Origin of the sequence: Pseudobutyrivibrio sp. AR14 (assembly GCF_900101325.1) — a bacterium.
Lineage (GTDB): Bacteria > Bacillota > Clostridia > Lachnospirales > Lachnospiraceae > Pseudobutyrivibrio.
Window position 1 is genome coordinate 57672 of record NZ_FMUY01000006.1, and the last position, 57671, is coordinate 115342.

The 57671-nt window shown below is 36.7% G+C and carries 59 protein-coding genes (1 of these 59 only partly in view); 9 read left to right on the forward strand and 50 right to left on the reverse strand.

The features are described 5' to 3' along the window. Positions 1-19: 19 nt before the first annotated feature. From BLP50_RS06865 to BLP50_RS07010, 31 genes are all read right to left on the reverse strand, one after another. Positions 20-1456, reverse strand: coding sequence for an aminoacyl-histidine dipeptidase (locus tag BLP50_RS06865; protein WP_090152988.1), 1437 nt, complete (start codon positions 1454-1456; stop codon positions 20-22). Positions 1457-1588: 132 nt separating this feature from the next. Next, the gene (locus BLP50_RS06870) at positions 1589-2092 is read right to left on the reverse strand and encodes a GreA/GreB family elongation factor (protein WP_090152991.1); all 504 of its coding nucleotides are present in this window, start codon (positions 2090-2092) and stop codon (positions 1589-1591) included. 99 nt (positions 2093-2191) lie between these two features. Continuing rightward, a complete protein-coding gene (locus tag BLP50_RS06875; RefSeq protein WP_090152994.1) occupies positions 2192-3985 on the reverse strand; it encodes an ABC transporter permease in 1794 nt (597 codons plus the stop codon). 3 nt (positions 3986-3988) lie between these two features. Beyond that, positions 3989-4663, reverse strand: a complete 675-nt coding sequence (locus tag BLP50_RS06880; protein WP_090152997.1) for an ABC transporter ATP-binding protein — start codon at positions 4661-4663, stop codon at positions 3989-3991. A 149-nt stretch (positions 4664-4812) separates the two neighbouring features. Continuing rightward, positions 4813-6450 (reverse strand): S8 family serine peptidase, encoded by a 1638-nt coding sequence (locus BLP50_RS06885; RefSeq protein WP_090153000.1) that lies wholly within the window; start codon positions 6448-6450, stop codon positions 4813-4815. Between the two features lie 14 nt (positions 6451-6464). Next, on the reverse strand, positions 6465-7790 hold the full coding sequence (locus tag BLP50_RS06890; protein ID WP_090153002.1) for a lachnocin radical SAM maturase: 1326 nt from the start codon (positions 7788-7790) through the stop codon (positions 6465-6467). Between the two features lie 97 nt (positions 7791-7887). Beyond that, positions 7888-8022, reverse strand: coding sequence for a lachnocin family radical SAM-modified peptide (locus tag BLP50_RS14450; RefSeq protein ID WP_207645738.1), 135 nt, complete (start codon positions 8020-8022; stop codon positions 7888-7890). Positions 8023-8106: 84 nt separating this feature from the next. After that, positions 8107-9909 carry an ABC transporter ATP-binding protein gene (locus BLP50_RS06895; protein WP_090153004.1) on the reverse strand — a complete coding sequence of 601 codons (1803 nt, stop codon included), beginning with the start codon at positions 9907-9909 and terminating at the stop codon, positions 8107-8109. 160 nt (positions 9910-10069) lie between these two features. Continuing rightward, positions 10070-10789 carry a LytR/AlgR family response regulator transcription factor gene (locus BLP50_RS06900; RefSeq protein WP_090153007.1) on the reverse strand — a complete coding sequence of 240 codons (720 nt, stop codon included), beginning with the start codon at positions 10787-10789 and terminating at the stop codon, positions 10070-10072. Positions 10790-10804: 15 nt separating this feature from the next. Continuing rightward, on the reverse strand, positions 10805-12094 hold the full coding sequence (locus BLP50_RS06905; RefSeq protein ID WP_176753714.1) for a sensor histidine kinase: 1290 nt from the start codon (positions 12092-12094) through the stop codon (positions 10805-10807). A gap of 127 nt (positions 12095-12221) precedes the next feature. Next, a complete protein-coding gene (locus BLP50_RS06910; RefSeq protein WP_090153012.1) occupies positions 12222-12641 on the reverse strand; it encodes a hypothetical protein in 420 nt (139 codons plus the stop codon). A 236-nt stretch (positions 12642-12877) separates the two neighbouring features. Further along, the gene (locus BLP50_RS06915; protein WP_090153015.1) at positions 12878-13816 is read right to left on the reverse strand and encodes a D-alanyl-D-alanine carboxypeptidase family protein; all 939 of its coding nucleotides are present in this window, start codon (positions 13814-13816) and stop codon (positions 12878-12880) included. After that, positions 13800-14402 carry a DJ-1/PfpI family protein gene (locus tag BLP50_RS06920; RefSeq protein ID WP_090153018.1) on the reverse strand — a complete coding sequence of 201 codons (603 nt, stop codon included), beginning with the start codon at positions 14400-14402 and terminating at the stop codon, positions 13800-13802. Before BLP50_RS06920 ends, BLP50_RS06915 begins: the two co-directional genes overlap by 17 nt. Before the next feature lie 243 nt (positions 14403-14645). After that, on the reverse strand, positions 14646-15188 hold the full coding sequence (locus BLP50_RS06925) for a helix-turn-helix domain-containing protein (protein ID WP_090153021.1): 543 nt from the start codon (positions 15186-15188) through the stop codon (positions 14646-14648). A gap of 157 nt (positions 15189-15345) precedes the next feature. After that, positions 15346-15579 carry a hypothetical protein gene (locus tag BLP50_RS06930; protein ID WP_090153026.1) on the reverse strand — a complete coding sequence of 78 codons (234 nt, stop codon included), beginning with the start codon at positions 15577-15579 and terminating at the stop codon, positions 15346-15348. A gap of 21 nt (positions 15580-15600) precedes the next feature. Next, on the reverse strand, positions 15601-16005 hold the full coding sequence (gene atpC, locus BLP50_RS06935; protein ID WP_090153030.1) for an ATP synthase F1 subunit epsilon: 405 nt from the start codon (positions 16003-16005) through the stop codon (positions 15601-15603). 10 nt (positions 16006-16015) lie between these two features. Beyond that, the gene (atpD, locus tag BLP50_RS06940; RefSeq protein WP_090153033.1) at positions 16016-17410 is read right to left on the reverse strand and encodes a F0F1 ATP synthase subunit beta; all 1395 of its coding nucleotides are present in this window, start codon (positions 17408-17410) and stop codon (positions 16016-16018) included. Between the two features lie 22 nt (positions 17411-17432). After that, positions 17433-18299 (reverse strand): ATP synthase F1 subunit gamma, encoded by an 867-nt coding sequence (gene atpG / locus BLP50_RS06945; RefSeq protein WP_090153036.1) that lies wholly within the window; start codon positions 18297-18299, stop codon positions 17433-17435. A 15-nt stretch (positions 18300-18314) separates the two neighbouring features. Next, the gene (gene atpA, locus BLP50_RS06950; RefSeq protein WP_090153039.1) at positions 18315-19820 is read right to left on the reverse strand and encodes a F0F1 ATP synthase subunit alpha; all 1506 of its coding nucleotides are present in this window, start codon (positions 19818-19820) and stop codon (positions 18315-18317) included. Continuing rightward, on the reverse strand, positions 19817-20383 hold the full coding sequence (gene atpH / locus BLP50_RS06955; RefSeq protein WP_090153043.1) for an ATP synthase F1 subunit delta: 567 nt from the start codon (positions 20381-20383) through the stop codon (positions 19817-19819). The genes atpA and atpH overlap by 4 nt, the downstream gene beginning before the upstream one ends. After that, entirely contained in the window at positions 20371-20886 is a 516-nt protein-coding gene (gene atpF, locus BLP50_RS06960; protein WP_090153045.1) for a F0F1 ATP synthase subunit B, read from the reverse strand. Before atpF ends, atpH begins: the two co-directional genes overlap by 13 nt. A gap of 167 nt (positions 20887-21053) precedes the next feature. Further along, entirely contained in the window at positions 21054-21311 is a 258-nt protein-coding gene (gene atpE / locus BLP50_RS06965) for an ATP synthase F0 subunit C (RefSeq protein ID WP_015550578.1), read from the reverse strand. Between the two features lie 41 nt (positions 21312-21352). Next, positions 21353-22081, reverse strand: coding sequence for a F0F1 ATP synthase subunit A (gene atpB, locus BLP50_RS06970; protein WP_176753715.1), 729 nt, complete (start codon positions 22079-22081; stop codon positions 21353-21355). Next, positions 22078-22515: a hypothetical protein gene (locus tag BLP50_RS06975; RefSeq protein ID WP_176753716.1), complete on the reverse strand. Its 438-nt coding sequence runs from the start codon at positions 22513-22515 to the stop codon at positions 22078-22080. The genes atpB and BLP50_RS06975 overlap by 4 nt, the downstream gene beginning before the upstream one ends. A gap of 4 nt (positions 22516-22519) precedes the next feature. After that, positions 22520-22816 (reverse strand): AtpZ/AtpI family protein, encoded by a 297-nt coding sequence (locus BLP50_RS06980; RefSeq protein ID WP_090153047.1) that lies wholly within the window; start codon positions 22814-22816, stop codon positions 22520-22522. Positions 22817-22841: 25 nt separating this feature from the next. Then, complete coding sequence (locus BLP50_RS06985) at positions 22842-23327, reverse strand: deoxycytidylate deaminase (RefSeq protein WP_090153050.1); 486 nt, start codon at positions 23325-23327, stop codon at positions 22842-22844. 26 nt (positions 23328-23353) lie between these two features. Beyond that, positions 23354-23806, reverse strand: a complete 453-nt coding sequence (locus BLP50_RS06990) for an arsenate reductase/protein-tyrosine-phosphatase family protein (protein WP_090153054.1) — start codon at positions 23804-23806, stop codon at positions 23354-23356. 26 nt (positions 23807-23832) lie between these two features. Continuing rightward, positions 23833-24894 (reverse strand): L-threonylcarbamoyladenylate synthase, encoded by a 1062-nt coding sequence (locus BLP50_RS06995; RefSeq protein WP_090153055.1) that lies wholly within the window; start codon positions 24892-24894, stop codon positions 23833-23835. A 102-nt stretch (positions 24895-24996) separates the two neighbouring features. Further along, on the reverse strand, positions 24997-26790 hold the full coding sequence (locus BLP50_RS07000) for a glycosyl hydrolase family 18 protein (RefSeq protein ID WP_176753717.1): 1794 nt from the start codon (positions 26788-26790) through the stop codon (positions 24997-24999). Between the two features lie 229 nt (positions 26791-27019). Further along, the gene (locus BLP50_RS07005; RefSeq protein WP_090153061.1) at positions 27020-27640 is read right to left on the reverse strand and encodes a hypothetical protein; all 621 of its coding nucleotides are present in this window, start codon (positions 27638-27640) and stop codon (positions 27020-27022) included. Then, positions 27621-28919 (reverse strand): serine/threonine protein kinase, encoded by a 1299-nt coding sequence (locus tag BLP50_RS07010; RefSeq protein WP_176753718.1) that lies wholly within the window; start codon positions 28917-28919, stop codon positions 27621-27623. The genes BLP50_RS07005 and BLP50_RS07010 overlap by 20 nt, the downstream gene beginning before the upstream one ends. 239 nt (positions 28920-29158) lie before the next feature. Between BLP50_RS07010 and BLP50_RS07015 the strand changes: the two genes are divergently transcribed. Next, positions 29159-29911, forward strand: a complete 753-nt coding sequence (locus BLP50_RS07015; protein ID WP_090153067.1) for an adaptor protein MecA — start codon at positions 29159-29161, stop codon at positions 29909-29911. 151 nt (positions 29912-30062) lie between these two features. On the opposite strand, the gene BLP50_RS07020 is transcribed toward BLP50_RS07015, so the two are convergent. After that, on the reverse strand, positions 30063-30233 hold the full coding sequence (locus tag BLP50_RS07020; protein WP_090153072.1) for a DUF362 domain-containing protein: 171 nt from the start codon (positions 30231-30233) through the stop codon (positions 30063-30065). A gap of 327 nt (positions 30234-30560) precedes the next feature. Here BLP50_RS07020 and BLP50_RS07025 point away from each other — a divergent pair, with 327 nt between their 5' ends. After that, positions 30561-30767, forward strand: coding sequence for a DUF1858 domain-containing protein (locus tag BLP50_RS07025; protein ID WP_090153075.1), 207 nt, complete (start codon positions 30561-30563; stop codon positions 30765-30767). 39 nt (positions 30768-30806) lie between these two features. Here the strand turns inward: BLP50_RS07025 and BLP50_RS07030 are convergent, their stop codons facing one another. The 8 genes from BLP50_RS07030 to BLP50_RS07065 form a co-directional block, all read right to left on the reverse strand. Continuing rightward, positions 30807-31019 (reverse strand): hypothetical protein, encoded by a 213-nt coding sequence (locus tag BLP50_RS07030; protein ID WP_090153076.1) that lies wholly within the window; start codon positions 31017-31019, stop codon positions 30807-30809. Positions 31020-31179: 160 nt separating this feature from the next. Continuing rightward, positions 31180-31320, reverse strand: a complete 141-nt coding sequence (locus BLP50_RS07035) for a cyclic lactone autoinducer peptide (protein WP_090153078.1) — start codon at positions 31318-31320, stop codon at positions 31180-31182. An 81-nt stretch (positions 31321-31401) separates the two neighbouring features. Continuing rightward, the gene (locus BLP50_RS07040) at positions 31402-32466 is read right to left on the reverse strand and encodes a sensor histidine kinase (protein WP_176753719.1); all 1065 of its coding nucleotides are present in this window, start codon (positions 32464-32466) and stop codon (positions 31402-31404) included. 253 nt (positions 32467-32719) lie between these two features. Beyond that, positions 32720-33451: a LytR/AlgR family response regulator transcription factor gene (locus BLP50_RS07045; RefSeq protein ID WP_090153084.1), complete on the reverse strand. Its 732-nt coding sequence runs from the start codon at positions 33449-33451 to the stop codon at positions 32720-32722. Positions 33452-33930: 479 nt separating this feature from the next. Beyond that, a complete protein-coding gene (locus tag BLP50_RS07050) occupies positions 33931-35910 on the reverse strand; it encodes a lanthionine synthetase LanC family protein (RefSeq protein WP_090153087.1) in 1980 nt (659 codons plus the stop codon). Between the two features lie 292 nt (positions 35911-36202). After that, entirely contained in the window at positions 36203-36952 is a 750-nt protein-coding gene (locus tag BLP50_RS07055) for an ABC transporter permease (protein WP_090153090.1), read from the reverse strand. 10 nt (positions 36953-36962) lie between these two features. Beyond that, positions 36963-37682 (reverse strand): ABC transporter permease, encoded by a 720-nt coding sequence (locus tag BLP50_RS07060; RefSeq protein ID WP_090153093.1) that lies wholly within the window; start codon positions 37680-37682, stop codon positions 36963-36965. Further along, positions 37679-38449: an ABC transporter ATP-binding protein gene (locus BLP50_RS07065; RefSeq protein ID WP_090153095.1), complete on the reverse strand. Its 771-nt coding sequence runs from the start codon at positions 38447-38449 to the stop codon at positions 37679-37681. Before BLP50_RS07065 ends, BLP50_RS07060 begins: the two co-directional genes overlap by 4 nt. A 161-nt stretch (positions 38450-38610) precedes the next feature. Between BLP50_RS07065 and BLP50_RS07070 the strand changes: the two genes are divergently transcribed. Genes BLP50_RS07070 through BLP50_RS07085 form a run of 4 tightly spaced genes read left to right on the forward strand, consistent with a single transcriptional unit; the run spans position 38611 to position 42016 of the window. After that, complete coding sequence (locus BLP50_RS07070; protein WP_090153098.1) at positions 38611-39309, forward strand: response regulator transcription factor; 699 nt, start codon at positions 38611-38613, stop codon at positions 39307-39309. A gap of 4 nt (positions 39310-39313) precedes the next feature. Next, a complete protein-coding gene (locus tag BLP50_RS07075) occupies positions 39314-40660 on the forward strand; it encodes a sensor histidine kinase (RefSeq protein WP_242869236.1) in 1347 nt (448 codons plus the stop codon). Positions 40661-40689: 29 nt separating this feature from the next. Then, complete coding sequence (locus BLP50_RS07080; protein WP_090153101.1) at positions 40690-41427, forward strand: LytR/AlgR family response regulator transcription factor; 738 nt, start codon at positions 40690-40692, stop codon at positions 41425-41427. Positions 41428-41440: 13 nt separating this feature from the next. Next, entirely contained in the window at positions 41441-42016 is a 576-nt protein-coding gene (locus tag BLP50_RS07085) for an accessory gene regulator ArgB-like protein (RefSeq protein WP_090153104.1), read from the forward strand. A gap of 21 nt (positions 42017-42037) precedes the next feature. Here BLP50_RS07085 and dnaB read toward each other — a convergent pair whose 3' ends face one another. Genes dnaB through BLP50_RS07100 form a run of 3 tightly spaced genes read right to left on the reverse strand, consistent with a single transcriptional unit; the run spans position 42038 to position 45890 of the window. Then, positions 42038-43390: a replicative DNA helicase gene (gene dnaB / locus BLP50_RS07090; RefSeq protein ID WP_090153106.1), complete on the reverse strand. Its 1353-nt coding sequence runs from the start codon at positions 43388-43390 to the stop codon at positions 42038-42040. Between the two features lie 2 nt (positions 43391-43392). Beyond that, positions 43393-43839: a 50S ribosomal protein L9 gene (rplI, locus tag BLP50_RS07095; RefSeq protein WP_090153109.1), complete on the reverse strand. Its 447-nt coding sequence runs from the start codon at positions 43837-43839 to the stop codon at positions 43393-43395. Continuing rightward, positions 43836-45890 (reverse strand): GGDEF domain-containing protein, encoded by a 2055-nt coding sequence (locus BLP50_RS07100; protein ID WP_090153111.1) that lies wholly within the window; start codon positions 45888-45890, stop codon positions 43836-43838. Before BLP50_RS07100 ends, rplI begins: the two co-directional genes overlap by 4 nt. 266 nt (positions 45891-46156) lie before the next feature. On the opposite strand from BLP50_RS07100, the gene BLP50_RS07105 reads away from it, so the two are divergent. Together BLP50_RS07105 and BLP50_RS07110 are read left to right on the forward strand one after the other, a co-directional pair. Continuing rightward, positions 46157-47263 carry an ABC transporter ATP-binding protein gene (locus tag BLP50_RS07105; protein ID WP_090153115.1) on the forward strand — a complete coding sequence of 369 codons (1107 nt, stop codon included), beginning with the start codon at positions 46157-46159 and terminating at the stop codon, positions 47261-47263. Positions 47264-47423: 160 nt separating this feature from the next. Continuing rightward, a complete protein-coding gene (locus tag BLP50_RS07110) occupies positions 47424-48320 on the forward strand; it encodes a PucR family transcriptional regulator (protein WP_090153118.1) in 897 nt (298 codons plus the stop codon). Between the two features lie 32 nt (positions 48321-48352). Here BLP50_RS07110 and xylA read toward each other — a convergent pair whose 3' ends face one another. Continuing rightward, positions 48353-49669 (reverse strand): xylose isomerase, encoded by a 1317-nt coding sequence (xylA, locus tag BLP50_RS07115; protein ID WP_090153122.1) that lies wholly within the window; start codon positions 49667-49669, stop codon positions 48353-48355. Positions 49670-49801: 132 nt separating this feature from the next. On the opposite strand from xylA, the gene BLP50_RS07120 reads away from it, so the two are divergent. Then, positions 49802-50746, forward strand: a complete 945-nt coding sequence (locus tag BLP50_RS07120) for an AraC family transcriptional regulator (protein ID WP_090153124.1) — start codon at positions 49802-49804, stop codon at positions 50744-50746. Between the two features lie 75 nt (positions 50747-50821). Here BLP50_RS07120 and BLP50_RS07125 read toward each other — a convergent pair whose 3' ends face one another. The 6 genes from BLP50_RS07125 to BLP50_RS07150 all read right to left on the reverse strand — a co-directional run. Then, the gene (locus tag BLP50_RS07125) at positions 50822-51991 is read right to left on the reverse strand and encodes a galactokinase (protein WP_090153126.1); all 1170 of its coding nucleotides are present in this window, start codon (positions 51989-51991) and stop codon (positions 50822-50824) included. A 52-nt stretch (positions 51992-52043) separates the two neighbouring features. Next, entirely contained in the window at positions 52044-52568 is a 525-nt protein-coding gene (locus tag BLP50_RS07130) for a DUF6106 family protein (RefSeq protein WP_090153129.1), read from the reverse strand. A 104-nt stretch (positions 52569-52672) separates the two neighbouring features. Then, the gene (locus BLP50_RS07135) at positions 52673-55690 is read right to left on the reverse strand and encodes a beta-galactosidase, LacZ type (RefSeq protein ID WP_090153132.1); all 3018 of its coding nucleotides are present in this window, start codon (positions 55688-55690) and stop codon (positions 52673-52675) included. Positions 55691-55710: 20 nt separating this feature from the next. Next, positions 55711-56523: a carbohydrate ABC transporter permease gene (locus BLP50_RS07140; protein WP_090153371.1), complete on the reverse strand. Its 813-nt coding sequence runs from the start codon at positions 56521-56523 to the stop codon at positions 55711-55713. 13 nt (positions 56524-56536) lie between these two features. Then, the gene (locus tag BLP50_RS07145) at positions 56537-57418 is read right to left on the reverse strand and encodes a carbohydrate ABC transporter permease (protein ID WP_176753723.1); all 882 of its coding nucleotides are present in this window, start codon (positions 57416-57418) and stop codon (positions 56537-56539) included. Positions 57419-57508: 90 nt separating this feature from the next. Next, positions 57509-57671: the 3' portion of an ABC transporter substrate-binding protein gene (locus tag BLP50_RS07150; protein ID WP_090153137.1), read on the reverse strand. 1193 nt of this gene lie beyond the right edge of the window; only the last 163 of its 1356 coding nucleotides appear in the window; the start codon falls outside the window, past its right edge — the gene reads right to left on this strand; its stop codon occupies positions 57509-57511.

Below are 57671 nucleotides of genomic sequence, written 5' to 3' on the forward strand. Positions count from 1 at the left end.
CCTAGTAACCCCTAATTAATTATTTACTTTCCTCTATAACTCGTCTTACATAATTGTATATTCTCTCTGTAGAAGCGATAGAAAGGCGCTCCTTTGGAGTATGAATATCGTACATCTCTGGTCCAATTGAAACTGCATCAAGTCCAGGAAGCTTTGATGCTAAAAGACCGCACTCAACACCTGCATGAATAGTCTCAACTACTGCATCCTGACCTGTAACTTCCTTGTAAATCTTAACTGCTTCATCTCTAAAAGCTGAGACTCTCAAGTACTCCCATGCTGGATACTGGCCATGAGCTGAAACATCACAACCGTATGCCTTAGCAACCATGGAAACCTTTCTCATAAGAGCCTTCTTAGCACTGTCTACTGAGCTTCTAAGAGCGCTTGCAAATAAAAGATGATCCTCATTAAGCTTTAAAATACCTAGATTAAGAGAAGTCTCAACAAGACCCTCAATATCATGGCTCATTGCCTGAATTCCATCTGGCATAGATAATAAAAGCTCAACAATACGTTTAGAGTCTGCGGCACTTACACCATCAACTGTCACATCACCCTCATTCTTAAACTCGATTTTCATATCAGGATCTGTGATAGCAAATTCATTTTTAATTGCAGCTGCCTCTGCTTCCATCGCCTTAACAGCCTCATCAGAAGCAATTACCTTAAATGATGTAGCACGTGGGATGGCATTATCCTTTGTACCACCAACAAAATCTACAAGATTAATATCAGAAACCTCAACTGCTGCAGCTAAAAGTCTATTAGCCATAAATGAAGCGTTGGCTCTGCCCTTATTAATCTCTGCACCTGAGTGACCACCAGTGCAGTCCTTAACATCTACTGAAACTAATGACCCCTTAACTGACTCTTTTACAAATGGATACTTAATCTCCATTCTGCATCCACCTGCACAACCAGCTAAGAATTGTCCTTCCATTTCATTGTCGAGATTAAGAAGCTTACGACCTTTGAGCATTGAAACATCAATAGCGGCCGCTCCTTCCATTCCAACCTCTTCTGAAACGGTAATAACTGCCTCTAGGCGTGGGTGTTTAAGCTGGTCATCCTCAAGAATTGCAAGAATCATAGCTACTGCAATTCCATCATCACCGCCAAGTGTTGTGCCCTTAGCTGTAACGAATCCATCAACGATTTCTAAATCAAGACCCTCTGTGAGCATGTCCTTCTTGCAATCAGGCTCCTGCTCAGCCACCATATCCATGTGACCCTGAAGAATAAGTGGAGCTGCATTCTCCATTCCCTCAGATGCCTCTTTAATCATAATTACATTGTATAAATCATCCTGGTAATACTCCAAGTTGTGAGCCTTAGCGAAATCTACTAGATATGCGCTAATTTTCTCCTCGTGGTAACTAGGATGTGGGATACTACAAATCTCCTCAAAATAATGAAATACTCTCTCTGGCTTACAATTGCTTAATACTGCCATTTTTTAATAAATCTCCTAACTATTAATTATTTATCGCACCCCTCTAAGATGCTTACTCAGTTTTACCCATAAAAACCTATCTTTACTATAACATTTTAAAGACCTAAATTCTATCGAACTTAGGTCTTTAATTTAATACCTTTTAATTTGGTCATCCTCGTCTGTAGATGAATTATCTATGTTCCTAATCTCTACTTCGTAGGAATAATCGTCATTAACTTTTACCATTACCTTGTCGCCTACGTGCTTGCCTCTAATTGCTGCACCTAGAGGCGACTCTATTGAAATAAGTCCCTTCAGAGAATTGCCTCTGATAGATGTGACTAGCTTATAAGTCTCCTCCACATCATCCTCTGGAATGTAAATGGTAACTGTGTTGTTAATTCCCACCTCATCCTCGGCACTGGAATCATCTACAACCTCTGCAAATTTAAGCATCTTCTCCAAATATCTGATACGGCTGTCATTCATATTTTTAGCACGCTTTGCCTCATGATACTCAAAGTTCTCAGATAAATCGCCCTGCGCTCTTGTCTCCTTAACCTCTTCTAGAAGCTTTGGTCTGATAACCAGCTTTCTCTCATCTATTTCTGCCTGTATTTTTTCTATATCACCTTTGGTTAATCTCTCGCCCATAACTACCTCCAAAATTATTTTCAGTATTTATATAGTTTAGCACATAAAATCCATAGTAAAAAGCACCCTACAATTAGGGTGCTTTCATGTTGAAGGGGGTTATGATAATTGGCTCACAACATCCATTTTTCTAACTCGTGTAAATGAGCTTTCAACAGCAACTGTTGTGGCCAATATTACAAACAATAAGATAAAAATAATATTAGATGGTGAAATCTCCCAAGTTGCATATTCGAAATGAGAGCCAATCAAGCTATCGAATATTGCTTTTGAAAGTAGAAGTCCTAACCCACTTCCAAAAATCAGCCCTATAATTGAATATACACAGGCCTCACCAATAATCACCTTTTTAATCTGTCTCAATTCCATTCCAATTCCACGCATCATTCCATAGCGCTTGAACTGAGAAGTGACGCTGACAGATATTGCATTTATGATATTCAGCATGGCAACAAGGGCTATGATGACAATAAAGCTATATACGAAGAATGTGAAAATCCAGTAGGTGCTGGCTGTATTATATTCTCGATTATCCTCTACCAGATATTGCTCAGGTATTTTTTTTATTATGCTCTTAACCTGGCCTTCTGAAATGGATTCTTCCAGCTGAACCAATACTGTTGAATAGCCTACCTCTCCCATCAATTCTTCAAATGTATCGTTTGATACAATCAATGTTCGTTTCCCATGGGTCATGCCATCTGCTGTATAAATGTCCTGCTTTAAAAGTCCAACTACCTCTATTGGGTAATCATTTATATCAAGCTCATCCCCAACAGTAAAATCTACTGTCTTGTCCCATGTTGAAAGGGCTAAGAAACTATTTCCTTTGATCTTGTCCACATCAACATTATTTTTTAGGAAACCATCTTTTTTTAATGATTCCAAATCAAAATCGCTATCTGCAACGATATCAATAAGCTCTGTACTAGTTCCATTGACAGTTGCTTGCACATCAAATGCATTGTTTCTGGCATATACTCTTTTAACTCCTCCAATACGCTCTAGAGAAGAAACTAGGCCTGGGTCAATAAGTGCGCCTTCTTCTGCTGCAATTATCTTTAGATCCTCTGTGTTAGAAAGCTGGGGCATGATGTAATTTACAAACTGCACCAGTGTTGAAAAAGCTAAAAACAAAATAATGCTTAATGCAAAGGAAGACACCAAAAGAAACAGATTCTTCTTGGAATTAAAAGCATGATTCATTCCTAAAACTGTGTCTATACCTACATGCTTTGCCTGTAATAGGCTACTGCTAACACTGGTATCCTGGTCTGATACTGCAATTATAGGATTCACCGAAGATGCCTTTTTGGCAGGAGCCTGCGCTGCCAATACAACACTGATTAGCCCAACACATGCTCCAAAGAATATGGAAATAATGCTAATTCTATTTGTTTGGATGTCGGCAAATTCTCCTGCTATTCCATATTTCATTACTAGGCAAAGTACCCATGTAGTAAAAATACCAAGAACATTTCCCAAAGCAATGGACAACTTACACCAACTCAGCGCCTCTCTTCTAACATATTTTTTTATTTGCTTTTTAGTCATACCAATACAGCGCATAAGTCCATAAAACTTTGTTCTCTGGGCTATATTGCTATTGATACTGCTAGCTATCATTAACACGCTTGCTATTAAAACTAAAAGAAATAAAACAAAGGCAACTATTAAATATAACTGCACTCCCGCGTTGTCCATTAATGATGTGATTATTCCTGAGTCATGCTTTTCAATTAATCGAGATGCTTCCATTCGAATTGCCATCTCTGCCAAACCAAATATTGCTGTCACAAGAAATACTGAAAGCACTATGCATAGACGTACCAACCGTGTGGTCTTTTTGTTTACTTTATTTGAGATACCTATTAAATCTAAATAACTTTTCATAATCTACCCCACTTTTGAAATGACTCCGTCCTGTACGTTATATATCTCGTCTGCTGATCTAGCAATAGCATTGCTGTGGGTAATCATGATAATTGTCTGTTGATAATTACTTGCTGCAGTCTTGAGCAAGTTGATAACTTCCTTGGTATTTGTAGAATCCAAATTGCCAGTTGGCTCATCTGCCAAAATAATTGCAGGCTTTGTAATCAAGGCTCTACCAATCGCTACTCGCTGACGCTGACCACCTGAAAGTTTTGACGGAAGATGGTTGCGACGCTCATCTAACTTTAAAATCTTAAGTATATCTTCCAGATATCCCCTATCTATTTTTTTGCCATCTAGCAATAGCGGGAAAATAATATTCTGCTCCACTGTCAGCTCCGGAATAAGGTTGAATGCCTGAAAAATAAAACCGATTTTTCTTCTTCTAAACAACGTGCGCTTTTCCTCAGGCATAGAGTAAATATCTTTGCCCTGAATTAACACGCTGCCACTGGTAGGGTCATCCAATCCTCCTAGCATATTAAGCAAGGAGGTCTTACCTGAACCCGACTCACCTACGATTGCAACAAAGGAGCCCTTCTTAATTCCAATGTTTGCACTTTTCACGGCTCTAACAGCTATGTCTCCTTCGCCGTATGTTTTACATAGGTCTTTTGTTTCTAAGATTGTTTCCATAGTATTATTCCTCCCTATATATTTTTTATTATAGGAATTATTGTTCAGAATGCTCATAGGTGGAGTGAAATGCAATATTTTAGGAGTAAATGGAAAAACCTAGCAGCAAAACAACTACTAGGTTTTTTCTATCATCATATTATTCCTCTTTATGTAAGATCATTTATTATTTCCTTATACAGTAATCCTGATTTTGCTTCTTCCATAGAAAACACTTTATCTCCAATACTATCCTGAAGATATTTAATTGAGTCAGTATATTTAGTACTATCTAATTGATAGGTCTGGACGCCATCTCTATAATCAGTTGTAGAACCATCTATATCATTATTAGATAGCACTAAGTAAATTTTTTCCACACCATTTTTATATAAAAATCCCATCTCATATCGTAAATGTTCAATATCTACAGAAGGATTCACACATAATACTAAAATATCAACATTTGAAGCAGATAAATATGCATCAGCAAGCTTACCAAACTTATATAAGTTCATTCCATTTAATGGCCCTATTGCCCCGCCAATATTTATTAACCAAATATCCATATCTTTATTTGTTTCGTTAAGATACATATACTGATTTATCTCATAGACAATATTAGGAAACTTTATTTCCTGCGGGAACTCAAACACGTTCATTCCTTGGACTATTCCTAGAGGATTATTACTTATCGCCTCTACTTGCACATTATCTTTAGTTAAGCTCTTGTATAATTCATAGTGAATATCATTTTTATTGCATTCACTACAAAGGCTAGCTACAGCAATTACTGGCTTTTCCAAAATCGACAATTCATCCGATGTATAACTATCATATTTTCTAAACAACTTAGCATTTTCAACATCAATAAAATTACCTAAATAATAAATTCTTTTTTCTTTATACTTTTCCTCTAATCCCTTTGGAACACGAACATCATTGTACATTGTATTAACCAAAAAGATTGAATCAAAATTGTCTGTAACTTCATCATTATCCATACCCTTAAAGGATCCAGATTCAAAATCGAAATATGCTACCACATTAATTAATCTATTCTCTTTTAATTTTTCCAACTGCTTTTGTGGGTATAGAACTACCGCTACGTTACCATTAATTATTGGTTTATCTTCAATCTTTTCTGTTTTTGAGCTATTATTCGTAGAAAACTTTATTCCATATTTCTTATTTAATATTCTAAGATTATCTTGGACAAAATCTCCTTCCAATTCATTAGCTAATAATCCCGTAACTCTTGCTGAGGCCATACTAGATGAACTAAAATCAAATTTTTCTTCATTATCATCTATAATGTAATCTCTCATTGAAATGGAAATCGAATTATCATCCACTAACTTAATTTTTTCGCTCTGATTTTGATCTACATTCACTGATAATACTGTTCTATAATCCGCCGGAAACGATACAGTATTCCTATGAGAAGCAGCTGAAACAATAATTATATTGTTCATCAAAGCTTCTTTACATGCATCAGCTAATTCAATTGAATTCTCAGTTACTCCTAAGCTAATATTTATTAATGTAACTTGCTCTTTTATAGCTCTGTTAATTGCTGCAACTATATTCTTAATCTCTATATTTCCATCATTCCATACATTAAAATCAAAAATCTTTAATTCCTTACATTTACAATGATTAATGATTTCTTTACAGCATTCTGTTCCATGAGACTCTTTTATTGCCTTTGATTTACTTTTTACATGTCCTTTTTCTACACAAAAATGCTCCAGTTTAACATTTTCAAACTTATTATCTATTCCAGTGTCGATTAATGCTATTTTCATTTACTTTTCCTCGCTTAAACCAATGATATGTTTGCTACATAATTCTTCATATCTTTATCATTACTTACTCTTTCAAAATAGTATCCCATTTCATGTTCAACCTGTTGTCTAGCTCCTTCACAAAATTCCTCTTCATCCACTACAATATCTTTAAAGCAAACTTTACAAAATCTTGCAGCCCAGCAATTCTTACATTTATTTAGATACTTCAAGGTCACATCTATTAATCTTTCTACCTTTTTTATATCTAATCCGTTATACACATCTCCTATTTCAAAGCAATCACATGCTTCATCTACTTTTTCACATACCAAAATTTTCCCGTCTGTTGTAATAAAATTTTTTCGTATTCCAGGTATGCAAAAGCCACCTGGAAGAATCGTATCACTCGCATAATTACTGTTGAATGCATTGTAATATTTCTTCATTGCTTTCATCATAGCTTTATGCGTGAAATCATATTTTTCTACATCAATTCTTTGTCTCTTACATTCAGACTTATTATCTCTTTCAAGTACTTTCGCAAAATATTCCGTCTTGAACAAATCAACTAGTGTAACATTTTGCTTCCATAATTCATCAAATGCTTCATATAATTCTTCACTTGGTCCATTATATAAAACTGAATTATATGCCACATACTCTCTAAAGTACTTTGGATTTTTTTCATATAAATTTTTTATATTTTCCTTTACTACTTCAAAGCTCTTCTCACCATTTGGAAATACTCTGTATTTATTAAATTCTGCTGTTGGACCATCTAAACTAATTGTTATATGCACATTGTTTTCAATTAAGAAGTCAGCAATATCATCTTTTAATAGAACCGCATTTGTAACAATACTGTAGTCCGGCTGTCTAAATGGGTACTTAGACTTAACGTAGTCTATACACTCTTTTATTAACTCAAATCGTAATAATGGTTCACCACCATAAAAACCTATATGATTCAAGTCACTTTCTTCAGAACTATTCATGTATAAATCAATTGCTGCCATTGCCACTGCTTTCGGCATTTGTTTTAGTCTATATTCTTTATCTAAATACTTCGCCATGTAGCCACAATATTCGCATCTTAAATTGCACTGTTCAGTTAGAGCTAATGTAATACTTTTCACCTTACTTTTATACATTTCATTTAACTCTTCGAACTCGTATGGATATTGTATTTTAAACTCAGCTGGTTTATTGATATCTCTAAAACCATTTTCTTCTATAAAACTTTTATATTCCTTCTCATTATCCAAAATATCTTCTGAAGGAAGGTTCGTGAAATCATCATTTAAGGCATCATATAGATATACATTATTTTTTGTTTTAATAACCTTTGATAAATACATTTAATTTTCTCTCCTCCTGGTAAATAAATGCTGTTGATTATAAAAAAACCTACTACTTTAACATTAATTTTTTAGTCTTCTATTATATTTTTAAAAATTAAAGGAACATTCCGATGTAGCCACTTCCTACGGCTGAAACTGGCTTGCCCTCACATCCGCAGTGGCATCCTAATACTCTAACTGTTGCATTGTTCTTCTTGTTAATCTTCTTTAAATTCATCTTCTTTGTCATAATTTTATCCACCTTTCTCAATACATTATTAATAAGTAGCAGGTTTCTTTATAATCAACAGCATTCTCATTTCTCTATATAAACCTATATAGACATCTTGTAGCTATCAGATTGCAACTTATACATTGAATAAAATTCATTTTTGCTCTTTATTAAATTTTCGAAGCTGTCATTTTCAATTAGACTTCCTTTATTCAATACAAGAATCTTATCTGCTATCTTTGTCATATACATTCGATGAGAAATAATTACTGTTGAATTACTTCCTTTTATTCTTTTAAAAACATCAGCCATCTTTACTTCACTTTTCGGATCCAATGCTGCTGTAGGCTCATCTAAAACCAATACCTTACCCTTTGAAAACAGGGCTCGTGTTAGAGCCAGTTTTTGCCACTGACCGCCTGAAGGTTCTATAGCTTCGTTATAGAATAACTTACTCAAATGAGTTTCATATTTTTCCGAATAGTCATTAATAAATTGACTCGCCCCTGTTACTTCTGCTGCTTCAGCTATTCCTTTTCTATCATCTATTTCTTCTAAATTACCCACACCAATACAATTAGATACCGTATCTGCGAATTTTATATAATCCTGATAGAGAACGCCAAAGAATTTTCTTAGTTCATCTATCTTGTATTCTTTAATATTAATGCCATCAATGTAGATATTTCCCTCTGTAGGTTCATATATACCTGTTAATAATTTCGAGAATGTACTTTTGCCACTACCATTCTCACCTACTAAGCAAATAGTTTCGTCAGTGTTGAAGGATACAGAAATATTTTTTAATGCATATACGTCACTTCCTTCATACTTATAACTAACATTTTCGAATTTGATATTATGAACGTCTTTCTCTTGTATCCTTTTTTCTCCTTCTACTATCAAATCTTTTTCAGCAAAATATTTAAAAATGTAATCTATAAACATCATGCATTTACTTGTACTAGCGATTTGACCAGATAAAACCAGCAGCTTGGTAACAAATGTTGTTATCGCTGTAAAACTCAAATAGAATAACGATATTTTTATACTTCCACTTAATACGGATTTTATTAACCATGCGCCTACTATTATTGTTCCCATCATGGCTATCAGATTTGTAATAAGTGTAAATGTAATTTCTTTTGCTGCAATTTTAGAATTTTCTTTTATATATGATTTAAATTCTTCCTTGCGCTTTCCCATATAATATGGGAACAATCTATAACTTCTAATTTCATTTGCATTTTCTACTTCTGTAATTAATGACAAGAAATACCAGATTCTACGCATTTGCATAGTATGGGAACTATAGAATTTAAACATCATTCCTTGATATTTCTTTTTTATTATCAATGTAGGTATAACCGTAACTACTATCACAGCAAACGCGATCCAATTAAATCGAATCACAATCATTCCATATCCTACAATGCTGATTGCATTTGCAACTAATCCAAATAAACTTTCCATTAGATTTAATGGTTCCGTTCCACAGGCTGTGATTGTATTACTATGTAAATCTCTAAAATCCGGATTATCCAACCTCTGCCTTTTTATCATCTGAAACTTTTCAGCAATTGTATTTTCCAGATTATGTGAAAGCCTTAATCCTACAACCGAACAAATCACTGTTTTCATATTCTCTATCGCAAATGATATTATTACTAATCCAATCACTCCTAATAGAGGAAGTAAAAACTCAATCGGATTTATTTGCTGGTTTTTCGTCGCGCTCATACCAATTAGTTCTAACAATTTCGCTGTCAGATATGTAATGAGCACCGGACTCAAACCCGTCAGTAACATGGATGCAATAGATAATACAAAAACACCTACTCCGGCTTTATATATTTCTTTAAAAATAAAGAATATTTTTCCTATATAGTCCTTAACCATTTTCATTTTGTGTCCTCCTTGAAATCTGGCTTAACTTTGATTATATTTTATCGCTGGATTTCACTTTTTTATGGAAATGGATTATTTGGTACGTTTTTAGGAGTAAATAAAAAAAGACATTGCTTTTCACAATGTCTTTTTGATAATTATTACCATTTATTCTTTATTATATAACTTTACTCTTAACTAAAAACTCTGAATAAGCGTCACAAAATGGCTTGTATTTTTGCCTACTTATCATTATAGATTCTTTGTTCTGCAACATTAAGTCAGTATGATTAAATGATTCTACATATTTCATATTAACTAAAAAGGATTTATGGCATCTGTAAAAGAGACGGTCTGACAATCTCTCCATTATGGATGATAATGTTTCATTGCATTCCAAGACTTCTTCTTTGTTAATGAAATGAATTATACTTTTTTTACCATTTCCTTCAGCATATGAGATTTGATTCTCTTTTATATAATGGCTTGTACCTTCTACTTTTACTATTAACGTATTATCATTTTGTAAAGTTTTAAAGCAATCATCCATTGCTGCATAAAATTTTTCTTTATCAATTGGCTTTATCAGAAATCTAAAAGCGTCAACCTCAAATGTATCATAGACTATATTTGTATAACTGCTTAGGAAAATAATAATTATGTCGGAATTTATTTTTCTAATTTCTCTGGCAATACTCATGCCATCTTTACCTTTATTTTCAAATTGATAGTCCAGCAAAACCAAATCATAATTATTGATCTCTTTTAGAAAACTTTCCCCATTTTCAAATTCTTTAACCGTATAGTCTATATCTCTGTCCATACAGTAATTAAAAAGCTCTCTATTTGTCTCTTTTCTTACATATTCTGAATCATCACATATTGCTATCCTTAACATAATCTCCCCCTACTCTTAATCAAAAATAAATGTAATCTTTGAGCTAAAATAACCTTCTTTATATGCTAGTTGCATATTTCCATTATATTTTTGCGCTACTCTTTCAATATTATTTAATCCAAATCCATGAAGCATTTTTTCTTGCTTAGTGGTTACAATATGATTTTTATTAATTATATTAACCTCTTCACTTGGATTTTTAATATATAGAACCCACATTTTTTTCTGCAAAATTGACCTTATTTCAATATCTTTTTTTCCAGTTATTTTTTCACATGCCTCTATAGCATTATCTAACATATTTGATAATACAATTACCATGTCAACATCTTTGACTTTTTCTGATGGTATATAACCATCAAAACTTATATTTATATTTTGCATCGCAGCCCTAGTATCTTTCGCACTTAGTATTGCATCTGCAATAAAGTTTCCAGTGTTATACCTTGGTTTTAATTGTTCACAGACTTCATTTAAATCTTCTATATATAAAAGAGCTTTATCATTTTGGTTTTCTTTCACCATACTGTGTAAAGCTATCAAAATATTTTTTATGTCGTGTCTAAATTTTTTTGTCTGATTTTCCTGTTCTATCAACTGGTTGTAATAATCAGTTGCTTGTTGCATGTGTTCCTCTAATAAACTATTAATGTATGTCAAGGAATTATTTTTTCGTGTTATTATTATTGTCCTTATGATTGTAGCAAGTGTACACACAACAATTACCGCAAAGAAAACATATAAACTAAAAGGTCTTTTTTCAGTTAAATATGCTACTGCTTCCCATATGGATAGGAAAAATAACAGAACTGTAAATATAAGAAAATCTACTACTGGTAATTCTGCAATCCAAAACTGTATAATACTCTTTTTTCTCAGAAATATAACAAATACTAATAATGCTAATAATATTAGCTCACCTATTACTTCATATACATATCCATTAGTATCATTCCACCCTATAAAAGGAGTTATTAGCCGAAAATTTAATCCTGTAAATGATGCAAGTTCTACAAAGAAGGCTATAAATGCCACATGTCTCCATTTCAAATAAAAAAAGCTACGCATTAAAATGGCTGACTTCACAAATATTAGTGGCGTAATTATTAGTTCCATTGTCTTATAATTATTCCAGGAACAATATGCATATGTTGATAAAATTGCTATTATCAATAGTATTTCTATTATTACTGAAACTATATTGTTTTTTTTCCGTTTCAGTATAAGCACATGTTTAAACAATATACCTATATTCAACAACTCAAGTGCTGCCCATATTAATATTGTTAATGTAAATTTCACCATTTCACCCATGATTTTATGTTATATCCCCCAAATTGACCTTTTAGTCTATTTACTTTAATATAACATATATTTCACAATTTATACACATCTTTTATGCATACAAAAAACCAGCGGTACTTACTAAAAATCACTTAATAAGAACCTCTGGTTTTCTTTCTTTTTTTGCATAAATATCAATTATAAAATAATCATCTTCAGCAATTATTTGCTTTATATTACAGTATTTTTCGCCACTGCTTAAGTATCCTTTATTATCAAGATAATTACCATATTGTTTTAGGTTTTCTTTTAATTCATTCCAGCCAACCTCTACTCTATATCTAAATGCTGGCCACACTTTTAGTATCTTATATTCATCTTTTGTATCTTCGAAATACAATACCTGATACTTGTCTTGACTTACTATAATTAATATTTCCTGCTTTTGAATGTTTCTTCCAATCTGAATTAGTTTCTCATATAATTGATCTTTCGAGACTATTTCTTCTCTATTATACTTAAAAACTAATTCTTCTTGCTCCGCTACTTTGATAGGGAACACCTCCATTCATTAGTGGCCTCCACCAATCCAATCTATTGGCATATCTTTATCCTCCTTATACATTTTTTGCTACCCCATAGCTTATGATTTAATTATACTCAAAATTTTCCATTTTCTTTGTTTTAGAGTAACTTGCATGTTTTTCGGAGTGAATGGTACTTTACTTTGAGTAATACTGCATTTCATCAAAAAAAGTAGTTGCAATTATCACTAATCACAACTACTTTTGACTTTCAAGTTATTTACCAATAATTATTAAATCCGTGCTCTATCAGCCTGTTGCTCTCATAGTATCTCATGGAAATAACATTGCCATCTATCATGGTTCTGTTTCTTGCACCTAGAACTACAGAAATAACTTTCTTACCATCTCTTTCGGCAACACTAACAAGGCACTGACCTGCTCTATTTGCTGTTCCTGTCTTGCCACCTATTACTGCTGGATTATAGTAAATATTTCCTGGTATCATCAAGGCGTCTGTGTTAACTAGTATTCTTGGTGCAACACATAAATTAGTGGCTGGAATCACAGCAGATTGTAATCCGAAATACTTGTTAAAAAGCGGATGCTTGATAGCCTCTGCAGTAATTAAATACAAGCTTGTCGCATTGGTGTACATCTTATTATCTGGATAACCAGAAGGATTCGTAAAATTGGTATTTACACATCCAAGCTGAGCTGCTCTAGCATTCATCATGGCTGCAAAATTTGGTACCGAACCACCTAATAATTCAGCAAGCACATTACATGCCTGACAATCGGAGCTTACCATCATCGCAGATAAAAGCTGATCTACATTGAGCGCCTCTCCTGCCATAAGTCTTGGCTCCACATGACTAGCATCTGATGGAAGGCTCGCTAATGCTGTACTGCTCACAAGTACTGGAGAATCTAATGCAATGTCTCCTCTTTCGATAGCTTCCACTGCCAAAAGCGCCGTCATGATTTTTACTGTACTAGCAGGTTCCAATATTGCATCTGCATTCTGTGAATATATGATTCTTCCAGTTGTATTATTTGCAACAAGACATCCTGCTGCATCAAATGCTATAGCTGGTTGCTGTGCTACATATTCCTCAGCATCTACAACAACATAATTGGACCCGGCTGCTGAAAGCATTGCTCCAATTAAAGCCAATGTATATAATTTTTTCTTAATGTTCTTAAATAATAACTTCATCAAATCCCATTCCTTCTTTTATTACATTTACTTTCTCTTCTCCAATGAGCATTTTCATCATCTCATAAGCAACTGCCGGTGCAGTCTGCGGACAATATGAGGTGATTATATTATCATCTATTACAACTGGCTCATCAGGTATTACATTTACACCAAAGCCTGCTAATTCCTTTTGTCTATAGGCATCTGCAAGATGATAAGTAGTAGCTTTTCTTCCGGCTAACACACCACTTTTTCCTATTGGAAGGGCTGCCACACAAATACTTGCTATTACCTTTTTGCTATTATCGAATTTACGAATTAACTCTAGAAATCTCTCGTCGTATGCCTCGCCAAAGAAACCATAGAGATGGTCTCCTCCAGGAATTGCAAGTGCATCATAGTCATCCACATTTACTTCTGAGATTAACTTATCAACTTTGATTTCTGTTCCCCAAAAGGCACTTTTTACATCTCTTGTAAATCCGCATGTGTCTATTTCTACATCAAAGCCGTATTCGCTTTTTGCCCATCCGGCCACGTCGTAGAATGGAGCAAACTCCATCATCTCAAATCCAGTACAACAAAATATCAGTATTCGTTTCATAAGTGCCTATTCTCCTCGCGTAGATGACTACTTCTTTTTTGTTATGTTTAAACCTCCAAATACAGCCACGCCTATACAAATCCATAATACAATGTCTGTGTGACCTTGTCCTGCTGCTAGAATAGTTAACATAACATCCCCCTTTACCTCAAACAATTATATTTGTTACCTTTTATAACTGTATCATATTAGTTCATGTATTCATACTGTTTGTATTTTTTATCAGGCAAATTCAACTACTGCTCATTCCATTTCAACCTTCAAAAGCTTCCTCTTGCACTTTACACTGTGCTTCAAAGTATATGATGCCTCGCCCTTATCCATTGCTTGATTGATTTCTTCAATCTCTTTTGTGATATCCTCAACGTCTCTATACCAACTTAAAAATCTATTCTGAGGGCCAAATATTGAGGTTGATTTTTCTGAGGCAAAAAGTGCATACTTTGGACTATTCTTTGACCCCTTGAATTCTTGGCTACGAGCAACAAATGATGTATCCACTATTACGCCTTCATTAGGGGATGTAATTCTAATGCTTTTACTAGGGGTCTGTAATCTTTCGCCTTCAAAGCCCGTCTCATCACTCTCTTTCTTATCAAGTAATAAATAGTCTAATGAAACATTTAATTTTTCACCTATAATAATCAGCTTTTCTAATTCTGGGTATCCATCTCCTAATTCCCATCTAGAGACAGCTTGCCTACTTACCCCCAGCAACTCTGCCAATTCTTCCTGAGACATTTGATTTCTTTTTCTTGTTTCTTTTAGATTTTCCGCAAAACTCATGTTATTATCCTCCTTTCAATCTTTTATATTTAGAAGTTTATCTTTCTTGCCTTTATTTTCTACCAATTTACATTTGCATTTACGCAACTTCAGCTTGCATTTATTATAATAATAAAAAAATGGCACCGCAAATACGGTGCCACATAAAATGTACATTTTATTCTTCGGGATTCTTAGACTTACCTAGACCATGTCGTTGCTGGTAGACCATAGCCAACATGTCCTGTTGATACTTATCGTCATCGCTCAACACTTTAAGCTTGTCCTTTACTTCAGTTTTTCGTGCACGACAAACTTCCAGCTCTTTTAGCAACTGAGCCTCTTCATCCTCATAGGTTTTCAATTGTCTTTTAAGATCCTCTATGTCTCGCCTTGTATCAGCATCTAACATGGTGCGTTCCTCCCATTTGCATTATTTAGCAAGAATATCCTGTCTAATTAATGCTTTCTTTAAAGCTATCTCAGCTCTTAGCAAATCTATATTTTCGGCCTTGCTTGCTAATCGCTCTCTAGCTCTCTCTTCCGCGCTGCGGGCACGGCTTAAATCAATTTCATCAGGCCACTCGGCAATCTCTGCCAATATTGTCACCTTGTCAGGCAAAACCTCTGCAAGTCCTGCATGAACAGCGGCTCTCTTTTCTGATTCTGCCTCATGGATTGTGCAAATGCCCGGCGCAATAACAGTAGTCAAAGGGATGTGCTTTGGAAGCACACCAATCTGTCCTTCGACTGTATTAAATTCAACCATAGTAGCCTCACCTTCATAAAAAGTACGCTCTGGCGTAATGATTGATACTTTAAAGGTGTTATCTGCCATTTGCCACCTCCTACTTTGCGTTCATCTTGGCACGAACCTCGTCGATTGTACCAGCATTGAGGAAGTAACTCTCTGGAATATCATCGTGCTTACCTTCGAGGATTTCCTTGAAGCCACGTACTGTCTCAGCGATTGGCACATACTTACCTTCGAGACCAGTAAACTGACCAGCTACGAAGAATGGCTGTGACAAGAATCTCTGAATCTTACGTGCACGGTTAACTACAAGCTTGTCCTCTTCTGAAAGCTCATCCATACCGAGGATAGCGATAATATCCTGTAATTCCTTATATTTCTGAAGAATCTCCTGAACACCACGTGCAACTGTAAAGTGCTCCTGACCAACGATACGTGGGTCAAGGATACGAGATGTAGAACCAAGTGGGTCTACCGCTGGATAAATACCAAGCTCGGCGATAGAACGCTCAAGAACTGTAGTAGCATCCAAGTGCGCGAATGTTGTTGCTGGAGCTGGGTCTGTTAAGTCATCGGCAGGCACGTATACAGCCTGAACTGATGTAATAGATCCATTCTTTGTAGATGTGATACGCTCCTGAAGAGCACCCATCTCTGTCTGAAGTGTTGGCTGATAACCAACGGCTGAAGGCATACGACCAAGGAGGGCTGAAACCTCTGAACCAGCCTGAGTAAAACGGAAGATATTGTCGATGAAAAGAAGCACGTCCTTTCCACCCTTATCTCTGAAGTACTCAGCCATAGTAAGTCCAGTAAGACCAACTCTCATTCTAGCTCCTGGTGGCTCGTTCATCTGACCGAAAACCATGCAGGTCTTGTCGATAACGCCTGACTCCTTCATTTCATAGTAAAGGTCATTACCCTCACGAGTACGCTCACCTACACCTGTGAATACTGAGTATCCACCGTGCTCTGTTGCGATGTTGTGGATAAGCTCCTGGATAAGTACGGTCTTACCTACACCGGCACCACCGAACAATCCGATCTTACCACCTTTCTGATAAGGGCAAAGAAGGTCAACGACCTTAATACCTGTTTCAAGCATTTCTGTTGATGTTGCCTGTTCCTCAAATGCTGGAGCTTTTCTATGGATAGGCATCTTCTCAACACCCTCAGGTGCTGGCTGCTCATCAATAGCATCTCCAAGTACGTTGAAGATTCGACCAAGTGTTGCCTCACCAACAGGAACCGAAATTGGTGCTCCTGTAGCAAGTACATCCATTCCACGTACTAAACCATCTGTAGGACCCATGGCAATACAACGAACTGTATCGTCACCCAAATGCTGTGCTACCTCGACAACCAGTCTCTCTCCGTTATCTCTTGTAATTTCAAGAGCGTCGTTGATTTCTGGAAGCTCGCTATTTGCGAAGCTTACGTCAAGTACGGCACCGATAATCTGAGTGATTTTACCAATATTATTTGCCATTTTTTCACTCCTATCTGCTTTTTTAAGAAAGTGCCTCGGCACCAGCGATAATCTCGGTCAACTCCTGAGTAATTGATCCCTGGCGGGCACGATTGTATTTTAATGATAGATCACTAATGATTTCCTCTGCATTATTTGTAGCTGAATCCATTGCCTGCATACGAGCACCATTTTCAGATGCAACTGCCTCAACTAAGGCACCGTATACAAGTGAAGTCACATACTTTGGAACAATGAGGTCGAGAGCCTCTTCTTCATTTGGTTCAAAGTTCATAAGAGCCTCTGCCCCTGAAGATTTAGCTGCTGCAACATCTTCCTCTGCAACCTCTGCTGGAAGTAGCTTCATAAGCTTTGGAATCTGGCTAACTGTATTTTTGAAGTGTGTATATACAAGGTAAATCTGTCCGATTTCCCCGCTTGCATATGCTCCTAGGACATCCTTGCAGATTTCCATTGCATCTGCATAAGTAGGGGCCTCCATCACTGGAGAATAGTCCTTAACAATCTCATAACCCTTATGAGTAAGACTTTCGCCTCCCTTATGTCCTATTACATAAAGCTTTACGTCCTCAGGCTTCATATCAGAACCAGTAATCATCTTTACAATATTTGAATTGTAACCACCTGCAAGACCACGGTTTGATGTGATGACAATAACGCCAATCTTCTCAGAACCATTGTCCTTAAGGTACTTGTTGTTTACTGCTCCTGCCTTGGCAAGCATGCTACAGATTGTATTGTACATAGCGTTAAAATACGGTGTAGTCTGCTCTGCCTTAGAACGAGCCTTCTGGAGCTTTACTGTAGATACAAGCTTCATGGCCTTAGTGATCTGCTGAGTGCTGGAAACACTCTGTTTTCTTCTCTTTATGTCTCTCATTGAGGCCATAACAGATCACCCTCCTTACTTGTAGCTCTTTTTACACTCCTCGATAGCCTTTATAAGCTTCTGCTCCATATCATCCTCAAGAACCTTTGTAGTCTTAATAGACTCAGGAATCTCTGGATACTTGGTATCAACCAAATCAAACAATGCCTTTTCAAAAGCCTGAATGTCTGCTGTTGGAATATCAAGCAAATATTTCTTAGTAGCAGCATAGATAATCATAATCTGATACTCTACTGGCATTGGAGCATACTGTGGCTGCTTTAACATCTCCTTGATTCTCTCACCTTGAGCAAGCTTCTCAGCTGTATCTGCATCAAGCTCTGAACCAAACTGTGCGAAAGCTGCAAGCTCACGATACTGAGCAAGCTCTACACGGATAGGAGCTGCGATTTTCTTCATAGCCTTAATCTGAGCAGAACCACCTACACGGGATACTGAAAGACCTGCGTTAACAGCTGGTCTGAAACCTGCATTAAATGCTTCTGTCTCAAGATAAATCTGACCATCAGTAATTGAGATAACATTGGTAGGGATATATGCTGATACATCGCCTGCCTGAGTCTCAATGATAGGAAGTGCGGTAAGTGAACCGCCGCCTAACTTATCTGAAAGTCTAGCTGCACGCTCAAGAAGTCTTGAGTGTAAGTAGAATACATCACCTGGGTAAGCCTCACGTCCTGGTGGACGACGAAGAAGTAATGACAGTGTACGGTATGCAGTAGCATGCTTACTCAAATCATCATAGATGATGAGAACGTCCTGTCCATTCTCCATCCACTCCTCACCGATAGCGCATCCTGAATAAGGGGCGATATACTGAAGTGGTGCAAGCTCTGATGCTGTAGCGGCAACTACTGTTGTCCAAGCCATAGCACCATATTCTTCTAATGTCTTAACAAGGGCTGCAACTGTTGATGCCTTCTGGCCAATTGCAACGTAAATACATTTTACGCCCTGTCCCTTTTGATTAATGATTGTATCAATAGCGATAGCAGTCTTACCTGTCTGTCTATCACCGATAATAAGCTCACGCTGTCCACGTCCAATAGGAATCATGGAATCGATAGCTTTAATACCTGTCTGCAATGGAGTATCTACGGATTTACGTGAGATAACACCTGAAGCAACACGCTCGATAGGACGGAACTTAGTAGTTTCAATAGGTCCCTTTCCATCGATAGGCTGTCCAAGCGCATTAACTACACGTCCAAGCATAGCGTCACCAACTGGAACCTCAACAACACGACCAGTAGTCTTTACTGTATCGCCTTCGTTGATATTCTTATCGTTTCCTAAAAGAACACAACCTACATTGTCTTCCTCAAGGTTTAAGACCATGCCGTAAACTTCACCAGGGAACTCAAGGAGCTCACCCTGCATAGCGTTCTGTAATCCGTGAATACGTGCAATTCCATCGGCAACCTGAATAACAGTTCCTACGTCTGCCACGTCAAGCTGCGCTGCATAGCGTTTCATCTGCTCTTTGATAACCGAGCTAATTTCTTCTGGTTTTAAATTCATGGAGCGCATTCACCTACTTTCAATTGAATATTTGATAACTCGTGTGACAATTTATTAATCTGAGTTTTGATAGAACTATCAACAACTCTATCTTTAATGCGAATTACCATACCCCCGATTAACTCAGGGTCTACGATATAGTTCATAATAAATGAGCTATATTCTGTAGTTTGAAGCAAACGCTTCTCGACATCTGCTTTCTGAGCATCTGTAAGTTCAAGTGGAGTTGAAACAGTTGCGCGACCGATTTTTTTGTAATCGTAAACTTTTTCAATGTAATAGTTTAAAACGCCTTCTATTTCTTTGATGTGGTCCTTTTCCTCAAGCATTCTAAGGAGTCCCACAATCTCATCACTTACTCTGCCTTTGAAAATCTCGTCGATAATCTGAAGCTTCTCTTCTTTATTGATCTTTGGATGATTCATCATCTGAGAAAAGCCGTCATCTTTTTTAACAACTTCGATTACGCCTTCTGCTTCTTTTAAGAAGTCATCGACTCTTCCTGATTCCACAGCTAACTCAAACAACGCATCACCGTATACGTTTGAGACTAATTTAGCCATGTTTTTTCACCCATTTCCTTAAGTGTTTGCTCTACTAAGGTATTCTGAATTGTTGTATCGATGTTGGCAGCTACAACCTTCTGTGCCATTACAGCAGCTACAGAAATCATCTCCTGCTTAACCTCGTCTGCAACCTTCTTCTTCTCAAGCTCTGCCTCTTCGTTAGCACGTGCTACGATGGCAGCTGCTTCTTCCTTAGCATCGCTTACAATCTTGGTTTCATTCTTCAAGGCTTTTTGTCTTGCTTCGCTTAGGATAGCATCTCTTTCTTTTGAGATATCCTTAAGCTTTGCTTCGTACTCCGCCTTTAGCTTTTCTGCCTCTTCCTTATCGTTCTTTGCATCTGCAATATCCTTTGCAATGCCTTCTTTTCTGTCCTTAAGCAGCTTTCTAGCTGGGTTGAACAGCATGTTGGACATTATAAGGAATAGGAAGAATACTGCAATGGCTAAAAGTACTGCATCATTAAGCAATTGTGCATCTAAGTCAAATAGTCTTTCCAACTTTTAGCCCTCCTTTTTTATTTTTCTTCCTAGGTTTTATTAGCCATGGTTAAAATGAAGTATATGAAAACTTCATTTTAATCTGGCTTTCAGCCAGACTACTTTTTTGTAAACCTGTTTCCAAAAAAGCATCCTTATACGGATAATAAAAATCTTGATAATTTTTATTATCCTACTAATGGCTGTACAAAGAGTAACAGAAGGGCGATAACTAAGCCATAAAGACCTGTTGTCTCGGCAACGGCCTGACCAAGTAACATAGTAGACATGATCTGTCCCTGTGCTCCTGGATTACGTCCAACGGCTGCTGCACCGTGACCTGCTGCAATACCCTGGCCGATACCAGGACCAATACCAGCGATAACTGCGAGACCAGCACCAATTGCTGAGCAAGCTTTAATTAAGTCTGTACCTGAAATGTTCATAAATGTTTTCCTCCTAAAAAGTATTATTCTTTTCAGTCCTCTTAAGAATCACCATAAGACTGAGTAATGTACGTCATTGTTAACATACAGAAAACGTAGGTCTGAATTGCACCTGAGAAAATATCAAAGTATACATGCAATGCTGCAGGCCATACTAAGGCGAACTTTCCTAGCAATCCATATACAAGACCCATAATGATTGTTCCTGAAAGAACGTTTGCAAATAAACGTAGTGACATTGAAATAGGCACCGCAATATCAGAAATGACATTGATAGGAAGCCAAATTGGCAACCATGGTGGCAATGGTGAACATTTATCCACCCAAATGTCCTTTGCACTCTGATGCCTTACCTTTACTACATGAATGCAAACAAAGGTAATTAATGCAAGAGCCAGTGTTGTACCGTAATCGGCTGTTGGTGGTCTTAGGCCAACCAAACCAGATAAGTTGGATACCAAAATGAAACAGAATATGGTACATATCCAGTTTGCAAACACTGGTGCGTGCTTACCCATACTTCCTTCCACTATGCTATCTAGGAGTCCTACAATAAGCTCCAGAATATTTTGGAAGGTATCAGGAACTTCAGTGGCATGCTTCAGCTTGCGATTGGCAATTATGGAAAAGATTACCAATGAAAGCCACACGATTAAGATGCAAACATGTGAGGTTGTGATCCAAACCTCCTGTCCAAATATTTCATACTTGAACAGACCTTTTATCATGTCCACAGTATCGCTTGAGGCCAGTAAAATTCCTTCTGTCACACTTTCACCTCCTTTTCACTATTTATTTCTAAATCTTCATTGCTTTCCATATCTTCATGTTTCTTTTTGAAAGCTTTTATTAGCAAAGGCTGTGCGTAGGCACTAACCTTGAGCCCAAGTACACCGATGATCGCTGTAAACATGTTTCCAAGTTTAAAAAACGTCATCCCTATCATAATTGCGCACAAGACAAAATATCTCGCCACCGATTTAAATGAAAGATACTTGTCATGTCCAGGACCTATTCTCACTGATTCCTCAATAATCATCGCTATGTGAATGGCCATGCCAATAGCACAACCAATTCCAATTAAAAGTCCTGTAGTATATCTAAGTTTGTCATTTACAAACCAGACACCGATAATCTCAACCAGCAATCCGTACAGAAGGATTCCTAAAACCAAGCCCGGCAAGGCTTGATTCAATCTCTTCATCCAATTAATCATCCTTTACCTCTTGACTTTGTTTTGCTTCTTCTTCCAGACGTCTCGCACGCTGCCCCGGAGACTCCGGATTCTTGAGATAACCCCTAACCATTCTGTAGGCACCATTAAAAGCCGCAACTATGCCTATCAGAATGCCTGCTATCGTATATCCCTTGGAGCCAAAGTTTTTAGTTAAAACTGCTCCAACTATGGTGCACAGCAATATTGGCGTTATAACGTTAAGGCCAAATTGCAACACTAGCACCAGGGAATTTGCTACTTCCCGATTTTGTTTTCTCTTGTCCTTCAATGTTGTCTCCTATAAAATCCGACAATTATAGTGTTATTTTAATTTCTCGATTTGTGTGCTGATACTGATAAAACTCCACACCTGCTGCTCTAAGCATTCTCTTAGATGCGATAACTGATGGTGTGTTTTCATATTTGTCGCTATCGTAAATTATTGTCTTGATACCAGACTGAATAATTGCTTTAGCACACTCATTACATGGAAAAAGAGATACGTACAACTTTGAGCCTTCAAGCGAACCACCCCTATAGTTCAATATTGCATTAAGCTCGCTGTGTGTTGTGTAGAAATACTTATTCTCCAGAGGGTCTCCTACTCTTGCCCAAGGAAACTCGTCGTCTGAACATCCATTTGGAAAACCATTGTAACCCATGGATAGAATCTTATTATCCTGGCTAACAATACAAGCTCCAACCTGTGTATTTGGGTCTTTAGATCTCATACCCGATAATACTGCAACGCCCATAAAGTACTCATCCCAGCTAATATAATCTAGTCTCTTATCACTCATGGTATTCTCCTCCAATACAATATAAATTATGCCTCTAATACCCTCATTAACTTCTCAATTGATGCCTTTAAGACCTCATAGCACAGTCCGTATGTCTGTACTGAACCACCATATGGATCCATCACCTCAAGCTCATCCCCAACCAGCTCATTTAAGAGGCGTGTATTTTCCTCTGTGGCATTAGTGTATTCACTTAATATCTTTTGCCTCTGGCTTTCTTCCATGGTAATCACCAGTGTATTCTCAGAAAAATCCGAGTCCATCAGCTGCTTGGAAGAATAATCCGAAAGCTTACATCCATTACTTATTAAAACTGCCTCTACCTTTTGATTTAAAGGTTCTGGAAACTGAACAATCAAGCCTCTGGCCTCACAAATTATGGGCCTGTCATGGGCTATAGCATGAAATATAGCTGTAGCCATAGGTGCTCTGGATGTGCCACTTCCCGAAGCAAAAATAACTCTATTAATATTTTTCATATCCATATTCTCCTGGGCAAGTCTCCCTAGACCTCGATGGTCTTTTGCCCTGCTGCCTTAAGCAACCTGTTCATAATAGCCTGACCCATCTTTGGAGTGGCAAAACTCTCTGAATAGATTAGGTCAACACTAAGCTCATCAAATCGTCTGAGAATATCGTATAGGTTGTGAGCTATACTACTCTCATCTGAACGATTTCCAATAACAAGCACCTCTCCCTCAGGGTATCTATCCGCAGTCTCAGATGTAGCAATAATGCCCACCTTTTTACCCTCTTTAAGTGCTTCTCTTGTTAATTGATTAATCTTGCCAACTACTGTATCTTCCTCACCTGAGATGATTGTCAAATCACCCTTTGGTGCGTAGTGCTTGTATCTCATACCCGGTGCCTTAGGCCTTGCTCCACTGGTAGTTCCCTTGTCGTTGTAGACAATACCAGGGTCCATCCTAACCTCACCAACTACTTCCCTAAGCATATCCATATTGATGAAGCCCGGTCTAAGAATGGTAACTACATCCTCGGTCAAGTCAACGATTGTAGACTCAAGACCTATGTCAACTGCCCCACCATCCAAAATAGCCTCTATCTTGCCAGACAAATCCTCATATACATGGCTGGCCTTGGTAGGACTAGGTCGTCCTGATGTATTAGCACTAGGAGCAGCTATCATACATCCGCTCTCCTCAATAAGTGCTAAGGCCACTGGATTGTTAGGCATCCTCACTGCTACTGTATCAAGTCCACCAGTAGTCTCATATGGGATAACCTGATTTTTATTGCATACCATGGTAAGTGGTCCTGGCCAAAATGCATCAGCAAGTAATTTTGCTGTCTTAGGTAAATTCTCTGTAATATCTTCTAACTGAGAAAACTTTGCTATATGTACAATTAAAGGGTTATCCGATGGACGACCCTTTGCTGCGTATATCTTACGCGAGGCCTCTTTATCGGTGGCATCTCCTCCCAAACCATAAACCGTCTCGGTTGGGAAAGCTACTAGCCCACCGCTTTTTAATATCTCAGAAGCCTCTCTGATATACTCCATATTTATTGGCTCCTCAGAAACATCCATAATCTTAGTAATCATACTCAAAATTATATCACTTTTCCCTTAGAACACAATATTTTTAGATTGTGCAACCCCTTGTAAAATGGGGAAATTCTATGATTTTTCTGTGTCTTACATGTCTTATAAATATTTAGCAATAACATTCCATGTAGCTGAATTATCGAAGCCCTTCTTCCAGAATGCCCCACCTGCAAGACCATAGCTATCCATTATTTTTAACTTCTGTTCGATTGAATTCTCATCCTCAATCCAAATCTTGTAGAATTTGTCTCCATCTGCAAACTCCACATAATACTGACCAGCCTCATCTGACCATTCAGGTGTCAGTCCGTTAGTTCTAATAAATGACTGTATAGCATCTAATCCGTATGCCTTGCTATCGATAATGCCGCCATCTCCATTAACCTGCCATACTCTGCAGTAGAATGGCATTCCAAGGATAACCTGCTCTGCTGGCACCTCTTCAAGAGTAGCTGCAACACCTTCCTCAACAAATCCTATAGATGCAACGGAGCCTGCCTCTGAGCTTCCATTTGTGTGCTCATCATATCCCATCATTACCACATAGTCGGCATATTTAGCCTGCTCTGCTCTGTTGTAATGTGGAGTATATTTTGGCATGTAATTATCTACTGATAAAATAATGTCGTTCTTCTCGCACTTGATAGAAAGCTCCTTGATAAACTGGATAAATCCATCGGAAGCCTCATTTGATACCTCTTCGAAATCTATATTGATTCCATCCAAGCCATAAGTAATAGCCTGTGCAAGAATATTGTTAACAAGCGCATCTCTTGAAGATGTTGTATTTAATACTGTAGTTGTCTCAATGTCACGATTCTCAAAATCGCTTACAAGTCCCCAAACCTGCACATTATTAGAATGGCAAACACTTACGTAATTGGCATTTGCTAGAGATGCTATGCCACCCTTGTTGTCATTTAAGTGGAACCATGTAGGGGAAATAACATTAATATTTCCTGAATTAGTAAGCACTGTAGCAATATCAGCATTAGATGTCTGAGATGTAACCTGATGCCAGAGAAGTGAAATATCACTTCCTATAGAAATATGATTGTAAGTCCTCTCTGGAAGAGATGACTCTACAGTCTTAGCTGTTGGCTCAGTGAATTTACTATTAGGAATGTATCCCATAACTCCCTTTGCTGAAACAACAAAGCTCCAATCCTTATCCTCAGAAACACGGATTACATTTAATTCTTCATCCTTTTCAACATCCTCTAAGATAGGGCTCTTTCTGCCGTTAGAGATTCTGATTGAAGTATCATTTTTTGCTGTAGCAACCTGCTTTTCATATCCAGCTGTCTCGATAACAATTCTGTCTGGATTCTCAAAAAGAGTGTATTTAAAATCAGATAAAATCTGAAGATAATCAAGTGCAATAAATACTGCATCTCCCTGCGCAACTACTACTGGCTCACCAAGGGAATTATTGCTCTTATCAACTACATAATCAGCACTTCCTAAAGTTGCAGAATATACCTCGCTGTCAGTAGCATATCTAAGTGTTATCTCTGATGGGTCATATACATAGCCGTTGTCGATATTTGCTTTTACAAAGCCAAGCTCAAGATATACATTACCCTCATTTTTAATAGCATTGGCATTTGGTAATTCTGCTCCTGTTTCATCCTGAGACTTTTTATACTCGCCATTCAAAACAACTGAGACTTCATTTTCATGAGTGTTCTGATACCACTCAGTCAGCTCAACATGCTCATTTGTAAATGAATATTTTTTGAATGCAAGAAGACCTACTAATACAACGGTAAGAAACAGTGCAACTGATCCTATGTAGTAATATCCTCTTGGGATGTAACTTTTCTTTTTTCTCCTACGATTGTAGTGATTATTTCTATGGTTACGATTATAGTTATGGTGACTTTGATTCATATGCGTCTCCCTTTCTCTCATATACTGTAAAAGTATAGCAAATCACCTAGTGAAATTCCACTTTTCGCCCTATTATATGGCAGAAAAAAAGAGAGTGTTTGTTACACTCTCTTTTCATATCATATTCGTTACCAAATACTTCAATTTTTATCGGTTCTTCTTATTATCTTTTTCTACTAATAAATAACGATATTATTTTCCTATCTATACTTCTCCTTTCCGCAGCTACCTATAATAAATTAATAATGTCTTCAAAGTTCTCTTCCTTTAATGAAAATGGATTATCTATTTTAGGCAAGTTATTAAGCCTACACCTGTAAGATTCATAAAAAAGTTGTTGTGCTTCCTTGTCTCTACCCAGTTGGCAAAATTTAATGTTTTCCATATCAAATCTTTTAAAAATATTTTTTCGTATGAATTCATGGAAATCACGTCTTTGCCAAGGCATAAAACTACCTATAATAATTTTGTTCTCACATATGTTAAAAACTGCTGCAGTGTTATTTCCCAAGACTCCTAAATCTACTATCACATATCCTCTTTCACTAGCTAGCAATTCTATTGCCTCTTCTACACTGTTTGTCAAAATATATTTAACGCCCTTGTATTTGTAGCCTATGCTCCTTCCTATTGATATCTGATTTTCTCCAACCATTCCAAGCAAACTACTTTCCTCTTTCAGTTCGATAAGAATCACATTCTCTCTCAGACAGGAGCCTATAAAATTAGCTATGGCAAGTGAAATAAATGTACAGCCCAACTTAGGTGCTACTGCAGATACACATATGGTTTTTCCCTTATTGTTGTTGTCTTTTTTGTTTTTTATTTTATTAAATATAATCCTTTTCATTTTTAAAAATCGCTGTGAATACTTTCTCTTCTTCTTTGGATAAATCCATGGAATTTCTAGTTAGTGGATACATGTAGACTCTTTTTTTAAGTTCCTTGGCTTTTTTAATAGAAGTTATTTTGTTAGAAAAATTATTGATTATATATACATTTTTCTCCTTAATCCATGGAGGATAAATCATGTTTTGTTGCCAAGGACTGCCGCTTATCACATAGATTAAAATATCCACAGATAGCAGTATATCCGTTGCATCTTTTCCACAATCAAGAACACGCAAACCAATAGGAGGCTTGTGCTTTTCAACAGCATCTCCATAATTCATGATGCCTCTAAAGCAATCGTGGTATAAAACGCCTTCTTCTAATCTTGCGCTCTTCATAGATTTCCAAATATCATTAACAGTATTCTCTCTTAAATCCTCGTAATAGGTATCTATTTTTCTTTTATTGAAAAATTTACATAGAGATATCGCAATATGTGTGGTACCTACTGATGTGCCAGAACCTACTACTGCGATTCTTTTATCAAGATGCTTCTTCCCAAATTTTTCATTTCCCTTACTCCCTATTAAAGCTATCAACTGTTCTTTCAGCACTGATATGCTTTTAGTCCTTAATTCCACATTTTCAGCTGTAGCTTTTTCTATCAAATAGACTAATTTATAATCATCTTTTGCATAACTATTGCTTCGCATAAAATCTATCACTTTGCCTACGGCATAGATGTCGCATCGCTCGTCTAGAAAGCCTCCTCTTAATTGCTCTGGAGCCGCCCAATTTGGGGTTCCCTGAGGATTCATCTGCCTACATTCTGATTTTCTCATAGATATTCCAAAATCAATTAGGCGAATCTTTTCCTCCTGAATAATCAAATGATCCGGCTTCATATCAAGATAAAGTACAGGCTCTCTACCTGACCTATGCAAAAGTTCCACAATAGAGCAAATCTCTACTGCAAACTTTATCAATTCATCTTTCGTGATTACTTTGCCAAGCAAGTACTCCCTCAATGAAATTCCATCTATATATTCTTCAATCAAATAATAGACTTCTTCATCTTCTTCTACTTCATAAATGGTGGGTAATAGGGTCGAATTAAACCCTTGTAAAAGATGTGCTTCGGATAGGATGCTGTGTGCATCAGGACTAGCCTTGGAAATGGCCTTCAGAATCCTGAGTGCTCCTATCTTCTTGTGTCTGACAAGCACCACTGCGGTAGCTGCTGACTGTTGCAGTGTCTTAATAATCTCATACCTGTCATCCAAATTGATATTAATCAATATATCAGCTCCTTCCATCCGGAAAAAGCACCTTGCGCTAAAATTTATATCACATAAAAAATTATATTGCAAGCATATTTTTTAATTGACAACTTTTCTGTAACTGTTGTGGTTTAATAAAAATTTAAGATTTTTTCACTGTTTTTATATGCCTCTTTCCTTTACTTTCCGATATAATATATATATAATAGTCGAACAAGAAACGTAATAGCATCTTTTTCGATTCGGGAGGTGATTTTATGAAGATTGAAAAAATCAACGAGAACCAGATCAGATGCACTCTTTCAAGAGAAGATTTAATTAGCCGTCACATCAAGCTATCTGAGCTTGCTTATGGCTCTGCCAAGGCAAGAGAGTTATTCAGAGAGCTTATGGAGCAAGCATCATATCAATACGGATTTGAAGCAGAGGATATCCCTCTAATGATAGAAGCAGTACCACTTTCGTCTGAGTCCATTGTTCTACTTGTTACTAAGGTAGAAAATCCTGACGAGTTAGACACTAGATTTTCTAGATTCTCAGAGGATGAGGACGACGATTACGACTATGATGACGATGAGGCAACAGCTAGCAAGACAAAGCCATTTAACGAGACTTCTGCTAGCGACATACTTAACATGTTCAATAGTCTACTTGAAAAGGCAGCCGACGCTGCCAAGGCTTTCCCAGAGCAGGCAGCTAAAAAAGGATTGCCAGTTGATATCACTAAGATGTTTGTATTTGATAATCTTGATGATGTCATTAGACTTTCATCAATCCTGGCTACCTTCTATAACGGCAAAAACTCTCTTTATAGGAGTCCATTTGATGGTCAGTACTATCTGGTAGTTAGCAAAACAGATGATACACCAGAGGTATACAACAAAGTTTGCAACATTCTTTCAGAATACAGTGATCAGCAGAATTATGTAGTAGGTACAGCACAGTATATGTCTGAGCACTACGACACAATGATTCAGGATAACGCTGTACAGAAGCTTGCAATGATATAACAACCCTCAAGCCCAAGAAATCTTGGGCTTGTTTTTTTGGAATACTGCGGGAAGACACGCCCATTGAAAGATTTGCTTCGCAAATAGGGCGTGTCGTGGCAAACAAAAAAAGAGCTTCGCTTTCGCGAAACTCTTTTTTAATTTGCTCTTATTAGCCCTGTGAGATAGCTCCTGTTGGGCAAACACCTGCGCAAGTACCGCAATCAACACAAGCACCTGCATCGATATTGAACTGTGAGTCGCCCTGTGAGATAGCTCCTACTGGACACTCTGGCTCGCATGTACCACATGAAACGCATGAATCAGAAATAACGTATGCCATGATTAAACTCCTCCTTAATATTTGTTATTAATAAAAATTATCAATTTCGCAACTGATGTGTTTACTATACACCTTAATTGTGTCTAAATCAAGAACATTTTTGTATTTTTAAAAATCCCTTAGTTTTACTGCCTCACACAGGTTTGCCATAACTAACTCCAATTGAAATCAGCTAACAAAAGTTCAAATTGTGTACACAACTATTTTATTAGTTGTATGCAATAGAATTGTATATTATCAACAACAATTAATATATGGCGTTGATAAATGTTTTCAACCATGTTATCATCTGAAACTAGGAGATAAAAAGAAAGGAAGGAACATATAATGGCAAGAGTTTCTAAGTCAACTATGATCGGCGAGCTTCTTCAGATTGATGCTGATGTAGCTCCTATCTTACTTAATATCGGTATGCACTGCCTTGGATGCCCATCATCTCAGATGGAGACAATCGAGGAGGCAGCTATGGTACACGGTATCGACGCTGATGACCTCATCGAAGAGATCAACACATTCCTTGATTCAAAGGCTTAATAAGTAAGAAAAAAGAGTATCGCATTTGCGATACTCTTTTTATAATGTCTTTTCTTCTTCACAATCTCTATTTCTTACAGTAGGAGTTGAGCTATCATATGCTGCGGCTGCATTCATCATATCCTCGTTAAAAATCTCTACCGCAAAATCATAATCAACATCCCTTAATCCGCCTTCTAATTTATCCTTATCGCCTTCAGTTTCATCACATATCTTATTTTCGATATCAAATAACGGCTTCTTTTCGTCCATCCCTTACCCCTTTTTTATATAATCAACAATTTTTTTAACCCCTTCATAAATTTCCCATTATTCTCATTTACTAATAAAACTCTTATAGAAAAGGGAGCCGCAGCTTTCGCTACGACTCCGGGGAATAATTTTGGCGATTATATCAAATAATTGACTTATCTTACTTGTTTAACTTCTTTAGATCAGCAGGCATCTTTGGTTGATGATGAAAATACATACATCGAGTATCTGCTGTTGCCTTTGCTGTTGCTCTAGCCACTTTTTCTAATACATTTGCCACAACATCATTTTTCATATTCATATGCAAATCCTCCCTTTGATGTTCACATTGAATAAATGGATTATACCCCTTATAATGCTATATTCACTTTTCATGTTGAAATTAGCAGTCTGCATGTAATTTTTCTGTATTTTCGTATAGTACAACTACTACAGTAAACTCATTCTCCTCATTCTTTATCAATACATCCCCATCATATTCCTTAGCCGCCATCTTAATGGAAAGTAAACCCATTCCATGATTCTCTTTGTCTTCTTTTGTTGTCTCTATATTTCCCGAACTATTTTTTTTGATTTCTCCAACACAGCTATTTTTAATGCAAATTCGGAGCATATTTTTTTCATAGCCCATTTCAAGTCCAATATATCTGTTATTACTATCTACCTTTACACATGCCTCTATAGCATTCTCCAGTAAATTTCCAAGAATAATTACTATATTCTCATTTTTAAAAGGTAACTCAGTCGGAATAAATACATTGGCATTAAAATCTATTCCCAGATCCTTGGCCATAGAGTACTTATAATTAATAAGTGAATCTACAACGATATTTCCAGTTCTTGCTATATCACCAGTTTTTATAAGTTTACCATCATTAAGTAAATTCTCTATGTAATCCCTGGCCTCATTAGCATCGCCAGAATCAATCATCCCCATGAGACTAGTCAGATGATTTTTCATATCATGACGTAGTCTTCGTAGTTCCTTGTATGTAGCCTCCTGTTCAGCTGTTTGTCTACTACAAAGCTGAATCTGCTGCACAAAAAGTCTATTCTGTGCCCGCAATTGTACAGTTCTATTTACCCAGTCGTATGAATCAAAAACAACATAATTTGTTAAAAGCAATACCACACTGGCAATTGCTGCAAAGCCATCATATTCTGGATATTTTATCGAGACATCTACACTAACTGCCTCAAAATAAATGCTTACTATTGGAATCCAGGCAAGCATAAAAAATGTTTTAAGAGATATATCCTTAGTAAACCTATCTTTCTTATATTTCTCTAAAGTAATAACTATTAAGAGCACACTCATCTGGGATAAAAAGTCTGCCACTCTATCAGATACTATATGGGAAATACCAAGGCAATCTATTGTAATGCCAATAATAGCTTCAACAATCGTCCATATCGTACAAATTATTATTGCGGAAAATACTTTCATTGTTAAGGATGCTTTTTTTGTAACAACCGCTATCATAGCCCAAAAAAGCATATTCCCAAGCAATAAGTACGGGCCTCGAAATGAAATATTATTTATTGTGATCGCAACATAAATGTAATATAGCGTCCACATAATTATACTTTTAATGCCTTCTTTTTCAGAACCCAGCAACACCCCCATGCACTTTCTTGAAATCAGAACTTGAAAGAAAGCTAGCAAAATTCCTGAAAACAAAGTCATATAATTATTCATTTTAAAATTGCAATCCCCCTGCTAGTTCGCACAATTTTCGCCTCACAACTGACCTCCTATCCTCGCTAATTCTCAGCACTAATTCGTCATAATTGTGCTCTAAAACCACCTCAGAATAAGTCATTCTTTTTACGTATGAATAGTTTACCAAAAAGGATTGATGTATGCGTATAAAATGCTTGTTTATTTTTTGTATTTCTTTTTCTATATTATTGAGCTTTCCATAGAAGGACCTTTCGGTTCCATCATTCATACGAATATTAATCAATCGTTTGTTACTTTCGAAATATACTATCTCCTTTATTGGCACAGTATATTCTTCCTTGTTGTAACTATATGCAAATAGATTGTCCAATCCCTCTATTTTTTTTATTGCCTCAGCACAGTACCGCTTCAGTTGTTCAAGTTGAATAGGCTTTGAGATAAATCTAAAAGGCTCTACCTCAAATAACTCTTTTAAATAATCATCATAACTAGATATATAAATAATAAGTGTATATCTATCTAACTGACGTATTCTTCTGGCGGCTGTTATGCCATTCATTTTCTTCATCTCTATATCAAGAAACATCATGCTATAACGCTGACCATTTTCAATACTTTTTACTAGTGTTTCTCCATCGAAAAAAACATCTATCTCCGGTTTCTTTCCATAATTCACACTTTCTTGCTTAATTATTTCTTCTAGCTTCGAAGTAAAACTTATATCATCATCACAAATAGCTATTTTCATTTCTGCCTATTAAACCTCAAATTCCTTTAGTATACAAACCATTACACGATGATATATGTACAAAGCGCAATGATAGTATCAACTCCATAAGAGTCTAATCTATTTTTTATGCCTGAGCTATACTTCCAACACAAAGTATTCTGAAATCAAGAAGGAGAAAATTCAGCTCTTTTGTGTCGGAAGCCTCAAAATGAGTTCGTTAGATAAACACGACTAGCTCATAGCTACAATCTGGGTTACCACTGTCGTCAACATCAAAACATGGATTGAAACAATATTATCTATTGTCTCTCGGTATGAAAGATTTTTCAATATAATTTAACTGATACTTATTTTATTTCTCATAAAAGTTTCTTTTTCATAACTTCTGCGACCGATCTCGCAAGATCAATCCCCTTAACTTTGGCTTTGTGACCTCAGCGGCTACTAAAAAATAATTATTGTTAACATAGGCAACCCAGGTAGCATCAAATTTTACCTTAGATATTTTCGCAAACTAAAATCGATTTAATATTCTTATTCTCATATCGATTCAGAAGATATCTTATTCCTGTTTCACCAACCATATATCCCATAGGATTAATTGTTGCTTGTGTGCCCATACAGCTATATCCATCTTCTTTTGCCTTTTCAAATATCTGCTGTGTATATTTTTTATCCATTCTCTCTCCTGTTAATCTTTCAAATGAAATCAAATAGTCTAGGAGAGCAAAATTTCCATGACATAGGGAATAATTATTTACGTTTATATTACTTGCCTCTATTAATTTCTTATATTCCCTTAGATCTCTGAACAATTCCTCCTCTGTATAATCAATATCTATATCCCCTAGGAACTCCTCTTTATACCAAAACAATCTAGCTTGCATAATTCCGCATGAACCATGACACCAATTGTGTGAGCTACTTCCATCTGCTTTTCTATTATCAATCCAATTGAAATCAGATACTTTTAACTTTTTTTCTTTCTCCCATGCTTTCTTAATTAAGATGGAAAATCTATCATCTTTTACAACTCGATTCATGCAAAGCAAAGATGTCATTAGTCCTGTGTATCCGTGAGGGAAACTTGCAAAACTACAGCTGTCATCCATCTTTTGATTCTTGTAATTGTCCATAAAATGATAGGTTATAGCTGTTATTATTTTTCTGCTAAAATAATTCTCTTTATAGTCTCCGTAATAATAAAGGACCGCTGAATGAACGCCAGATAATAAATCATAGCAATTCGTATATGCGATATTTTTTTCAATCAACTTCTCAAGAGAATCCTTTAAACCAAACAGCTCTATTCCAGGTATGTTTTCTACCTTTTTTATAAATGAATACATTCCTGTAAGACCACAGAAGTAGGAAATGTCATAGGATTCAAACTTTCCTAGGTCATACTCTCTTTTCATTGTTTTTAATATAAGTTGCAAGATAGCTACAGCATTTCTATCCCCTGTATTCAACCACTCAGTGTAGTACATAAGACCTATTCCACTGACACCTGAATACAATGACCAATCTGCCATAGCATATTCCAACTTCTCCTGGTCATTTACTATAAGTCCCAACCATGCGATCGTATTATCTTTGCCTAAAATTATATTTCTATCAACATTATCTCTTAGCACTTCTTCTGAAGCAGGATTAGCTTTTATTGCTTTAGTTTCCACGCCTTTTTCTTGATATTTGACGCTAGTAGCTTTGCTTAGAAGCATTGCGTTATAAATCAGATTTTTTTGCTCTTCAATAGTGTTGTCAGATGTTTGATATTCGATTATGTCTTTTATGGCCGTTATATCAAAATCTCTTACATCCATAATTTTATCCATAGAAGAATCAGCTGAACTATATGCGCATTTATCCTTGGCTCTCCAATAGACGTTTGGAACGATTCTCGACTCTACCTTATCGATATTTCCTTCAATGTACTTGTATATCTTTTGCTTATTGCTTCTAAAAATTTCATTAGCATCATTGAAGCCTTGTATTATATCTTTTCCGCATTCAATAGACATGTCAAAAACAGGAACAAGACCTGTAGCCATAGTTCCGTACATTAGCTTTTTGGTAGCATTATACTGGGCATCATATTCTGGCTTTTGAATGTATAAAAATAAATATGATGCAAATATTGTCTCTATATCCTTTATTACAGGATAAACCCCTTTGACAATTAAATTCTCAAAGTGCAAATCATTAATTCCAAGGATGTAGGTTACATAAATCAGCTTTCCATAGTTATAGTAAAACTGTTTTATTTCCCCCTGAGAATTAACGGATTTCTGTTCAACAAATTTCAGCCATGTTCCTTCATCAGCATTTAAGGAATCATATATTCTCCTGTATTCTTCTCCTAAAAAAACAGCCGCAAACCCCTTAAAAAACTCAATATTTCTATTGTAAGTTTGCTTGAAAATTATTTTGCTTTCCTTTGTGAACTCAATAGATAATACGCTTTTACTATTCATAACTAACCCACCAATCTACTTTCTCCCTTTAAAATCAAAGCCGCTTAGGAACATCCCCAAGCGGCTTAGAAAGAATCCTATCCGAGAATTGTTTACAATGTTGTGAAGTTTATAGTTTCTTAGTCTTTAAAAAAAGATTTGTATGTGCATCTAAATAATTAATAAAAGCAGCATTAGGTATTCTGCTTAGGTCTTTTCTCTTTAATAGGATTATTAGTGGATTCTAACATTTAAAAACTGTTCTATTCGTCTCCTTGTAATTTTTCCCCCTTTTCCATGTCATTTTCCACAGCTAAGCCATCTCCTTTTTCCCAAATTTATATACTGAAAGCATAAGAGCCAGTATAAACATAACTACTGCGCATGGTAAAAATGGTAACAACTGAAATCTTGCACTGTTAGTTTCAGTTGTAAAATCTCTAAGGGAACAGGAAATCAAATATCCACTATAGCAGTATGGATACAAAATCCATGCGCCTGTATTTGCAACTAAAATTCCTGGAAGCACCAGAAAAATATTTACCCCTATTGATAAAATTGGCTTTTCAAAAACCACTGTTATTGCCCACATCAGTGCCACTGCTGGAATCATCGTTAAGAATAATTTCACACAGCAAGTTACTAAATAGAAAAGAGGAATGTCCTCCGAAATTTTGTGGCTTGAAATTGCTATTTTCCCAGCAACTACGAAAATTACAAAGAATACTAAAATCTCTAGGAATAGGAATGTAAGGATTACAGCAAATTTTGCCAATGATAATTTTGCTCTATCTACTGGCAATGCCAACATTTTTAGAATTCCATTATTTTGAGTTTCCCTAGCTGATATCATTACACATACTACAATCATACTCAGTGGCAGCAGGTAGTATGCATACACTAGGGCGCTTTGTATAAACATTGCTGGCCAAGCGCTTGTATACTCAGGTGTAAAATACTGGCTTAAGTTTGATATTCCTGATGCCACCACTAAAATCGGCGCAATAAATATAAGTGGTACAATCCATGACCTTTTTATCTTTTTAAATTCTATCGCTATCATTATGTCCCCCTTAATCTGATTTTTTATATTCAGCAATCACAATTCCAATCACGAAAAAAACTATGCTTTCTAATATTGCTATTGCTATAACAACCAAATCACTTTTTGCCGTCATAGCAATAGCAGGTTTAAACATTACTATAAATGGATGACACAACACATATTTGGCCTCACTACCTTGTAGTGCAACTGCACTTAAGAATCCTGCCACGCCAATACCAATTGTCACCCATATACTTTCAAATACTGATGATGTCATCAGCATGAAGCTTATAACCGGCAAAGATGTAATATATGAATATAAGACAAACATTAGAAACACTCCCATATCATATTTATCAGAACCCAGTTCGCTTATTCCTATCCACATCAATGCAGAATTTTGAATCACTATCGCTACAAAAAATGTGCTTGTTATTATGAGAAATTTTGCTACAAAAACTTTCCACATGCTTATTGGAAGCACATACATTTTCTTAATAGCTAATCCTGAAAACTCCATGTTATATGCAATACTGGTTGCTATTACAATTGCAAACATGTTGATTACCATTATCATTCCGTATAGCTGTGTTAGAAGTACGTCCATTGGATCAAGTGGCATGCTTAAAAGTGTATTTCCACGAATTTTATAATTTAAAAGCACATATAAGGCTCCTACTATTCCGGTTATAAATAGGATGGCTACAAGTCCTGTTCTCTTTTCCTTTTTCAGTTCAAGGACAATCATAATACTGCCCTCTGCTTCCTGCGGCTATTATCCGCATCTATCATGGAAAGGAACATTTCCTCCAAATTGTTATCATTAAATCCTTGCATTTTTGCTTCAGCTCTCAGTTCCTCTATACTGCCTTCAAATAGAAGCTTTCCATGGTTTAAAATTCCAATGTCATCTGCCATCAACTCGATTTCTGAAAGCATATGTGAGGAAATCATAATTGTGCAGTTGTACATCTTTGGCAATTCCTTTATTAGATTTCTAATCTCGTGAATTCCTGCTGGATCAAGTCCATTTGTTGGCTCATCAAGAATTAAAATTGGTGGTCTTCCAATCAATGCTCCTGCCAGTCCTAGTCTTTGCTTCATTCCAAGGGAATACTTCTTCACCAGTCTGTCTCCATACTCTGAAAGTCCCACAAGCTCCAGCGCATCATCCACATCCTTTTTCTTTAGATTTAAAATCTTTCTTATTATCTCTAGATTCTCCCGACCAGTTAGATTGGGATAGTATGCTGGAGATTCAATAAATGAGCCAACATTTCTTAGGATTTCTATTCTATCCTCCGGCATCACCTTCCCATTTACGTGAAATCTTCCTGCTGTAGGTTTTGTCATTCCAAGAAGCATTTTCATGGTAGTAGATTTTCCTGCTCCATTTGGTCCCAAGAAACCATAAATTGTTCCTTTCCTAACATGAATATTTACTCTGTTAACTGATACGAAGTTTTTATATTTTTTCGTAAGGCCTACAGTACTAATCATATTTTTAGTAAGCATTTTCTACCTCCCTTTTCATTGCAATATCATTTCATGCTTCTAGCATATAACTCCATCCTTACATTTCCTTTCTCATAACCTTACTTTTACCTAACTTTTTCCTTTTTATGCATAAAGCAACAGTATTTATGTTATAATCCAAGCCGAAAGGTAACATTTTTATGGATGCGTATATTTATTCGAAGAAAATATTAATAGTAGATGATGAACCTGCCTTACTTAATATGGTGAAAAACATCTTAGTGGAGTCTGGGTTTAAGAATATTGTTTTAGCATCGACCATGGCTGAGGCCATTGCAACATTTCAGGCAGAGGCTCCTGATATGGCTGTTCTTGATGTTATGCTTCCTGATGGAGATGGATTTACCCTTTTTAATCAGATAAATGCCATGTCAAAGATTCCTATTATTTTTCTTACAGCAAAGGATGCCATTGATTCTAGGCTGACAGGACTTGGACTTGGAGCTGATGACTATATCGTAAAGCCTTTTTTACCTCAGGAGCTGCTTCTTCGTATCTGCGCAGTTCTTAGACGGTCCTATAAAAATGATTCATCTGTTATTACTTTAGATGCATGTCAAATAGATTTTGAAAGAGCAGAGGTTTTAAAGGGAGCGGAAATCATCCCTCTTACTGCAAAAGAGCATATTTTGCTTAAAACTCTTGCAGATAATTCCGGCAGAATTGTTACAGTAGATTCAATTTGCGAAGCTCTTTGGGGAGACAATCCATTTGGTTATGAAAACAGTTTGAATACTCATATACGTAGAATTAGAGAGAAAATAGAATCTAATCCTTCTGCTCCTGTTTCACTTCTTACGGTAAAAGGATTAGGCTATAGGCTTATTACAAAGGAATAAAAGTATGCGACCTTACCTTAAGTATATTTCAAAACAGTTTTCCAGATTAATCCTTCTTTTATGCGCTTTAGTTTTCATTAATATTATTATCTTCATTACTAGCTTCTATAAAATCGTAAAGACGGATTATACTAAGTCTTCACCTCTACAGGTCCTTTCTGCGGTTCAAGATGATTGTAGTATCTCTGGCATTTCTAATTCTGCTCAAAATATCCTTAACAAATATAATGTCTGGGCAATCTACCTTGATTTGGATGGAAATGTGATGTGGAACCATCAGGCTCCAAGTGATATTTCAGATAAATATTTAATAAATGATATAGCTGTTATATCAAAAGGTTATCTAAATGATTATCCAGTATTTTTACATACAAATGATGATGGGTTACTGATTCTTGGCTACCCAAAGGATAGCTATTTTAAGCTGCAATCCAATTATTTTTCCATAAAGGCACTAAGAAAATTGCCGCTATTTTTACTTACTCTTCTACTACTGGATTTAGCTATTATTATTCTTATTTACTTGCGGTCAAAGAATAAATTTATTTCAAATATCAAACCAATAATTGATGGTATTGAATCTCTAGCTTCTGGAAAACCTGTTAATTTAGCAGAAAATGGACAGCTATCAGAAGTAGCTGAATCCGTTAACCGTGCTTCCTATGTTATAAACCGACAAAATGAAGCTAGAGTTAATTGGATTTCTGGTGTTTCACATGACATACGAACTCCACTATCTCTCATACTGGGATACTCTGATAAGATTAAAAATCAGCCTCTAGTTGATGATGAGATATCAAAATATGCTGATATAATCGGACAAAATTCCATTAGAATAAAGGATTTAGTTTCTGATTTGAATCTATTTTCAATGCTTGAATATAATATGCAACCATTATCATTATCGTATATACGTATTTCTAAATTGATTCGTTCCTTTGTGGCTAATATAATAAATGAAGGATTAGATGAACCATATTCTATATCTCTTGAAATTGCACCTTCGGCTGAACTCTTAGAATTAAATTGCAATGAAAGACTTATAGAAAGAGCTCTTTCTAACCTGGTAAACAATAGCATTAGACATAATCCAGATGGATGTGATATTACTATTGAATTAGCAACTCATGAAGGAAGACTTCAAATTATAGTCAGTGATAATGGTGTTGGTGTTTCAAAAGACATGGCTGGGGAACAAAAAAAACCACACTATTTTGAGGCGTTAGATGAAAGACTTGATTTAAGGCATGGCCTTGGTTTAATTATTGTTAAGCAAATTATTGAAGCTCATGGTGGTACTTTAGATACACCGGAAGTATCTACAGGCTATAAAACCATCCTATCGTTTTAGTTTTATGTAAAATAAGGGAGGATATAATAATGTTAAAGATTGCTATTTGCGATGATGACACCGCTTTTTCTTCTCAGGTAGAAGACATCATCATATCTGAATGCGACGAGAAAAAAATAAATGCCGATATAGAAGTTTTTACTGATGGATACTTTCTTTTAAAGTCATTTAAACAAGGAACTTCTTACAATATTATTTTTCTCGATATTGAAATGAAAAAGCTTGATGGCCTTGAGACTGCAAGAGAGATAAGAAAAATAGATTCTTCTGTTCTTATAATTTATATTTCTGGATTTGATGATTATTTAAAGGAACTATTCGAAGTTGAGCCTTTTAGATTTATCTCTAAACCTCTGGATAAGGATAGGCTGATTAGATATTTCAATGAAGCCTATAACCGAGTTCAAGACAATGAAGAATATTTCCAGTTTTCATTTAACAAGGAAATTAAGAAATGTCCTTTGCGAGATATCGTTTATTTTGAAAGTAACAATCGTACAATTTACATTCATTTAAATGATGGCTCTACCACATATTTTTATGGCAAGCTAAAGGACGTGGAGAAGAAATTGGAAGGCTCCAAGTTTGTTTTCTTGCGCCCTCATCAGTCTTATTATGTAAATTATCACTACATTAAGAAATTAAATTTCTATTATCTTACCCTTGGTTTTTGCGACAAGGATATTGAACTGAAAATAAGTGCAGACAGACAAAAAGCAATTAAAGCTGCTATTTTAGAGCTTGCAGCTAATAAGATGTCCGTTTAATAAGGAGGGAATCATGGAGAAACTTGCAATTAAACTTACAGATTATATCCTTTCTAAAGATGCTATCTCAGAAGAAAGTTATGATATCTATGTCTATGGATTTACTTGCTTTTTGGAACTAAGCATCAGTTTTATCTCCACTTTTATTATCGGAATCTGCCTCGGCATGTTTTTTGAGTGCATTCTTTTTTCATGTATTTTTATGCCTCTTAGGTCTTTGGCAGGTGGACTTCATCTTAATAAATTTTTCCACTGTTATTTATTGTCCTGCTTTATGTTGACAGCCACCCTATTGCTGGTTAAATTCATTTCTTTTCCAGATTACATATCTCTTATTGGATGTATTCTATTTCCTATAATTCTTTTTATTATTGGACCTATCAATCATCCAAATAGACCTGTTACTGAAGAAGAGAATTCTATTTTTAAAAGAAAGACAAATATTATTCTAGTATTTTGTATCCTCCTTTCTATTATTCTCTATTTAACTAAATCAAGCAGATACCTATTCTTAGAGTTTATAACATTTGCTGATTTAATCATCAGCTCTTTGATACCAAAGCTTTTTCCTCAAGTACATAAACATTAAAAAAAGAGTAGAGCCTGTGCTCTACTCTTCTCTATTTGAATATTGACTTCTATCTCTGTTAGCGAAACGAGTGTATTCTGGAAGCCATGTAAGCTCAATGGTTCCGATAGGACCATTACGCTGCTTAGCTACAATGATTTCTGATACACCCTTCATCTCAGAATCATGGTTATAGTAATCATCACGATAGATGAACATAACCACGTCCGCATCCTGCTCGATGGCTCCGGACTCACGCAAGTCAGACATCATAGGTCTATGATCTGGTCTCTGCTCTACAGCTCGAGAAAGCTGTGATAGTGCGATAACCGGAACATTAAGCTCACGGGCAAGAGCCTTAAGAGAACGTGAAATCTCAGAAATCTCCTGCTGTCTACTCTCTGACTTACCAGAACCTGTCATCAACTGTAAGTAGTCGATGATGATAATGTTAAGTCCCATCTCCATCTTATATTTACGACATTTACTACGCATCTGGCTAATGGAAATACCAGGGGTATCGTCGATAATCAGCTTGGAATTACCAATCTTACCAGCACCCTCAACAAGATTCTCCCAATCGGCTTCCTGAAGGTTACCTGTACGGAGCTTTTGGGCATCTACTCGCGATTCAAGTGCGAAGAGACGGTTAACCAGCTGCTCCTTTGACATTTCCAGAGAGAATATTGCTGCACACAAATGCTCATGAATAGTAATATGCTGTGCCAAGTTCAAAACAAATGCTGTCTTACCCATTGAAGGACGGGCTGCAATAAGAATCAAATCAGATGGCTGTAGGCCGGCTGTCTGTCTATCAAGGTCAATAAATCCTGTAGGAATACCTGTAACAACACCCTTTTGTTTTGAAGCCTGCTCGATTTTAGCAATGGCATTCATAACAACCTGTCTGATTGGAACATAGTCTGTCTCACCGCGATTCTGAACAAGAGAAAAGATATCCTTTTCTGTCTGATTCAAAATACTATCAACGTCCTCTGTACCCTCAAAGCACATGTTTTCAATATTCTGATTAACTTTTATTATGTTTCTAAGTAATGCCTTATCCTTGACGATGTTGGCATAGTTTTTAGCATTAACTGTTGTAGGAACAGAAAGAATCAAATCCTGTATTGCCTCAAGAGATGCAATCTCTGGTCCTACGCCCTTTTCCCTAAGCTTGTTCTGTAGAGTAACTTCATCAACAGGCTCACCTGCATTGTAAAGCTCTACGATAGCCTCAAACAAAGCGCCGTATTGCTGATGATAAAAATCATCTCTAAGAAGAATCTCAGAGCACTCTACGATAGTGTCTCTGTCACTGATCATTGAACCAATGACAGATTTCTCAGCTTCTATGGAATTAGGCATCTGTCTGCGAATAACATCTTCCATTATCCTTATTGTTCTCCCACGTGTACTCTAAGTGTAGCTGTAACCTTTGGATGAAGCTTAACCTTTACCTCGTATGTTCCAAGTGATCTGATTGGGTCATCCATCACGATTTTCTTTTTATCGATTTCTTTATTGTATTGCTTCTTAGCTGCCTCAGCTATTTCCTTTGAAGATACAGAGCCAAATGTTCTTCCGCCCTCTCCAGTTTTGATTTTAGTCTCTACTTTCCACTCTTCGATTTCCTTAGCAAAAGCAACCGCTGCTTCATAATTCTCCTGAGCAACTTTTTCATCATGCTTATTCTGAAGCTTTAAATCATTAAGTGCTGCATTGGTAGCTTCTACACCAAGCTTTTTCTTGAAAAGCATGTTTCTTGCGTAGCCTTCACTTACCTCAACTACCTCTCCCTTTTTGCCAAGGGATTTAACATCTGCAAGTAAAATTACTTTCATAGCTTTATTTCTCCTTCTTCAAGCATCTTATCAATTGTCTCCTCAAGGTCTGCTCTAACCTCTTCGATTGTCCTATTCTGAATCTGAGCTCCTGCAATATTCACATGGCCACCACCACCAAGGCGTGTCATGATACTCTGCACATCAATCTCATCGATTGAACGGGAGCTGATAAATATCTTGTCCATGAATTTTGTAAGTACAAAGGATGCCTTGATTCCTACTATATTAAGTAGCTCGTTAGCAGCCTGAGCACCAACTACTGTAGGCGATTCTAAGTTGCCATCTGGCTCACACTCTGCGATAGCAAATGCATCGTGATAAGTGGTAGCGTTTCTGACAATCTCAGCTCTTGCCTTGTATGTCTCCATGTTCTCACGGAGCATCTTTCTAACTCTAGTAACCTCTGCGCCATTACGTCTTAAGAATGCTGCCGCCTCAAAAGTACGTACACCAGTCTTAGTCATGAAGTTGTTGGTATCGATTAAGATACCAGCGTAAATACAATCAGCCTCTGTTGGGTTGATATTAATCTTGTCTGCAAAATACTGAAGCACTTCTGCAATCATCTCACTGGCTGATGATGCATATGGCTCAATATATGAAAGAATTGGATTCTCAATAATCTCTTCCACCTGTCTATGATGGTCGATAACAACGATATTTTTATTCTTATATAGTAGGCCTGGACACTCAACGTAGCTAGGTCTATTGGTATCAACTACCATTATAAGTGTATTGTCGTTGCAAATATTAAGAGCCTGCTCCGATGTGATGAACATATCATCCGGATACTCATCCCTGCTAGTAAAGCTTTCAACTACAGGTCTCATGGCACCTGTAATGGTATCTATAACAATATTTACCGGCTTGCCAATCTCACGACCTGCACAGAACACACCTACAGATGCGCCAAGACAGTCAGCATCTGAAAGATTGTGACCCATAACAATAATTCTATCTCTAGACTCCATGAGCTCACGAAGGGCCTGAGCCTTAACTCTAGCCTTAACTCGTGTGGTACGCTCTACTTCCTTACCATGAGTGCCATAGTATGAAACATTCTGACCATTTTTAACTACTACCTGGCAACCACCTCTTGCAAGAGCAAGGTCGATAGCCATGTGTGCGTACTGTGCCTTTTGAGTGTAATCATCACTGCCAAGACCGATTCCAAGGCTGACTGTGATGTCCTTATCGTTGCCCATTTTAATAGTAGTAATATCCTCTACAATAGAGAACTTATCATTTTCAAACATCTCTAAATACTTGTGCTGGAAAATAATAAGGTATTTGTCCTTCTCAAGACGTCTGACTACTGCTTCTGCCTCGCCAAAGTACTTGTTTATCTTTCTATCTAATAATGCAAGAAGCATTGAACGCTTAGCATTTTCAACCTGATCAAATACTTCGTCATAATTATCTACATATAATAAAGCCATGACCATTGCCTGGTCGTTAATCTTGGCCTTAGTAGCCTGGATATCTGTCTCGTCAAATAGGATGATTGCTACAAGTCCATCAGCACTCTCATCCATCTCTGTAGCCATAGCTCCTGAAAGTGGCTCGCTGACATCAAGTCTCTGAAGACATGCAAGGTACTTTCTCTCATTGTACTCAACATGAATGTCAAAGTTGTCTTCCTTGGCATGCTCAATTCCCTCACGGGTAATCTCTGAGAAAATGCTGGTAATCGACTTGTTGTATGTCTTGCTCTTGTCAACCAACTGGCAAAATTCCTCATTCATCCACATGACTCTTCCGGTGGAATCCAAAAGAACATAAGGAAGCCTAAAGTTCTTAATGAGCTCCTTTTGAACTGTGCCATAGTGAATAGCATATTCTACTATTGTGTTTTTAAATGATTTGATATTTGCTCTGTAATAAATAAAGCAAAGAATGCCATAGATAACTACAAATGCAGTCATAATCTCTGCTATTTTAGTATCTACGAAACTAAGTACGATACAACCTATTAAAAATATAATAAGCATGTATAGAGGAAATCTGAGATATCGCCTTAAACGATTCCTATATTTTAATGCTTCCATAAATAATTCTCCCGATGGTTATTCCAATCTAACACTTTTGTCATTATATCATATTCATTTCTAAATTATATATTTTTATATCCAAGTATAGAATATGTGCTTAATTCCATACATGCTGGTTTGTGCACATTTTACAATGGCTTGGTAAAATACCGAAAGCCTCCTTCTATTTTTGGTTATTCTAACATTGTTCACATTTTCTTCATTTTTTATAATCGTAGATAGTTAAGGGGTAACCCAATATTTAAAAGAGAGGATATTTTATTATGGCAGACATTTCATTAAAAAACATTAATAAGAAATACCCTAACGGCTTCCATGCTGTAAAGGATTTCAATCTCGAGATTCAGGATCAGGAGTTCATCATCTTCGTAGGTCCTTCTGGTTGTGGTAAGTCTACAACACTTCGTATGATTGCAGGTCTTGAGGAGATTACATCTGGTGAGCTTCTCATCGATGGCAAGCTTATGAACGACGTAGAGCCAAAGGATAGAGATATCGCAATGGTTTTCCAGAACTATGCTCTTTATCCACACATGACAGTTTATGATAACATGGCATTTGGTCTTAAGTTACGTAAGGTACCAAAGGATGAAATCGATAGAAAGGTTCGCGAGGCAGCTAAGATTCTTGACCTTGAGAAGCTTCTTGATAGAAAGCCAAAGGCTCTTTCAGGTGGTCAGAGACAGCGTGTTGCTATGGGTCGTGCAATCGTTCGTAATCCTAAGGTATTCCTTATGGATGAGCCTCTTTCAAACCTCGATGCTAAGCTTCGTGTTCAGATGAGAACTGAGATTTCTAAGCTTCATGATTCACTTGGAGCTACAATGATCTACGTTACACATGATCAGACAGAGGCTATGACACTTGGTACAAGAATCGTAGTTATGAAGGACGGTGTTGTTCAGCAGATCGATACACCAGCTAATCTTTATCAGAAGCCATGCAACCTCTTCGTTGCTGGATTCATCGGTTCTCCACAGATGAACTTCCTTGATGGTAAGCTCAATGATGATTGTACTTCTATCCAGGTTAACGGTGCTACACTTCAGGTTCCTACAGCTAAGGCTAAGGCTCTTAACGAGAAGAACTACGGTGGTAAGGAAGTTATCCTTGGTATCCGTCCAGAGGATATTCACGATTCTCAGATCTTCGTTGCTACACAGTCTTCTTCAGTTATCGAAGCTAAGATTTCTGTATACGAGCTTCTCGGTGCTGAGGTTTACTTATACTTTGATTATGCTGGAACTCAGGTTACAGCTAGAGTTGATCCTCGTACAACTGCAAGAGGTGGTGACACAGTTCAGTTCGCTCTTGATATGGAAAAGGCTCACTTCTTCGATAAGGAAACAGAGCTTACAATTACTAACTAGTAAGAATTTTAAGACTGGATGCGTAAATCGCATCCAGTTTTTTTATGGCCATTTTTATTTATCCAACATTTATCCCTTTTCAGATGAAAATGATTTTTCCTTGTATTATAATTATGTTTACTTACTTAAGAAGATTTCTATTTATGGGGAATATTGTTTTATGAACTTCGAAGAAAAAAAAGATAAACTATTGGAGCAATTAAATAGAGCTACTGGCATTAATTTTGAGATTTCTGATACAGGTTTATCTGACGAGGAAACCTTAAATAAGCTAAAAGAAATGATTATTCATTTTAATGCTGTAGATTCTAAGAGCGGACTATACCGTCTCTATCTTAGAGGGGAGCTTGCCTACTCTGACGCTGTTTCTTCTCTCCATAGATTTCACATTGAAGAAAATGGTATACGCCAGGTTTTCTATCTCGAAAGCCAAGCAGACTACACTAAGGAAGCTGTATCTCTACTAAAGAGTCTCCTTCCTGATTCCAAAGATGTGGTCCTTGAGGTAGATAACAAACACATCGTAATCATAATAAATTACGAATCTATTCCTTCTAAGGAAGAGATAGTACAAATTGCTAACTCATATTTAGATATGCTTGAGGCTGAGGCCTTTACATCCTTCAAGCTTAGCTATAGCAAGTCAGTAAATACCTTCAAAGAATTACCTGCTTCATACAAGGATAGCATCCTTGCAATGAACATCGGCAACACATTTAACTCTAATGGTCGCATATACTGTTATGACGATCTGGGACTTGGCCGTCTACTTTATAATATTCCAGAGGAAGAAGTTGAAGCTTATTTAAACAAACATATCAATATCGACCTCTTGTCACAAATTGACGAGGAGACTTTGAACCTTTTAGATTCATTTTTCGCCAATGATCTCTCACTAGCTGAGACTAGCCGTAAGATGTTCATTCACCGTAACACACTCATCTATCGCCTGGACAAATTTGCTGATTTAACTGGCTACGACGTCCGCAAGTTCTCCGATGCAATCACTGTTAAGATTTCACTTATGCTTTATAACTATATAAATAGTCAAAAATAGGAGCCTAAAATGGCTCCTATTTTTAGGTCTATTTATTTGAATAATACATTATTAAGAACAGCCTCTAAGTATTCTTGGCGTCCTGAACCTGGTAATTCTGGTTTTTTCATCTTAAGTGCGTAATCTGAGCATTCTTGAAGTGTAGTGCTCTTATCACGAATCTTCTTGCCAATTCCCTCCTGGAAGCTTGAATACTTCTCTTTTACAAAGTTATCAATTCTTCCGTCTTCAATAAGCTCAGCTGCTTTTATAAGTCCCAAAGCAAATGTATCCATACCAAGAATAAATGCATGGAACATATCCTCATATGTATAACTTGGGCGACGATTCTTAGAGTCGAAATTAAATCCACCAGTTAGGCCGCCTGATTTGAGAACTTCATACATAGCAAGTGTTGCATCATATACATTGCAAGGAAACTCATCTGTATCCCAGCCAAGAAGTGGATCACCCTGGTTGGCATCAATAGAACCAAGCATTCCATTAATTGCGCTAACACGAAGCTCATGCTCAAATGTATGCTGTGCAAGTGTTGCGTGGTTCGCCTCTATATTCATCTTGAAATCCTTATCAAGACCATACTGGCGAAGGAAACCAATAGCTGTAGCTGCATCGAAATCATACTGGTGCTTCATTGGCTCCTTTGGCTTAGGCTCAATATAGAAATCACCTTTAAATCCAATGCTTCGACCATAATCAACTGCCATATGCATAAGATTTGCAATGTTTTCCTGCTCAAATTTCATATCTGTATTTAGCAAGAACTCATAGCCTTCACGTCCGCCCCAGAATACATAGCCTCTACCGCCAAGCTTTACTGTAATATCAAGTGCTTTCTTTACCTGAGCTGCAGCAAAACAATATACATCAGCAGAATTTGTTGAACCTGCTCCGTTCATGTATCTTGGGTTTCCAAACATATTGGCAGTTCCCCAAAGACACTTAATATCTGTTCCTTTCATCTTCTCTAAGATATAATCAGAAATCTCATCTAGACGACGATTAGTCTCATTAATATCATCAGCCTCTGGTACTAAATCAATGTCATGGAAACAGAAATATTTGATGCCAAGCTTCTTCATAAATTCAAAGCCTGCATCTACTTTTGCTTTAGCATGCTCCATTGTTCCAGGAGCCTGACCAAATGATTTATCTGCAGTACCTTGACCAAACATATCTACACCATTTGCTCCAAGATTATGCCACCAAGCCATTGCAAATGGAAGATGTTCTTCCATTGTTTTACCCATTATCTTGCGGTCCTTATCATAGTACTTAAAAGCAAATGGATTTGTACTATTCTTTCCTTCATATTTAATCTCAGGGATTGCACTAAAAAATTCACCCATAACAAAACCTCCTTCAATTCTATCCTAGCTGCGCTAGGCTTATGTTTATTCTTCTTTTCGTATTATAGCTAATGTGATAAACTCATATAGGATAAAGTTTGTTATGACTAACTGACAATCTTGCGGTTTTTTATGGGACAGAAACACGAATTTGAAATTATTACAGAAAAGAATATCGACTATAAGGCTTTTATCAATGTCTTAAAGTACAGAGCCCCTCACATTCATAGCGAATACGAGCTGGGCCTAGTTCTTTACGGCGAAGCCACTCTAAAAATAGATAAGTTTTCTCACTCATTGAAGGCTGGAGACATTTTTATTATTAACCCTTTTCATGTACATGAATTATCATCTGAAATGAATGTACCTATGCTTTTTATTCAGGTGAATCCCTCTTTTTTCTATAACGCAATTCCTATGCTAAGAAATATTGACTTTACCGGAAATAATGTCTTACCTGCAAGTGATGATTCTAATTACTCATCTTTAAAGGAATTACTCATCACTTTTTCCAGAGCATTCTTTCAAAAAAAGGACTTTTATGAATTGGACTGCGCTGGTTATTTAAATTTGATTTTTTCAAAAATCCTTTCTCTCTTACCATATGCCCATACCTCAGATTACGATGCCATAAATCTAAAAGGTAAAATTGGCCGAATTAAACGCATTTCTGAATATATAGAAAACAATTATCAGGAAAAGATTACATTATCTACACTTTCAGAAATGGAGCATGTTACAGAGACCCACTTATCTCACTTTTTTACTGCCAATTTTCATATGTCTTTCCAAGAATATTTGATGAAACTAAGATGTGAAAAGGCCCGCAGCCTTTTACTGACCACGGACCTTACTTTAATTGATATAAGTATTTCTTGCGGATTCTCTGATCCTAAATATTTAAACAAAGCATTTAGGAAAATGTATAACTGTTTACCAAGAGAATATCGAATTTCCTTTGATAATCAAAAACTAGTTGTACAGCAATCCTCTATGCTATCTACACAAAATATATTGTCGAATCCTACTAGTCTATTGCTATTAGACAAATATGTTATTTCTTCTTCAGATATTTAACAAGCTTTACTATTCCAAATATTAATAGACCATAAAATGCTATATAACCTAACGCAAAAGCCATTACTTTTCCACCTAACCTATTCTTTTTGCTCCATCGCCTATATCCACAACGTAGAATTCTGCATCAAGGTTGTATTTCTCCTTGTAGGCCTTACCTACTACATTCTTGAAATTATCAACTGCGTCATTTTCTACGATGGCTACTGTACAGCCTCCAAATCCGCCTCCAGTAATGCGGGCTCCTATGACGCCTGGTACAGACCACTCTGTCTCCACAAGGAAATCTACCTCCTCGCAAGAAACTTCATAGTCATCTCGAAGTGACACATGGCTTGCATTCATAAGCTTACCAAATGTGGCGATGTCGTTATTATTAAGAGCCTCTACTGCCTTAATAGTGCGCTGATTCTCAGCTACTGCATGCTTAGCTCTTCTGTAGCAAACTTCGTCCTTGATGGCTGAGCCGTATTTCTCAAACTCATCGTCAGTTAATTCTCCCAGTGTACTGATGCCACAAACTGTTTGAAGATCTGCAAGTGCCTGAGCACTTTCATTTCTTCTATCGTTATAGGCTGAGTCTACAAGTGAATGCTTTACCTTGGAATTGGTGATTACAATCTTCGCATTTGGAAGTTTTACACTGGCATATTTATAGGATAAATCTGCACAGTCAAGGAAAATGGCGTGGTCTTTTTGTCCCATTGCTACCGCAAATTGGTCCATTATACCGCAATTGCATCCGTTAAAATTGTTCTCTGAGTACTGTCCTACGAGAGCTAAGTCCACCATAGACTTATTAAGTCCAAAGAAATCATTTAAAACAGTACCAGTAAGCACTTCTAATGAAGCTGACGATGATAGGCCTGAACCGTTGGGAATATTGCCCCAAACGCACATTTCAAAGCCTGATTTAATTTCGCAACCCTTCTCAATTAGAGCCCATACAACTCCTAGAGGATAGTTTGCCCAGTGATATTCGTCCTTGTTTGTAAGGTCATCAAGACTGCTTTCGATTACACCAACATTTTCAATGTTTGCAGAATAGAGCTTTATTACTCTGTCATCACGCTTTCTTGCTACTGCGTATGTTCCAATGGTAAGTGCACATGGAAATACATGGCCTCCATTGTAGTCAGTGTGCTCTCCAATGAGGTTCACACGGCCTGGAGCAAAGTAAGTGCGTATATCGCCGCCTGCTCCGAACTTTTCCACAAAAATGCTTTTTAATTCTTTCTCATTCATTATTCTTCTCCTTCTATACCATCTGGTCTATCGACCATATCCCCCGATGGTTTTAAGCATAGATATCATGCTTATTATATTTTGACATAGCGTTAAGTAACTTTTCAGATGGATTGAATATTACCTTGAAATCGTATCCTTTTGCCTCGCTGTGAGCCACTAAAATGTAATCTTTGTCATCTTCTTGATTGCTTGAACAATCATAAGTCTTAAGGTTCACATGGTCATATTTAAGAGATTCGTTAGTTCCAACTGCTGCAACTAGCTTTACCTCGCTTGGCTCAATACTAACTACCTTTTTACGCTTTTCATTGTTGATGATTTTAGCTATCTCAAGACTGCCGTTTGTATAATCATATTCATACTCAATATTCTTATAGCCTAAAATCCAACAATATGACAAACCTGCTACTATAGTCAAAATAGCTAATATAGTCTTTATAATTCCCGTAGTAGAAATCATTGCCACACAAAACAGAAGTGTAGCTGCTAAAAGGCAAAGTTTCTTAGCCTTCATCGCTCCAGATTCAACTACTTTAACTGCCTCTTCTACAAAAGTATCGTTTGATTCAAACATATTCATCCCTCCATATAATAACTGTCTAACCAGATGTAGTTCCTTATAGGTGATTACATGGTAATACCCCATAAAGTAAAAAACCAGTCGACAATTATTATACCTTAGATACCCTTAAAACTAAAGGAAATCTCCATTTTCTTGCTGTTATCAAGCATGAATTCTGGATGAGTCTTTGCGCCCCATGTATCATCACCTGCGACACCCATTTGCTTGCCTATTCTCACATGGGTGAAATGTATAGGAGGAAGTTCCGTATGGTGCTTTGCCTCTTCGATTTCATTAACAGAATAAGGAAGAGCTGACAGCCCATTATTATTTGCAACAAATACTATTCCATCACCCTTTTCATCGGATATCTTTGCATATCTCACTTCCTGGTGATTGCCACATTCTTGAGGAACTAAATATTTGGCCATATTGTCTGCTACCTTGTTTGTAAAGACACCTATTTTAGCATGGTCCTTGTCTAAGTATGTCTCCATCGGTCCCTTGCCATACCACTCAAGGTTCTCAAGAGATGCATCCAAAGTAAATGCCATAGAAAGCTCTGGTAGTTCACCTACATCATCTGATTTATCCAGAATCAATCTACAATCTACAAAACCATCTGGGTTTATCAAATATTCAATCTTGCATTCATGGGCTGGTTTTGTAGGAAGGTGATAAGTATAAGCTACCTTTATTTTGCTACCCATCTCCTCCACTACTGGCCTTTCCTGTATCTTCTCATCCATTACAGCAGTAGATATGTATTTGCTTGCAAGCTCCCATTGACCTGCTCTAAATGGAAGCTGATTTGCCAAATCATTTTCCGTCATAGGGCGCCAGAAATTTGGAAGTACAGTGCGCTTTAATAGCTCTTTTCCGTTGTACTTGTAGGATGTTAAGCCCTTTTGGTTGTCAAAAAACACTTCAAAGTCCTGGCCCTTAACACCAATATTATGAAATCCCTTTATTATTGTTAGAGCACCAGCCTTTTTCATAGGCACTCTAAATTCACCTATTGTGGTCTGGCCAAAGGCTATTTCATGGCCAGCTTTTGCCCACAAAGTATCCTCAGGAAGCACAAAAGAGAGTGTCACCACATACTCATTGTCATTAGGTAAATCCAATTCCACCGGATAATCAACTGCTTCAAGAGGTGGACAATCTATCCTTATCTCATCTTCTGCTACAAGCTCGCCTAGGCATTCTATTGTAAGAATTCCTATATATTCATTTGTATTAGTAAATAGGTTTCTGTTTTCAATATGCGCTTTATTTCCAGCAAATGAAATCATTATATTCTGGTAATTATATTTCACTTCCTGCATCTTTGGACTAGGACTTCTGTCCTTGCTATAACACAGTCCATCTCCAGAAAAACTTCCGTCATTTGGCCTGTCATCAAAATCTCCACCATAGCCTTCAAATTCCACACCTCTGCAGTCTTTTGTGGTTATGGCCTGGTCGATATAGTCCCAAATAAAGCCACCCTGGAATAATGGTTCTTCATATGCAAGCTCTGTGTACTTACTCATTGCTCCACAGCTATTTCCCATAGCATGCATATACTCGCAATTGATATATGGCTTATCTCTATGTGTTGATAGCCATTTTTTAATATCCTTAACAGGAGCATACATTGTAGATTCCATGTCGGAAATATCTACACGTCTGTCATTAAATACTCCCTCGTAATGAACCAGTCGACCATTGTCCCACTCATGGAACTTATCCTGCATTTTGCGCAGATTGGTTCCACCATAGCTTTCGTTTCCAAGAGACCAGATCAGCACACATGGGTGGTTCTTGTCTCGTTCAAATAAACTACGGGCTCTATCAATTACATTTTCAGTGTACTCCGGTCTATCTCCTGGAACTGCATAACTGTCATCCATTAGCTTAAGAATCTGAATAGGAACCTGCCATGTACCATGGGTCTCTAGATTGGTCTCATCAATAACGTATAGTCCAAATATATCGCAAAGCCTATAGAATGCTGTCTGATTAGGATAATGACTGGTGCGCACTGCATTTATGTTGTTTTGCTTCATAGTGATGATATCCTTTAAAATATCACCTTCTGAAAGAACGCGGCCTGTTGTAGATGAAAATTCATGGCGATTGACACCCTTGAACACGATGCGTTTTCCATTAATGTGCATCATATTGTTCTTCATCTCAAATCGTCTAAATCCTACCTTTTCTTTTACTACCTCATTAATACGTCCTGTCTCACCAAAAACATTTATCTGCAGATCATATAGATTAGGCTGCTCTGCACTCCAAAGCTTTGGTCCACGTACATGAATCTCAGTATGATTCATTCCCTCTGACAATTGAGTCTTACTAAGGATTTCCTCCTCATCATCAGAAACAGTAATTTGAGCCATTCCTGACCCAATTACCTCCATATCAATTACTAGTGTTGCGTCCTTATATTCATCATCAAGTAAAGTCTGGATTCGAATATCTCTTATATGTGTAAGTGGCACCGTGTAAAGATACACATCCCTAAATATACCTGAAAATCTAAAGAAATCCTGATCCTCACACCAGCTGCCTGCAGTCCATTTAAACACTTGCACAGCTAATTTGTTTTCCCCTTCCACTATAAAAGGTGACAAATCAAACTCTGCCGGTGTAAAGGAGTCCTCGCTATAACCCACATATTTTCCATTGAGCCATAGTGCAAAGCCACTTTCTACTCCCTGAAATGAAATATAAACTGGCCTATCCTTCATATAATCAGGGACATCAAAATATTTCACGTAGTTTGCAACTGGGTTTTCTTCTGTAGGAATCTCTCCTGGCTCTATCTCCTCATGGCCGTCCCATGGATACTGGGTATTCACATACATTATTTTGTCATAGCCTTCTAGCTGTATGTGAGCTGGCACTTTAATGTCATCCCATCCCTTGCAATTACGGTCCATTTCAAAAAATGTCTTGTCACTGCAATCATAGTTTTTTGCGTATTCAAACTTCCAGATGCCATTAAGAGAATATTTGAAGTCAGACTGCTCCCCGTAAGAATATCCTTCATTGCTATAAAACTCATGATCAGAATGAGGATTCAATCTGTTTTGCATGTATATAGTTGGGTCTTTTACGATTGAATATTTAAATTCAGACATGTGGTTTCCTCTTTATCTTTTTATTTAACCGAACCTGTAATACCTTCTGCAAATTGCTTTTGCAATATAAAGAAAATAATCATTGTTGGAAGAGAACAGAACAATACTCCAAGCATTGTCATGCCGTAATCTACTGTGTATCCGCTTGTAATATTTGCGATAAACATTGGCATTGTCTGTGCTCTATTATCAGTCATTACTACCTTTGGCCATAGATATGCATTCCATGCGTTCATAAATGAAATAACACCAGCTGCTGCATAGATTGATTTCTGAACTGGCATATACATTTTGAAGAAAATCTTCCACTCAGGAAGTCCATCAATTCGAGCTGCCTCCATGATATCAGGTGGGAAATTACGGGAATTCTGCCTGAACATCATAATCATAAATGGAGTAGATATTCCTGGAAGAATAAATGCCCAAACTGAATTCAAAAGCTTAACCTTTGATATCAGTACAAAAAGTGGAACCATTGTTGCCACTGCTGGAACCATCATAGCAAGAAGGATTATTCCAAAAAGTCTATCCTTGTGTTTGTCATGATAGAGCTCAAATCCGTATCCAGCTAAGGAACAGATAAACAATGTGAAAATAGTCTGTACTGTAGCATAGAGGAATGAATTTCCCAAACTGCTCCAAAGTGTTCCCTGTACTGCGTTTCTCAAGTGCTCAAAGTTGATTAATAGCTGATTTCCAAATGCAATAGAACCTCTAGCCACATTAAGTGATGTGTTAGTAGCCGCTGCAATCATCCAATAAAGTGGAAATACAGATATTAATGAGCAAATTATTAAAAATATGTATGTAGGAATAAGCCTACGTTGTACCATTGATTTATTTTTCTTAGTCACGAGTATCACCTACTTTCAAATTGATGAATGCAAGTATTGCCACCATGATAAATACTAAAAATGCCATTGCCGATGTGTATCCCAGCGCACCTACACCCTGTCCAAATGCTTGATTGTAAATGTAGTGTGACATTGTGATTGTAGAATTTGCAGGACCACCACTTGTTAAGTTCATTGACTCATCAAAGAGCTGCAATGTACCATTTATTGACATTATTGCTGTCATAACAATGGTAGGTTTTAGAAGTGGCACGGTTACGTACCAAAATGTCTTCCAGCCTGTGGCTCCATCGATTTTGGCTGCCTCGTATACTGAATACTCTATATTCTGAAGACCAGCCAGATAAAATACCATGTTATATCCTGTCCATCTCCAGATTAGGGCTATTATGATAACTGCCTTTGCTGTTCCCGGTGTGCCTAAGAAATTTATATTCTCGCTAATCAAACCAAGTTTCATGAGCACAGAATTTACAAGGCCCTGTGTAGCAAACATTGATTTGAAAATTATTGAGTATGATACTAGGGATGTTGCACATGGTAAAAAGATACATGTTCTGAATAATCCCTTGAATTTAAGATCCTTATTGTTAAGAAGTTGTGCTAGTAATATTGCAAGCACAAGCATAATAGGGACCTCGATTATAAGATAAAAGAATGTATTTTTCATTGACTGAATGAAAATACCATCCTGAAACATTCGAGTGTAATTGTATGTAAGTGGATCAGCGAAAACTGTATTTACGCCTTTTCCTTTTTTTAACGATGTGATAAAAGCCTGAATAATTGGATAAAAACTCATTATAAAAATGAGAACTGTTGCTGGTGTTAAGAACGCCCAGCCGGCTGCCAATTGTTTATTTGCAAGCGTCATTCCTTTTCTTTTATTTTCCACTTTGGCATCCCCCTTCTTTAAAAATGGGAAGTGGGCTAGCCACTTCCCAAAGAAATTCATTTATAACTATTAATCTAATTCCATTTCAAATCTAAGCTGCTCTTCTGCATTTGCAATAGCTGCTTCTGGATCCTCGCCATTTGTAAGGACATTCTGAAGAGCTGTTCCAAGCTGTGTACGTGCTGCATAGTGATAATCTGACTGCTCTACTGTAGGTACATGCTGTGTATAC

Coding starts and splice junctions, on each gene's coding strand:
- BLP50_RS06865 (WP_090152988.1), bottom strand. CDS start 1,456: ATGGCAGTATTAAGCAATTGTAAGCCAGAGAGAGTATTTCATTATTTT.
- BLP50_RS06870 (WP_090152991.1), bottom strand. CDS start 2,092: ATGGGCGAGAGATTAACCAAAGGTGATATAGAAAAAATACAGGCAGAA.
- BLP50_RS06875 (WP_090152994.1), bottom strand. CDS start 3,985: ATGAAAAGTTATTTAGATTTAATAGGTATCTCAAATAAAGTAAACAAA.
- BLP50_RS06880 (WP_090152997.1), bottom strand. CDS start 4,663: ATGGAAACAATCTTAGAAACAAAAGACCTATGTAAAACATACGGCGAA.
- BLP50_RS06885 (WP_090153000.1), bottom strand. CDS start 6,450: ATGAAAATAGCATTAATCGACACTGGAATAGATAATAAGTTTGAAAAT.
- BLP50_RS06890 (WP_090153002.1), bottom strand. CDS start 7,790: ATGTATTTATCAAAGGTTATTAAAACAAAAAATAATGTATATCTATAT.
- BLP50_RS14450 (WP_207645738.1), bottom strand. CDS start 8,022: ATGACAAAGAAGATGAATTTAAAGAAGATTAACAAGAAGAACAATGCA.
- BLP50_RS06895 (WP_090153004.1), bottom strand. CDS start 9,909: ATGAAAATGGTTAAGGACTATATAGGAAAAATATTCTTTATTTTTAAA.
- BLP50_RS06900 (WP_090153007.1), bottom strand. CDS start 10,789: ATGTTAAGGATAGCAATATGTGATGATTCAGAATATGTAAGAAAAGAG.
- BLP50_RS06905 (WP_176753714.1), bottom strand. CDS start 12,094: ATGGTGAAATTTACATTAACAATATTAATATGGGCAGCACTTGAGTTG.
- BLP50_RS06910 (WP_090153012.1), bottom strand. CDS start 12,641: ATGGAGGTGTTCCCTATCAAAGTAGCGGAGCAAGAAGAATTAGTTTTT.
- BLP50_RS06915 (WP_090153015.1), bottom strand. CDS start 13,816: ATGAAGTTATTATTTAAGAACATTAAGAAAAAATTATATACATTGGCT.
- BLP50_RS06920 (WP_090153018.1), bottom strand. CDS start 14,402: ATGAAACGAATACTGATATTTTGTTGTACTGGATTTGAGATGATGGAG.
- BLP50_RS06925 (WP_090153021.1), bottom strand. CDS start 15,188: ATGAGTTTTGCGGAAAATCTAAAAGAAACAAGAAAAAGAAATCAAATG.
- BLP50_RS06930 (WP_090153026.1), bottom strand. CDS start 15,579: ATGTTAGATGCTGATACAAGGCGAGACATAGAGGATCTTAAAAGACAA.
- atpC (WP_090153030.1), bottom strand. CDS start 16,005: ATGGCAGATAACACCTTTAAAGTATCAATCATTACGCCAGAGCGTACT.
- atpD (WP_090153033.1), bottom strand. CDS start 17,410: ATGGCAAATAATATTGGTAAAATCACTCAGATTATCGGTGCCGTACTT.
- atpG (WP_090153036.1), bottom strand. CDS start 18,299: ATGGCCTCAATGAGAGACATAAAGAGAAGAAAACAGAGTGTTTCCAGC.
- atpA (WP_090153039.1), bottom strand. CDS start 19,820: ATGAATTTAAAACCAGAAGAAATTAGCTCGGTTATCAAAGAGCAGATG.
- atpH (WP_090153043.1), bottom strand. CDS start 20,383: ATGGCTAAATTAGTCTCAAACGTATACGGTGATGCGTTGTTTGAGTTA.
- atpE (WP_015550578.1), bottom strand. CDS start 21,311: ATGAACATTTCAGGTACAGACTTAATTAAAGCTTGCTCAGCAATTGGT.
- BLP50_RS06975 (WP_176753716.1), bottom strand. CDS start 22,515: ATGAAGAGATTGAATCAAGCCTTGCCGGGCTTGGTTTTAGGAATCCTT.
- BLP50_RS06985 (WP_090153050.1), bottom strand. CDS start 23,327: ATGAGTGATAAGAGACTAGATTATATTAGCTGGGATGAGTACTTTATG.
- BLP50_RS06990 (WP_090153054.1), bottom strand. CDS start 23,806: ATGAAAAATATTAATAGAGTTATTTTTGCTTCGGGAAGTGGCACATCC.
- BLP50_RS06995 (WP_090153055.1), bottom strand. CDS start 24,894: ATGATTACTAAGATTATGGATGTTTCTGAGGAGCCAATAAATATGGAG.
- BLP50_RS07000 (WP_176753717.1), bottom strand. CDS start 26,790: ATGAATCAAAGTCACCATAACTATAATCGTAACCATAGAAATAATCAC.
- BLP50_RS07005 (WP_090153061.1), bottom strand. CDS start 27,640: ATGAAAAGGATTATATTTAATAAAATAAAAAACAAAAAAGACAACAAC.
- BLP50_RS07015 (WP_090153067.1), top strand. CDS start 29,159: ATGAAGATTGAAAAAATCAACGAGAACCAGATCAGATGCACTCTTTCA.
- BLP50_RS07020 (WP_090153072.1), bottom strand. CDS start 30,233: ATGGCATACGTTATTTCTGATTCATGCGTTTCATGTGGTACATGCGAG.
- BLP50_RS07025 (WP_090153075.1), top strand. CDS start 30,561: ATGGCAAGAGTTTCTAAGTCAACTATGATCGGCGAGCTTCTTCAGATT.
- BLP50_RS07030 (WP_090153076.1), bottom strand. CDS start 31,019: ATGGACGAAAAGAAGCCGTTATTTGATATCGAAAATAAGATATGTGAT.
- BLP50_RS07035 (WP_090153078.1), bottom strand. CDS start 31,320: ATGAATATGAAAAATGATGTTGTGGCAAATGTATTAGAAAAAGTGGCT.
- BLP50_RS07040 (WP_176753719.1), bottom strand. CDS start 32,466: ATGAAAGTATTTTCCGCAATAATAATTTGTACGATATGGACGATTGTT.
- BLP50_RS07045 (WP_090153084.1), bottom strand. CDS start 33,451: ATGAAAATAGCTATTTGTGATGATGATATAAGTTTTACTTCGAAGCTA.
- BLP50_RS07050 (WP_090153087.1), bottom strand. CDS start 35,910: ATGAATAGTAAAAGCGTATTATCTATTGAGTTCACAAAGGAAAGCAAA.
- BLP50_RS07055 (WP_090153090.1), bottom strand. CDS start 36,952: ATGATAGCGATAGAATTTAAAAAGATAAAAAGGTCATGGATTGTACCA.
- BLP50_RS07060 (WP_090153093.1), bottom strand. CDS start 37,682: ATGATTGTCCTTGAACTGAAAAAGGAAAAGAGAACAGGACTTGTAGCC.
- BLP50_RS07065 (WP_090153095.1), bottom strand. CDS start 38,449: ATGCTTACTAAAAATATGATTAGTACTGTAGGCCTTACGAAAAAATAT.
- BLP50_RS07070 (WP_090153098.1), top strand. CDS start 38,611: ATGGATGCGTATATTTATTCGAAGAAAATATTAATAGTAGATGATGAA.
- BLP50_RS07075 (WP_242869236.1), top strand. CDS start 39,314: ATGCGACCTTACCTTAAGTATATTTCAAAACAGTTTTCCAGATTAATC.
- BLP50_RS07080 (WP_090153101.1), top strand. CDS start 40,690: ATGTTAAAGATTGCTATTTGCGATGATGACACCGCTTTTTCTTCTCAG.
- BLP50_RS07085 (WP_090153104.1), top strand. CDS start 41,441: ATGGAGAAACTTGCAATTAAACTTACAGATTATATCCTTTCTAAAGAT.
- rplI (WP_090153109.1), bottom strand. CDS start 43,839: ATGAAAGTAATTTTACTTGCAGATGTTAAATCCCTTGGCAAAAAGGGA.
- BLP50_RS07100 (WP_090153111.1), bottom strand. CDS start 45,890: ATGGAAGCATTAAAATATAGGAATCGTTTAAGGCGATATCTCAGATTT.
- BLP50_RS07105 (WP_090153115.1), top strand. CDS start 46,157: ATGGCAGACATTTCATTAAAAAACATTAATAAGAAATACCCTAACGGC.
- BLP50_RS07110 (WP_090153118.1), top strand. CDS start 47,424: ATGAACTTCGAAGAAAAAAAAGATAAACTATTGGAGCAATTAAATAGA.
- xylA (WP_090153122.1), bottom strand. CDS start 49,669: ATGGGTGAATTTTTTAGTGCAATCCCTGAGATTAAATATGAAGGAAAG.
- BLP50_RS07120 (WP_090153124.1), top strand. CDS start 49,802: ATGGGACAGAAACACGAATTTGAAATTATTACAGAAAAGAATATCGAC.
- BLP50_RS07125 (WP_090153126.1), bottom strand. CDS start 51,991: ATGAATGAGAAAGAATTAAAAAGCATTTTTGTGGAAAAGTTCGGAGCA.
- BLP50_RS07130 (WP_090153129.1), bottom strand. CDS start 52,568: ATGTTTGAATCAAACGATACTTTTGTAGAAGAGGCAGTTAAAGTAGTT.
- BLP50_RS07135 (WP_090153132.1), bottom strand. CDS start 55,690: ATGTCTGAATTTAAATATTCAATCGTAAAAGACCCAACTATATACATG.
- BLP50_RS07140 (WP_090153371.1), bottom strand. CDS start 56,523: ATGGTACAACGTAGGCTTATTCCTACATACATATTTTTAATAATTTGC.
- BLP50_RS07145 (WP_176753723.1), bottom strand. CDS start 57,418: ATGACGCTTGCAAATAAACAATTGGCAGCCGGCTGGGCGTTCTTAACA.